At 70.9% G+C, this 55,251-nt stretch carries 53 protein-coding genes and 1 tRNA gene (2 of these 54 only partly in view); 20 read left to right on the plus strand and 34 right to left on the minus strand.

Features of this window, described 5'->3' with window-relative positions:
- The 5 genes from ACQEVJ_RS09355 to ACQEVJ_RS09375 all read right to left on the minus strand — a co-directional run.
- On the minus strand, positions 1–2,511 hold the 5' portion of the coding sequence (locus ACQEVJ_RS09355; protein ID WP_433099220.1) for an amino acid adenylation domain-containing protein. Its footprint begins 363 nt before the window's first position; only the first 2,511 of its 2,874 coding nucleotides appear in the window; the start codon lies at positions 2,509–2,511; its stop codon lies off the left edge, out of view.
- Positions 2,512–2,577: 66 nt separating this feature from the next.
- Positions 2,578–3,876, minus strand: coding sequence for an MFS transporter (locus ACQEVJ_RS09360; RefSeq protein WP_433099222.1), 1,299 nt, complete (start codon positions 3,874–3,876; stop codon positions 2,578–2,580).
- 1 nt (position 3,877) lies between these two features.
- A complete protein-coding gene (locus tag ACQEVJ_RS09365; protein WP_433099224.1) occupies positions 3,878–5,131 on the minus strand; it encodes an ATP-grasp domain-containing protein in 1,254 nt (417 codons plus the stop codon).
- A complete protein-coding gene (locus tag ACQEVJ_RS09370; RefSeq protein ID WP_433099226.1) occupies positions 5,128–5,595 on the minus strand; it encodes an HIT family protein in 468 nt (155 codons plus the stop codon). The genes ACQEVJ_RS09365 and ACQEVJ_RS09370 overlap by 4 nt, the downstream gene beginning before the upstream one ends.
- A gap of 9 nt (positions 5,596–5,604) precedes the next feature.
- Positions 5,605–6,642 (minus strand): hypothetical protein, encoded by a 1,038-nt coding sequence (locus ACQEVJ_RS09375; protein ID WP_433099228.1) that lies wholly within the window; start codon positions 6,640–6,642, stop codon positions 5,605–5,607.
- A gap of 190 nt (positions 6,643–6,832) precedes the next feature.
- Between ACQEVJ_RS09375 and ACQEVJ_RS09380 the strand changes: the two genes are divergently transcribed.
- A complete protein-coding gene (locus ACQEVJ_RS09380; protein WP_433099230.1) occupies positions 6,833–7,084 on the plus strand; it encodes an acyl carrier protein in 252 nt (83 codons plus the stop codon).
- Here the strand turns inward: ACQEVJ_RS09380 and ACQEVJ_RS09385 are convergent.
- The 3 genes from ACQEVJ_RS09385 to ACQEVJ_RS09395 all read right to left on the minus strand — a co-directional run bounded on the left by ACQEVJ_RS09385 (position 7,075) and on the right by ACQEVJ_RS09395 (position 11,329).
- Entirely contained in the window at positions 7,075–8,346 is a 1,272-nt protein-coding gene (locus tag ACQEVJ_RS09385; RefSeq protein ID WP_433099232.1) for an ATP-grasp domain-containing protein, read from the minus strand. The two genes, ACQEVJ_RS09380 and ACQEVJ_RS09385, sit on opposite strands and share 10 nt — an antisense overlap.
- A 59-nt stretch (positions 8,347–8,405) precedes the next feature.
- The gene (locus ACQEVJ_RS09390) at positions 8,406–9,449 is read right to left on the minus strand and encodes an aldo/keto reductase family protein (RefSeq protein WP_433099234.1); all 1,044 of its coding nucleotides are present in this window, start codon (positions 9,447–9,449) and stop codon (positions 8,406–8,408) included.
- Positions 9,450–9,520: 71 nt separating this feature from the next.
- Positions 9,521–11,329, minus strand: a complete 1,809-nt coding sequence (locus tag ACQEVJ_RS09395) for a 1-deoxy-D-xylulose-5-phosphate synthase (RefSeq protein ID WP_433099236.1) — start codon at positions 11,327–11,329, stop codon at positions 9,521–9,523.
- Between the two features lie 397 nt (positions 11,330–11,726).
- On the opposite strand from ACQEVJ_RS09395, the gene ACQEVJ_RS09400 reads away from it, so the two are divergent.
- Positions 11,727–12,359: an LmbU family transcriptional regulator gene (locus tag ACQEVJ_RS09400; RefSeq protein WP_433099238.1), complete on the plus strand. Its 633-nt coding sequence runs from the start codon at positions 11,727–11,729 to the stop codon at positions 12,357–12,359.
- Between the two features lie 8 nt (positions 12,360–12,367).
- Here ACQEVJ_RS09400 and ACQEVJ_RS09405 read toward each other — a convergent pair whose 3' ends face one another.
- The 7 genes from ACQEVJ_RS09405 to ACQEVJ_RS09435 are packed head-to-tail and all read right to left on the minus strand — an operon-like array spanning position 12,368 to position 20,353.
- Entirely contained in the window at positions 12,368–13,408 is a 1,041-nt protein-coding gene (locus ACQEVJ_RS09405; RefSeq protein ID WP_433099240.1) for a zinc-dependent dehydrogenase, read from the minus strand.
- An 11-nt stretch (positions 13,409–13,419) separates the two neighbouring features.
- Entirely contained in the window at positions 13,420–14,619 is a 1,200-nt protein-coding gene (locus ACQEVJ_RS09410; RefSeq protein WP_433099242.1) for a hypothetical protein, read from the minus strand.
- A gap of 9 nt (positions 14,620–14,628) precedes the next feature.
- Positions 14,629–15,351: an NTP transferase domain-containing protein gene (locus ACQEVJ_RS09415; RefSeq protein ID WP_433099244.1), complete on the minus strand. Its 723-nt coding sequence runs from the start codon at positions 15,349–15,351 to the stop codon at positions 14,629–14,631.
- Positions 15,339–15,950 carry a gamma-glutamyl-gamma-aminobutyrate hydrolase family protein gene (locus ACQEVJ_RS09420; protein ID WP_433099246.1) on the minus strand — a complete coding sequence of 204 codons (612 nt, stop codon included), beginning with the start codon at positions 15,948–15,950 and terminating at the stop codon, positions 15,339–15,341. The genes ACQEVJ_RS09415 and ACQEVJ_RS09420 overlap by 13 nt, the downstream gene beginning before the upstream one ends.
- Complete coding sequence (locus ACQEVJ_RS09425) at positions 15,947–18,358, minus strand: PEP/pyruvate-binding domain-containing protein (protein ID WP_433099248.1); 2,412 nt, start codon at positions 18,356–18,358, stop codon at positions 15,947–15,949. The genes ACQEVJ_RS09420 and ACQEVJ_RS09425 overlap by 4 nt, the downstream gene beginning before the upstream one ends.
- A 40-nt stretch (positions 18,359–18,398) precedes the next feature.
- Complete coding sequence (locus tag ACQEVJ_RS09430) at positions 18,399–19,388, minus strand: TauD/TfdA family dioxygenase (RefSeq protein ID WP_433099250.1); 990 nt, start codon at positions 19,386–19,388, stop codon at positions 18,399–18,401.
- Positions 19,389–19,408: 20 nt separating this feature from the next.
- On the minus strand, positions 19,409–20,353 hold the full coding sequence (locus tag ACQEVJ_RS09435) for a transaldolase family protein (RefSeq protein WP_433112622.1): 945 nt from the start codon (positions 20,351–20,353) through the stop codon (positions 19,409–19,411).
- Positions 20,354–20,721: 368 nt separating this feature from the next.
- Here ACQEVJ_RS09435 and ACQEVJ_RS09440 point away from each other — a divergent pair, with 368 nt between their 5' ends.
- From ACQEVJ_RS09440 to ACQEVJ_RS09450, 3 genes are all read left to right on the plus strand, one after another.
- On the plus strand, positions 20,722–21,801 hold the full coding sequence (locus ACQEVJ_RS09440) for an inositol-3-phosphate synthase (RefSeq protein ID WP_433099252.1): 1,080 nt from the start codon (positions 20,722–20,724) through the stop codon (positions 21,799–21,801).
- A gap of 44 nt (positions 21,802–21,845) precedes the next feature.
- On the plus strand, positions 21,846–22,955 hold the full coding sequence (gene tal, locus ACQEVJ_RS09445; RefSeq protein ID WP_433099254.1) for a transaldolase: 1,110 nt from the start codon (positions 21,846–21,848) through the stop codon (positions 22,953–22,955).
- A 591-nt stretch (positions 22,956–23,546) separates the two neighbouring features.
- Positions 23,547–24,149 (plus strand): LmbU family transcriptional regulator, encoded by a 603-nt coding sequence (locus tag ACQEVJ_RS09450; protein WP_433099256.1) that lies wholly within the window; start codon positions 23,547–23,549, stop codon positions 24,147–24,149.
- Positions 24,150–24,252: 103 nt separating this feature from the next.
- Here the strand turns inward: ACQEVJ_RS09450 and ACQEVJ_RS09455 are convergent, their stop codons facing one another.
- Positions 24,253–25,194 carry a hypothetical protein gene (locus tag ACQEVJ_RS09455; protein ID WP_433099258.1) on the minus strand — a complete coding sequence of 314 codons (942 nt, stop codon included), beginning with the start codon at positions 25,192–25,194 and terminating at the stop codon, positions 24,253–24,255.
- Between the two features lie 674 nt (positions 25,195–25,868).
- Between ACQEVJ_RS09455 and ACQEVJ_RS09460 the strand changes: the two genes are divergently transcribed.
- Positions 25,869–26,045 (plus strand): hypothetical protein, encoded by a 177-nt coding sequence (locus ACQEVJ_RS09460; protein WP_433099260.1) that lies wholly within the window; start codon positions 25,869–25,871, stop codon positions 26,043–26,045.
- A gap of 438 nt (positions 26,046–26,483) precedes the next feature.
- Here ACQEVJ_RS09460 and ACQEVJ_RS09465 read toward each other — a convergent pair whose 3' ends face one another.
- A complete protein-coding gene (locus tag ACQEVJ_RS09465; protein ID WP_433099262.1) occupies positions 26,484–27,074 on the minus strand; it encodes a TetR/AcrR family transcriptional regulator in 591 nt (196 codons plus the stop codon).
- A gap of 91 nt (positions 27,075–27,165) precedes the next feature.
- On the opposite strand from ACQEVJ_RS09465, the gene ACQEVJ_RS09470 reads away from it, so the two are divergent.
- The 5 genes from ACQEVJ_RS09470 to ACQEVJ_RS09490 all read left to right on the plus strand — a co-directional run bounded on the left by ACQEVJ_RS09470 (position 27,166) and on the right by ACQEVJ_RS09490 (position 32,543).
- On the plus strand, positions 27,166–28,395 hold the full coding sequence (locus ACQEVJ_RS09470; protein WP_433099264.1) for a glycosyltransferase: 1,230 nt from the start codon (positions 27,166–27,168) through the stop codon (positions 28,393–28,395).
- A gap of 809 nt (positions 28,396–29,204) precedes the next feature.
- Positions 29,205–29,366, plus strand: a complete 162-nt coding sequence (locus ACQEVJ_RS09475) for a hypothetical protein (protein ID WP_433099266.1) — start codon at positions 29,205–29,207, stop codon at positions 29,364–29,366.
- A gap of 38 nt (positions 29,367–29,404) precedes the next feature.
- The gene (locus ACQEVJ_RS09480) at positions 29,405–30,979 is read left to right on the plus strand and encodes a replication initiator (RefSeq protein WP_433112625.1); all 1,575 of its coding nucleotides are present in this window, start codon (positions 29,405–29,407) and stop codon (positions 30,977–30,979) included.
- Positions 30,976–31,164 carry a helix-turn-helix transcriptional regulator gene (locus ACQEVJ_RS09485; RefSeq protein ID WP_076435042.1) on the plus strand — a complete coding sequence of 63 codons (189 nt, stop codon included), beginning with the start codon at positions 30,976–30,978 and terminating at the stop codon, positions 31,162–31,164. Before ACQEVJ_RS09480 ends, ACQEVJ_RS09485 begins: the two co-directional genes overlap by 4 nt.
- Positions 31,161–32,543 (plus strand): tyrosine-type recombinase/integrase, encoded by a 1,383-nt coding sequence (locus ACQEVJ_RS09490; protein ID WP_433099268.1) that lies wholly within the window; start codon positions 31,161–31,163, stop codon positions 32,541–32,543. Before ACQEVJ_RS09485 ends, ACQEVJ_RS09490 begins: the two co-directional genes overlap by 4 nt.
- Positions 32,544–32,733: 190 nt before the next feature.
- On the opposite strand, the gene ACQEVJ_RS09495 is transcribed toward ACQEVJ_RS09490, so the two are convergent.
- Together ACQEVJ_RS09495 and ACQEVJ_RS09500 are read right to left on the minus strand one after the other, a co-directional pair.
- Positions 32,734–33,021: a hypothetical protein gene (locus tag ACQEVJ_RS09495; RefSeq protein WP_433099270.1), complete on the minus strand. Its 288-nt coding sequence runs from the start codon at positions 33,019–33,021 to the stop codon at positions 32,734–32,736.
- A gap of 615 nt (positions 33,022–33,636) precedes the next feature.
- Positions 33,637–33,710: transfer RNA gene (locus tag ACQEVJ_RS09500), tRNA-Arg, on the minus strand.
- A 308-nt stretch (positions 33,711–34,018) separates the two neighbouring features.
- Here ACQEVJ_RS09500 and ACQEVJ_RS09505 point away from each other — a divergent pair.
- From ACQEVJ_RS09505 to ACQEVJ_RS09535, 7 genes are all read left to right on the plus strand, one after another.
- On the plus strand, positions 34,019–34,837 hold the full coding sequence (locus ACQEVJ_RS09505; RefSeq protein WP_433099272.1) for a phosphotransferase: 819 nt from the start codon (positions 34,019–34,021) through the stop codon (positions 34,835–34,837).
- A 41-nt stretch (positions 34,838–34,878) separates the two neighbouring features.
- A complete protein-coding gene (locus tag ACQEVJ_RS09510; protein ID WP_433112628.1) occupies positions 34,879–35,835 on the plus strand; it encodes a cobalamin biosynthesis protein in 957 nt (318 codons plus the stop codon).
- A complete protein-coding gene (locus tag ACQEVJ_RS09515; RefSeq protein ID WP_433099274.1) occupies positions 35,832–35,978 on the plus strand; it encodes a hypothetical protein in 147 nt (48 codons plus the stop codon). Before ACQEVJ_RS09510 ends, ACQEVJ_RS09515 begins: the two co-directional genes overlap by 4 nt.
- A 10-nt stretch (positions 35,979–35,988) precedes the next feature.
- Positions 35,989–36,372: a thiol-disulfide oxidoreductase DCC family protein gene (locus ACQEVJ_RS09520; protein ID WP_433099276.1), complete on the plus strand. Its 384-nt coding sequence runs from the start codon at positions 35,989–35,991 to the stop codon at positions 36,370–36,372.
- A 92-nt stretch (positions 36,373–36,464) separates the two neighbouring features.
- On the plus strand, positions 36,465–37,373 hold the full coding sequence (locus ACQEVJ_RS09525; RefSeq protein WP_433099278.1) for an ATP-binding cassette domain-containing protein: 909 nt from the start codon (positions 36,465–36,467) through the stop codon (positions 37,371–37,373).
- The gene (locus tag ACQEVJ_RS09530) at positions 37,354–38,154 is read left to right on the plus strand and encodes an ABC transporter permease subunit (RefSeq protein WP_433099280.1); all 801 of its coding nucleotides are present in this window, start codon (positions 37,354–37,356) and stop codon (positions 38,152–38,154) included. Before ACQEVJ_RS09525 ends, ACQEVJ_RS09530 begins: the two co-directional genes overlap by 20 nt.
- 20 nt (positions 38,155–38,174) lie before the next feature.
- Positions 38,175–39,206 carry a PucR family transcriptional regulator gene (locus ACQEVJ_RS09535; RefSeq protein WP_433099282.1) on the plus strand — a complete coding sequence of 344 codons (1,032 nt, stop codon included), beginning with the start codon at positions 38,175–38,177 and terminating at the stop codon, positions 39,204–39,206.
- A 70-nt stretch (positions 39,207–39,276) separates the two neighbouring features.
- On the opposite strand, the gene ACQEVJ_RS09540 is transcribed toward ACQEVJ_RS09535, so the two are convergent.
- The 8 genes from ACQEVJ_RS09540 to ACQEVJ_RS09575 all read right to left on the minus strand — a co-directional run bounded on the left by ACQEVJ_RS09540 (position 39,277) and on the right by ACQEVJ_RS09575 (position 46,509).
- Positions 39,277–40,239, minus strand: a complete 963-nt coding sequence (locus tag ACQEVJ_RS09540) for a quinone oxidoreductase family protein (protein WP_433099284.1) — start codon at positions 40,237–40,239, stop codon at positions 39,277–39,279.
- A gap of 87 nt (positions 40,240–40,326) precedes the next feature.
- Positions 40,327–41,361, minus strand: a complete 1,035-nt coding sequence (locus tag ACQEVJ_RS09545) for a zinc-binding alcohol dehydrogenase family protein (RefSeq protein ID WP_433099286.1) — start codon at positions 41,359–41,361, stop codon at positions 40,327–40,329.
- A 132-nt stretch (positions 41,362–41,493) separates the two neighbouring features.
- Positions 41,494–41,847, minus strand: coding sequence for a winged helix-turn-helix transcriptional regulator (locus tag ACQEVJ_RS09550; protein ID WP_433099288.1), 354 nt, complete (start codon positions 41,845–41,847; stop codon positions 41,494–41,496).
- 33 nt (positions 41,848–41,880) lie between these two features.
- Positions 41,881–42,573 (minus strand): HAD family hydrolase, encoded by a 693-nt coding sequence (locus tag ACQEVJ_RS09555; protein ID WP_433099290.1) that lies wholly within the window; start codon positions 42,571–42,573, stop codon positions 41,881–41,883.
- Complete coding sequence (locus ACQEVJ_RS09560; protein WP_433099292.1) at positions 42,563–43,645, minus strand: ABC transporter ATP-binding protein; 1,083 nt, start codon at positions 43,643–43,645, stop codon at positions 42,563–42,565. The genes ACQEVJ_RS09555 and ACQEVJ_RS09560 overlap by 11 nt, the downstream gene beginning before the upstream one ends.
- Positions 43,642–44,529: an ABC transporter permease gene (locus tag ACQEVJ_RS09565; protein ID WP_433099294.1), complete on the minus strand. Its 888-nt coding sequence runs from the start codon at positions 44,527–44,529 to the stop codon at positions 43,642–43,644. Before ACQEVJ_RS09565 ends, ACQEVJ_RS09560 begins: the two co-directional genes overlap by 4 nt.
- Entirely contained in the window at positions 44,517–45,353 is an 837-nt protein-coding gene (locus tag ACQEVJ_RS09570) for an ABC transporter permease (protein WP_433099296.1), read from the minus strand. Before ACQEVJ_RS09570 ends, ACQEVJ_RS09565 begins: the two co-directional genes overlap by 13 nt.
- A 4-nt stretch (positions 45,354–45,357) precedes the next feature.
- Positions 45,358–46,509, minus strand: a complete 1,152-nt coding sequence (locus tag ACQEVJ_RS09575) for an ABC transporter substrate-binding protein (protein ID WP_433099298.1) — start codon at positions 46,507–46,509, stop codon at positions 45,358–45,360.
- A 112-nt stretch (positions 46,510–46,621) separates the two neighbouring features.
- Here ACQEVJ_RS09575 and ACQEVJ_RS09580 point away from each other — a divergent pair, with 112 nt between their 5' ends.
- Positions 46,622–47,359 carry a GntR family transcriptional regulator gene (locus tag ACQEVJ_RS09580; protein WP_433099300.1) on the plus strand — a complete coding sequence of 246 codons (738 nt, stop codon included), beginning with the start codon at positions 46,622–46,624 and terminating at the stop codon, positions 47,357–47,359.
- Between the two features lie 11 nt (positions 47,360–47,370).
- Here ACQEVJ_RS09580 and ACQEVJ_RS09585 read toward each other — a convergent pair whose 3' ends face one another.
- From ACQEVJ_RS09585 to ACQEVJ_RS09605, 5 genes are read right to left on the minus strand one after another with little or no spacing between them, the layout of a single operon-like run.
- Positions 47,371–48,156: a putative hydro-lyase gene (locus ACQEVJ_RS09585; RefSeq protein WP_433099302.1), complete on the minus strand. Its 786-nt coding sequence runs from the start codon at positions 48,154–48,156 to the stop codon at positions 47,371–47,373.
- On the minus strand, positions 48,156–49,073 hold the full coding sequence (locus ACQEVJ_RS09590) for a biotin-dependent carboxyltransferase family protein (protein ID WP_433099304.1): 918 nt from the start codon (positions 49,071–49,073) through the stop codon (positions 48,156–48,158). The genes ACQEVJ_RS09585 and ACQEVJ_RS09590 overlap by 1 nt, the downstream gene beginning before the upstream one ends.
- Before the next feature lie 38 nt (positions 49,074–49,111).
- Positions 49,112–49,726 (minus strand): 5-oxoprolinase subunit B family protein, encoded by a 615-nt coding sequence (locus tag ACQEVJ_RS09595; RefSeq protein ID WP_433099306.1) that lies wholly within the window; start codon positions 49,724–49,726, stop codon positions 49,112–49,114.
- Complete coding sequence (locus tag ACQEVJ_RS09600) at positions 49,723–50,490, minus strand: LamB/YcsF family protein (RefSeq protein ID WP_433112631.1); 768 nt, start codon at positions 50,488–50,490, stop codon at positions 49,723–49,725. Before ACQEVJ_RS09600 ends, ACQEVJ_RS09595 begins: the two co-directional genes overlap by 4 nt.
- Positions 50,491–50,506: 16 nt before the next feature.
- Positions 50,507–51,748, minus strand: coding sequence for an NRAMP family divalent metal transporter (locus tag ACQEVJ_RS09605; RefSeq protein WP_433099308.1), 1,242 nt, complete (start codon positions 51,746–51,748; stop codon positions 50,507–50,509).
- Between the two features lie 188 nt (positions 51,749–51,936).
- On the opposite strand from ACQEVJ_RS09605, the gene ACQEVJ_RS09610 reads away from it, so the two are divergent.
- Positions 51,937–52,635 (plus strand): GntR family transcriptional regulator, encoded by a 699-nt coding sequence (locus ACQEVJ_RS09610; RefSeq protein WP_433099310.1) that lies wholly within the window; start codon positions 51,937–51,939, stop codon positions 52,633–52,635.
- A gap of 82 nt (positions 52,636–52,717) precedes the next feature.
- On the opposite strand, the gene ACQEVJ_RS09615 is transcribed toward ACQEVJ_RS09610, so the two are convergent.
- The gene (locus ACQEVJ_RS09615; protein ID WP_433099312.1) at positions 52,718–54,496 is read right to left on the minus strand and encodes an ABC transporter ATP-binding protein; all 1,779 of its coding nucleotides are present in this window, start codon (positions 54,494–54,496) and stop codon (positions 52,718–52,720) included.
- Positions 54,493–55,251: the 3' portion of an ATP-grasp domain-containing protein gene (locus tag ACQEVJ_RS09620; protein WP_433099314.1), read on the minus strand. It continues 168 nt past the right edge of the window; the window shows 759 of its 927 coding nt (coding positions 169–927); its start codon lies off the right edge, out of view — the gene reads right to left on this strand; it ends in the stop codon at positions 54,493–54,495. Before ACQEVJ_RS09620 ends, ACQEVJ_RS09615 begins: the two co-directional genes overlap by 4 nt.

Genomic DNA, 55,251 nt, shown 5'->3' on the forward strand with positions numbered 1-55,251 from the left:
CCGCCCGCCGATCCTGACGAACGCGGCGCCGGTGGCCGCCTCGTCACCGAGGTAGTCCAGGGCTAGCCCCTGCCCGCCGATCCACAGCTCGCCGGTCGCTCCGGGGGGCAGGACGGTGCCGTCGCCATCGGCGACCAGCACCTCGGTGCCCTGGATGGGCCGCCCGATGGGCAGCGGCTCCGCGATGTCGGCGAGCGAGTCCACGTGGTGGACAGTGGTGAACGTCGTGCTCTCGGTAGGCCCGTACCCGTTGGTGACCCGCAGGCCCGGATGGTGCGCGACCAGGGCGCGGACCTGCTCGACGGGGACGACGTCACCTCCGGTCAGCACCTGGCGGACGCCGGCGAAGGCCGCAGGGTAGTGCTCGGCCACCAGCCGGAACAGTCCGGCCGTCAACCACAGAACGGTGATGTCCTGCCGGGCGACGAAGCGGGCCAGCGCACCGGGGATGACCGATTCGGGGGTGAACACGTGCAGGCAGGCGCCACTGGTGAGCGGCGCGAAGATCTCCAGGGTGGACGCGTCGAAGGCCAGCGGGCTCAGCCGCAGGAAGCGCTCGCCCGGTCCGCCGCGAACGTAATCGGTTTCCGCGACGAGCCGCACGATTCCGCGCTGTGGGACGCGGACGCCCTTGGGCCGGCCTGTCGATCCGGAGGTGAAGGAGACGTACACCGGGCTCTCCGGATCGCCGAGCGGCTCCGGCAGACGCACTCCGCCGCCCGGGACCGGCACGGTGGCGTCGACGACCGCGCACTCCGCGCCTACGTGCGGCCGCATGGCGGCGGGGTGCGTGCCGCTGACCAGCAGCGCGCGGGGGGCGAGCCGCCGCACGAGGTCGCGGCACTGCGCCGGAGGCGCGTGACGGTCGACGCCCACGTAGACCGCGCCCAGCCGTACGGTGGCCAGAACGCCGACGATCTCAGCCGTTCCGCGCGGCAGGTCGATCAGCACGTGATCGCCACGGCCGACCCCGGCCGCGTGCAGCCGCCCGGCGAGCCCTTCCGCGCGCTCGACCAGTTCCGCGTAGGTGAGTTCCTCCCCGTCCGTCCACACCGCCGGCTCGTGCCCGCCGAGCGCTGCCCGGCGGCTGATCAGGCCCCACAGAGTCGATTCCGCGCGTACGGCTGCGCCGCGCCCCCACGCGTCGAGCAGCCGCTTCTGGCCGGCCGAGACGGTGCTCACCTCGGCCAGGGGACGGTCGCGCCGCGCAGCCAGGTCGAGCAGCGCGGCCTCCACCCCTTCCGCCAGCCACGCCGCTTCCTCAGGCCCCAGAACGGCCGGCGAGTATTCCAGCACGACGCGGTTGTCCGGCCCCCATCGCCGCACCGACAGCTTGGCGTCCCACGGGCTGCCGCCGGACTCGCCCTCTACGATCTCGAAGGTCAGCCCGCCCGCCGACAACCGCTCGGGAACCAGCCCGTCGTGCGCCTCGAAGGCGAACGGCAGGCGCGGGCGGCTCCTGTCGCCGTCGGTCCGCGGCAGGCCGCCGAGCCTGGCCGAGGTCACGTCGGAGCAGCGCTCCGCCTCCGCCAGCAGGTCCGCCATGCGCCGCAGGTACTCCGCCGCGCCTGAGGCGCCGTCCGGGCGGCAGCGGACGGGGATCGTACCGCCGCACTGCCCGACGACCTGTGGATGCGGCGATCGCCCGGTGACCGCCACTTCGAGCAGCAGGTCGTCCGCACCGCATCGGCGGGCGAGCACCAGGGCCCACGCTCCGGCCAGGACGGCGTCCCTGGAGATGGCGAGGGCGTCCGACAGATCGCCGCAGGCGGCGACGGCGTCGGGTGACAGCCGGAAGGCCAGGCGGGCGGCGTTCAGGTCGTGCGCGGGCCGCCCGGCCTCCTCCACGGGCTCGCCCGGACGGAACTCGACGACGTCCGGTGCGCCCGCCAGTCGTCGCGCCTGCTCGTGGGCGAGTTCCTCGATCCGTCCCGCCTCCTCCAGCGCCACCCAACGCGCGACGACCGCATCCGGCCCGGCGTCCGGCGGGTAGTCGAGTACGGCTCCGCCGTATCGGCCGACGAGTTCGCGCCACAGCATCCCGACGCTCCAGACGTCTAGGAGCGCCGGGTGGGCCAGCAGGCTCAGCACGTGCGCCGACCCGGAAGGATCGGACATCAGGAAGAACCCGACGGGCCGCCCGCCGAGGCAGCGCGGGCCCGCCGCCGCCAGGACGGCCTGGGCCGCGGCGACCCGATCGGCCCCGGCCGCCGCCACGGTGCTCTCACGCAGCGGCGGCGTCCACCTCTCGCCCACCCGCCGCCGCCACCCGCCCCGCTCGTCCAGCTCGAACGAGGTGCGCAGCGCGGGATGCCGGGCCGCCAGCTCCCGCAGGACAGCCGCGAGCCTCGGCACCCGCAGCGGCCCGTCGATCAACGCGCTGAACAGCAGATACGGTACGGCGAAGTGGCCCTCGGCGCCCTGACCCAGCATCGCTGCCTGCTCGGGCGTCACCCCGCCGGGGCCCGCCTCCGCCTGATCCCGCTCACGCCGATCGTCGTCCGCGCCCATATGGTCGCTCCCTTCCTGGGATCCGGTTGCGCCGTGCCGCCCACGCGGCACGGCGGGGACGGCGGCTCACCGCACGTCCGCGACGGCCTCCTCTGCCCGGTCGCGCGCCCTGACCCCGGGGACGAACAGAACACAGACCGTGCAGGCCGCCAGCAGGCCGCCCACGATCATCGTCGAGCGCACGCCGATCGCGTCGATTGCCAGGCCGCCGACGATCACGCCCAGCGGGGTGAGGCCCATCGAGAGCGACCAGTCCACGGAGGCCACACGGCCCAGCAGTGCGGACGGCACTTCGCGCTGCATGAGCGAGTACCACAGGATGTTGCCGTAGCTCAGGCCGAACCAGGCCGCCGCCGTGAACAGGGCGGCCAGCCACAACCACGGCGACAGGGCCAGTCCGGCGGCGGCGGCGCCCACGCCCGCCCATGCGGTCCAGATCGCGGTCATCCGCCGGCGCGGCGGCCACCGTCCCGCCGCCCCCGAGGCCAGGGCGCCTCCGGCGCCGCTCGCGGCGAACAACACGCCGAGCGCGATCGCGCCTTGGCTCAGAACGTCCTGGGCGAACAGCGGGATCATGACGGGGAGCGAGGCGAAGCAGACGATGTTCGCCGGCCCCACGCAGACGATGCTCCACCACAGCCACGGCTCCGACCGGCAGTAGCGCAGCCCGTCCCGGATCTCGCCGAGCAGTGAGTTCGACGATGCGCTCGGACGGTCGGTGCGCCGGACGAAGGCCAGGCAGACCGCGCTCAGCGCGAAGCTGGCCGCGTTGAGCCCGAACGCCCAGGTGTTGCCGATGGCCGTGACGAGAACGCCTCCGGCCAGCGGCCCGACGAGGTACTTGGCGACGGACTGGCTGAGCGAGGCGAGCGCGCCCGCCGAGACCAGCAGGTGCGGCGGCAGCAGTTCGGCGACGATCGCCGAGGAGGCCGGTCTGAAAAAGGCGCTCGTCGTACCGAAGAAGGCCGACAGGACGACCAGCTCCCACAACCGCGCGCTGCCCAGCGCCATCAGCAGCGCGACCAGCCCGACCGCGACGGCGCAGCAGAGGTCGCTGGTCAGCATCACCGAACGACGGGACAGTCGGTCGACCAGCGCCCCGCCCACCAGCAGGAGCAGGACGGTCGGCAGGGTGCGGGCCGCGACCACGACGCTGAGCGCCAGCGGGCTGCCCGTCTGGTGCAGGACCTCCAGGGGGAGGGCGACGGTGAAGACGCCGTCGCCTACCAGGGAGATGAGCTGGCCGCTCCACAGCAGGGCGAAGTCGCGGTGGCGCAGCGCCGCCGTCATCCGCGGTCGGAGGGAAGGTGCCGTCGTCATCGTCCTGTCTCTCGGCCGCTGCGGGTCCGGATCCAGGTGGTCCATCTCAGAAGACCACCTCCACCAGGTCGTCGTAGGCTTTCAGCAGCGCCTCAAGGTCAGGGCTCCCCGGCTCGGCAGCGTGGCGGCCCATGACGGTGCAGAGGTAGAAGGCATTCAGGTCGTCGGGGTCCACGTAGTCGCCGGGGCCGCTGTAGCAGGTGGCGAGCAGCACCTCCGGGCGCGCCCGGAGCGCGTCGAGGCCGGTGAGGGAGGCGATGAGGCCGGACCCCTCGTACGGGAGGTTGTACCAGAAGTAGGTGACCCCCTCCTCGACCGGCTGCGGGGCCGGCCGCCCCCACCTGCGGTCGAACTCCGCGCCGCTCCCGCACACCAGACTGAGGTACACGGCCCGCAGCATGTCGGTGCCGTACGCCTGGCGCGCCAGCTCGTAGAAGGCCCCGCCGGCGCCCGGCCGGGCCGCGGCCTCCAGCACGTACGGTGTCCCGCCGTCGAACTTGACCTCCGTGTGCGTGGGCCCTCGAGAGATGCCCAGGGCTCTAATGGCACGGTGCGCCAGGTCGAGGACGGCCGCCCGGACCTCGCCCGGGACGGCGTCGCCGAGGGTGTAGACCCGGTCCGGGTAGTACGGGCCGGACGAATCGCGGTCGGCGGCGCGCGCGAGCACGCAGTCGAGGACGGGACGGCCGTCGACCCAGACGGTGTCCACGCAGTACTCAGGACCCGACAGGCACTGCTCCACCAGGAAGCCAGTGCTGCCGCTCCCGGCCAGGGTGGTGGCGTTGATGAGGGAGATCTTGCGCACCTGCTCGGCCAGCTCCCGCTCGTCACCGACGCGGCGCACGCCGCAACTGCCGAACCCTGCGACGGGCTTGACGACCACCGGATAGTCGAAGCGGGCATACGCCAGCTCCCGCTGGGAGCCGAATCTGCGTCCCGTCGGAGTGGCGACGCCGGCGGCCTGCCACAGCTCCTTCATGCGCGCCTTGTCGCGCGCCGCGTCCGCCGCCTCGCGCGGGTCGGCCGCCACGCCGAGCCCGGCGGCCAGGATCGCGGCCGGGACCACGAACAGCTCCTGGTCGGTGAGGACGGCCGACACCGGCCGCTCGCCGCAGCGGGCCAGGACGGCTGCGGCCGCCGCGTCGGGGTCGGGCTGCACGTCCAGGAGCAGCGAGTCGACGGCGTCCAGCGACCTGACGTGCGTGACGAGTAGCAGCCGGTCGCCCTCGCCCGCGGCCACCTCGGCCAGCCTGCGCGTGTAGTGCTCCGTCGTCCCCACACACACCAGCGTGCGGTTCATGCGCGTGCCTCCGTCTTCTCGGCGGGTCCGTCCGGGCGGGAGCTCAGCTTCAGCTGGACCGGTTCGTGCTGCGGGTCGCCCACGTCGCCGACGAGAACGTGGAGGTGCAGGTGCTCGATGGTGCCGCCGGTGTAGGCGCAGTTCCCCGAGCGCAGGCCCAGCCCGTAGAAGTCCAGCTCGTAGCTGTCGCGCACCCATTGCAGCACGGTCCACAGGTCGTCGCGGGCCGCTCCGGGAAGGTCCAGGAGCTCGGCCGCGTGCACGGTGGGGATCAGCAGGAAGTGCAGTCTCGCCCCCGTGTACGGGTAAGCGTTCTCCGTGACGCTCCACCACGCGGTACGCCACAGGACGCGTTCCGGGGGGAGGTGCTCCTGGCAGAACAGGCACACGCCGACGCGCTCCAGCCGGTCCATCTCCGCGCGCTGGCCGGCGTCCCTTGAGTTGGCGGGGCAGTAGAAGGCCATCGGCCGTGGTCAGCCCGCGATGGCGAGCTGGATGCCGAGAACCATCCGCTGGTAGTCGGCGACCACCTCGCGCAGCCGGCGCAGGTATTTCAGGTAGAGATCCATGTTGCTCCGGCTCGGCCGCTGCACGAACAGGCTGCTGTATTTCATGATGTCGGCCAGCGCGTCGTCCATACGCGCGTAATTCTCCTTGGCCTCCCTGTTGAGTTCCGGGCCGATCGCGGCGCGGATGTCCGGCGCTTCCGAGATGAAGCGCATGGCCTGCTGAGTGGGTTGGAACCTGTTCTGCAGATGTTTGTTGAGTCGTAGCTGGTCGAACATCTTCACCGTACCCGAAGCGACCAGTTCCTCAGTTCTCAGCTGCCATTGTTCGATGAGCTTGTCAATTGCCTCAGCACTCACCACCACAGGGGTGACGTACCGATGGAGCCGGTGGTCGTACCAACGGAGTCCGAATGCGTCGAATATCTGGCGGAAGGACTCCAGCGGGCTCGCGGCGAGAATGCGGTCCAGGGTCGGCGAAGGGCGCACCTCGGTGATGGAGGCGAACCCGTCGGCGTCGAGCGCGACCTTCGCGGCGATCTCCTCGTACGGTATCGGCCGGCGGAAGCTGTTGTGCTCGGAACCTGTTCTGGTGCAGTAGACCACGCCGTCGCCGACCGCCTCCACCAGCCACGGAGAGGTGTAGTGGGTACCGTCCTCGTGCACGTAGGCCATCAGCAGGGAGACGTGCCCGCCCGCGGCTGTGACCTGCCCGAGCTCGTCGGCGAGCCGGGCGGGATCGACGCTCCGCTCCACCATCGACTCGCGGCAGACGATCTCCATGAAGCCGTTGTAGCGGCTGATGATCGGCTGCTCCCCTGTGCTCTCGAACTGCCAGTCGTAGCAGCGATCCATGAAGAACAGCGGAAAAGCCGGGGATTCGCGCAGCACGCAGTATCTGTGGAAAATCTGGCGTTCGTTGCAGAGATACCACATCGCCCGAGCGAGCAGCTCGTCGGGCAGTTCGTAAGTCGCCGCAGCGGCCCGCAGTGCGTTTCCGCCCATCTTTCACCTCATGGATTCCGATGCACTTCGGCTGGACACTTCTCGCATCAAAGCGCGCGCCGAGCGCGTGAGGCAAGGATCACGACATCGTCCCGCCGGCGGGACAGCGTGGAAATATGCGTGACTTGCCGCTGAACGTGGGCACTGCTTATCGTTTCCGACTGTCGGCAGGACTACGAAGGGGAGCGAAATGGGGAATGAGTGGGTGGGCACGGCGCTCGGCGGCCTCCTTCCTGAAAAGGAGGTCCTGGCGATCATCGAGGACTACGAGGCGTGCAAGAACCGCCCGCTGCTCCACCTCGGGGTCGACTCGATGAAGACGATGGGACTCGTCATCAACATTGAGTCCGCCTACGGCATCGACATCGACTACGAGCGGTTCCACCTCGACGAGATCGCCACCCTGGAGCGGCTGAAGGGCTTCATCGAGCGTCACCGGTAGCCGACGTCGATCAGCCTGTCGTACGAGGCGACGAGCTCCTCCAGCGGCGGCCCGCCCTGAGCGGCCGTGTGGCGGCCGACGACGGTGCAGAAGTAGTCCGGGTTGAGATCGTTGTAGGCGTGCAGGTAGCCGCCCGGCCGCTTGTGCCACACGCAGAACAGCACGTCTTCGCGCCGTTCCAGCTCCTCGGCCCCGGCTATCTCCTCGATCAAGCCGGCGCCGCGGTAGGGCAGGTTGTACCAGAAGTAGCTGGCCCCTTCCGGCACCTGGCGCCACCGCACCAGCCCGAGCCGCGCGTCGAGCTCCGCCCGATCGCTGCAGACCAGGCTCAGGTACAGGGCGCGGGTGAAGTCCACTTCGTGCGCCCGCCGTACGAGCTCGTAGAAGACGCCGCCCGCGCCCGGCCGTGCCGAGGACTCCAGCACGTACGGGACCCCGCCGCGCAGCCGCACCTCCGTGTGGCTGGCTCCGGAGCGGATCCCGAGCGCGCGGACCGCGTCGCGCGCCAGCGCGCTGACCTCGCGGCGGCGCTCCTCGGGCAGCGACTGCTGCAGCAGGTAGAGGCGGTCGGGATAGTACGGCCCGGCCAGCAGCCCCGGGTGCCCCCGCGAGAGCAGGAACTCGCAGACCGGTTCGCCGTCGAACCAGACGGTGTCGACCGAGTACTCCTCGCCGTCCAGGCACTCCTCGACGAGGAGGCCGGCGTCCTGGTCGCTCTCCCGTGCGACCAGGGTCGCGTTGATCAAGGCGATCTTCTTCGTCTGCTCCAGCAGCTCGGCGGGAGAGTCCACCCGGCGCACCCCGCAGCTCGCGAAGCCGCGCGCGGGTTTGACGACCACCGGATAGGTGAGCGTCTCAGGGGCGAGCTCCGCGCGTGAGCGGAAAGAGCGGCCCGCCGGCGTCCGCACCCCGGCTGCGGACCAGATCTCCTTCATCCGGGCCTTGTCCCGCGCCGCGCGGACGACCTCCGGCGGATTGCCCGCCACTCCCAGCAGCTCGGTGAGCTCCGCGGCGGTCTCCAGGAACACTTCACGCTCGGTCAGCACCGCCGCGACCGGCGCCTCCGCGCACCGCGCGCGGATCGCGGCGGCCGTCCCGGCCGGGTCGGCGCGTGCGTCGGTCACCAGTGACGGGAATCCCTCCAGCGGCGGGGGCCCAGCGGTGACCAGCAACAGCTGATCCCTCTCCACCGCCGCCACCCTGGCCAGTTCCCGGGTGAAGAACTCGGTCGTCTCCAGGCAGACGAACGTGAGGCTCGCCATGTTCCCTCCTCTTCCCTCCTCGGTGCGCGCGGAAGTCTCGGCCCCTGGCGGGCGGTCCCTCAGCGGCCGGGCGCGGCGCGGTCGAGAACCGCCCGCGCGGCGACGGTGCTGTGTGTGCTGGAGGCCGGGGTGAAGGCGGGATCGAGCACGATCTGGTCGCCCAGGATCTCGTCGATCCGCGCGATCAGCGTCTCGTCCAGCCGGACGCCGGCCGCCCCCGCGTTCTCCTTGACCTGCTCGGGCCGGGACGCGCCGATGATCGCCGAGGAGACCGCCGGGTCTCGAAGCGTCCAGGCCAGCGCGAGCTGAGCCATCGTCAGGCCGGCCTCGGCCGCCAGCGGTTTCATCCGCTGGACCCTGGCGAGGATGTCGCTCTCCAGGAAGTTGGCGATGAAGCGAGCGCCGTACCGGTCGGTGGCGCGCGTCCCGGGGAGACGGTCAGCGCCGGGAAGGTACTTGCCGCTCAGCGCGCCCTGCGCGATCGGCGAGTAGACGATCTGCCCCAGGCCCTCGCGCCGGCAGAGGGGGATGACCTCCGTCTCGATCACCCGCCAGATCATGTTGTATTGCGGCTGGTTGGAGACGATGCGGTCGAGCCCCATGTCGTCGGCGATCCGCAGCGCGGCGGCGATCTGTTCGGCGCGCCACTCCGACACCCCGACGTACAGCACCTTCCCTTGCCTCACCAGGTCGTCGAAGGCGCGCAGTGTCTCCTCCAACGGGGTCGCGTGGTCGAAGCGGTGTGCCTGGTAGAGGTCGATGTAGTCGACGCCCAGTCGCCGCAGGGAGGCGTGCGCCGACTCCATGATGTGCTTGCGGGACAGGCCGCGGTCGTTCGGGCCCGGGCCGGTCGGCCAGAAGACCTTCGTGGAGATTTCCAGCGATTCGCGGCGGACGCCGCGCAGCGCCTTGCCGAGCAGGCGCTCGGCCAGGGTGTCGGCGTACATGTCGGCGGTGTCGAAGGTGGTGATGCCCGCCTCAAGCGCCGCCGCGACGCAGGACAGGGCGATGTCCTCCTCGATCTGGGAGGCGTGGGTGAGCCAGTTCCCATAGGCGATCTCGCTCACGTGCAGGCCGCTACGGCCGAGTCGGCGATATTCCATCGTTCAGCCCGGCGCTCTCGGTGTGGCGGGAGTCCGGATTCCCCTTTCCTGGTAGACGGTGCGCGTCGCGGTCATCGGCGGCGCGTGCCCAGTCCCAGCAGCCCCTCGGCCCGGCGCACTATCGCGCTCGTGCTCAGGCCGAACTCGGCCAGCAGGTCTTCGCGCACACCCCAGGGAAAGAAGTCGGGCGCGAGCGCCATCTGCGCGGTGGCCGGGCGTGGCCAGGCCGTGTCGGCCAGGTGGACCAGCAGGTCGGGGTAGAGGCCCGAGCCTTCGACGAGGTCCTCGACCGTCATGATCACCCGATGCCGTGCCGCGTCGGCCAGGACCTCTTCGACCGCCGGGCGCAGTCGTACGACCTCCCAGACGGTGCTGGAGACGTGGTGCCGTGCTTCCAGCGCCGCCGCCGCCGACATCGCCTCCTGGACCATCGCCCCGTGCGCGAGCAGGCACAGGTCGCCGCCTCTGCGCCGCAGCACCGCCGGGGCCCCGGTCTCCGTGACGGGGTCGGCGAGCGGCGGCCACTTGCCGTAGCGCACGGCCGTGGGGCCCGAGGCTCGGGCGACGGCACGCTGGAGCACCGACGCGAGCTGACCGGCGCCGGTCGGCGCGTGGATCTCCAGCCCGGGCACCATGCGCAGGAGGCCCACGTCGTAGATGCCGTGCGAGGAAGGGCCGTCGCCACCGGACACGCCGGCCCGGTCGAGCACGAACGTCACCGGCAGGTCGTGCAGGGCGACGTCGTTGATGACCTGGTCGAGGCCGCGGGTGAGGAAGGTGGCGAACACGGGAAAGATTGGCCGGCAGCCCTCGCCGGCCAGGCCGGCGGCCAGCCCAACGGCCAGCTGCTCGCTGATGCCGACGTCGTGGAAGCGGTCGGGGAAGCGGTGCTTGAACTCGAGCAGGCCCAACATGTCCGGCATGGCGGCGGTGATCAAGTGGACGCGCGGGTCGGCGGCGCCGAGGTCGCACACGGCGCGTCCCAGGGCGTCGCCCCAGCTCCCCTCACTGATCGAGAGCGGAAGCCCCCACTGCGGCCGCGCCGCCGCGGCGAAGGCGCCGCCGACCTGGTGTCGCCGCGCGATCTCGTCACGCTCCGCGTCGGCCCAGCCATACCCTTTCTGCGTGTTCGCGTGCACGACGACCGGCCCGGCGGCGGCGGCGGCCTTGGCGAAGGCATCGTCCAGCTCGTCCAGGTCGTGCCCGTCCACGGGCCCGATGTAGTCGTAGCCGAGCGAGGCGAAGAACTGCGCGGCGTGGTTGGCCGCGTACCGCTCGCCCCCACCGCGACTCCACGGCTCGCCGAGGGTCAGCCGGCTCATGGTCGGCGCGTAGGAGCGGCCGTTGTCGTTGTAGGCGATGACGATCGGGAGCTGCCGCATCCCGATGGCATTGAGCGCCTCGAAGGCCGCGCCTCCGGTCAGCGCGCCGTCGCCCAGGACGACGACGGTCCTGGTCCCGCGGATGAGCGCGATGCCGAGCGCCCAGGCGGGACCGGTCGAGGCGTGGCTGTTCTCAAGCACGTCGTGCGGCGACTCCGCGCGGGAGGGGAACCCCGACAGGCCGGCTCTCGTCCGTAGCCCGGGGAAGCCCCCGCCTCGGCCGGTGAGGATCTTGTGGGTGTACGCCTGGTGGCCAATGTCGAAGACGATGGCCTCCGTGGGCGAGTCGAAGGCCCGATGGATCGCCAGGGTCAGCTCCACCGTCCCGAGGTTGGCGCCCAGATGGCCGCCGGTCACCGAGACGTGTTCGATCAGGAATTCACGGATGTCTCCGGCGAGCCGCCTGCACGCCGCGCTATCCATACTCCGAATCAGTTCCGGACGCAGACAGGAAAGCTCGAATTTCAGTTCCCTGTCAATGCCGCCCTGCGAGGTCATGGTCCTTCTCCTCTGCGAGAAAGGATAATGCGGTCACTACATCACGGCTATTGGTCGGGTGGCAATCAATGGCGCGCCAGCCGGCATTATTGTCGCGCCACCGGTCGCACTCGGGCCTCGATTACTCCGGGCCTCGATTGCTCCGGGCCTCCTGGATAAGGCGTCTCCGAGCTGAACGAATCTTGATCGTCTGGCCAGCGCGACGGCACGGGCATTGCTGTTCATCGACACGTTAGTTAGTGTTCATCTAGCGTATGCCAAGTCCCCTTCAGGACCCATCTCACCGGGCGAGGCAGATATGTCAGCAGCCGGGTTCTCCAAGCCGGAAAGAACGGCGCCGCCTCAGCGGCGATCCGATATCCGGGCACGCTCCAAGAATAGTGAAGCGAACCTTTCCATGCCACGGTCCGGCCTCGAACTCCCGCGTTCCCTGCCGTTCGAAGAATGGGCCAGGATCGGGGCGCGGCTCGCCGATATGCACATGGCCTCCGCCTGGTGCCTGGGCGACTGGCTGGTGTACGGCGAAAGCGCCTACAGCGGCCGGTACCGCACCGCGCTCGACGAGATCGCGCTCGAATACCAGACGCTGCGCAACTACGCCTGGGTCGCCCGCCGTTTCCCGGTGTCCCGCCGGCGGGACACCCTCAGCTTCGGCCATCACGCGGAAGTGGCCGCGCTCGGCGAGGCCGAGCAGGACTTCTGGCTGCGCAAGGCCGAGGAGCTCGGCTGGTCCAGGAACCACCTGCGCAGCGAGGTGCGGTCGAGCCTGCGCGAGCGGGCGGCGGACGCCATGGCCGAGCAGCAGCCCGAAGCCGCGGACGCCCTGGGCGGGCAACCGCCCGAGTCCGTGGACCCCCCCGGCCCCGCAGACGAATCGGACACCGATCGCGAGCCCAGGCGCCTGGAGCTGGCGCCCACCTCGGAGCAACTGGAACAGTGGAACGCCGCCGCCAGAAGCGCGGGCCGGGAGTTCGAGGCCTGGGCGGTACGCAAGCTCCACGACATCGCCCTCAGGGACAACACCGGCTAGAGCGCCTCTCACGGCTCGAACGTCACCTTCACGCCGTCGCCGCGCTCGACGATGTCCAACGCGTCGAGGAAGCGCTCCAGCGGCAGCCGATGGCTGACCAGGTCGGCGACCGCGACCGCGCCCGAGGAGATCAGGTCGAGCGCCCGCGCGTTCTGACCCGGGTTCGAGGCGCTCGCGCCGACGATCGTGAGCTCGCGGTAGTGGACCGTGTTGGCGTCCAGCGTGACCAGGGGATCCCCCTTCGGCAGCCCGCCGAAGACGCTGATGCGTCCCCGTGGCGCGCAGTAGTGCACCGCCTGCTCCAGCGCCTCCCCCGCGGGTGTCGCCGTGATCACCACGTCGGCGCCCCGCCCCCCGGTCAAGCCGAGCACCTCCTCCGTCACGCGCCCGTCCGCCGCACAGATCGCCTCGTCCGGTCGGACCAGGGCGGCGGCGCGACCCAGCCGCTCCTTGTTCAGCTCGACGAGGAAGACCTCCGCGGCGTCGGACGCGCGCGCGAGCCGTACGTGCAGGCAGCCGATGGGGCCCGCGCCGACCACGACGACCCGGTCGCCGGGACCCACGCCGACCAGTTCCTGCCCGTTCATGACACAGGAGAGCGGCTCGGCGAACACCGCCTCGGTGAAGCCTGTCCCGGCCGGGATCCGGTTGAGGCCGTCCACCGCCAGCACCTTGGCGGGCACCACGCAGTACTCGGCGAAACCACCGTCGTAGTGGTGCCCCATCGCCTCCAGCACCGTGCAGACGTTCAGCCGCCCGGCGGCGCACTGCGCACACGCCCCGCACGGGATGGCCCCGATGACCTGCGCCCGGTCGCCCACGGACCAGCCCGTGACCCCCTCGCCGAGCGCGGCCACCTCACCGGCCATCTCGTGGCCCAGCACCCGGGGAGGCACGAGGCGGTGACTGCCGTGGCGGTGGATTCGCACGTCGGCGCCGCACAGGGCGCTGGCGCGGATGCGCAGCTTGACCTCGCCCGGCCCCGGCTCGGGCTCCGGCACATGCTCGACGCGGACCTGTCCGGGTGCGTAGTAGCGCACGGCTTTCATGAGGTTCCTTTCTAGATGGCGTGGAGGGCGGGGACGCGTGTCGCGAGCGTCATGGCGATGAGGTGGTTGCCGTAGGCACTCGGATGCGGGCCGAGCCTTCCGCCGACGTAGAGCGCCGCCGGGTCGGGCTCGGCGCGGAAGACCGGCGTCAGATCGACGACCGCCACCTTCACGGGCAGGGACGCGAAGAACGCCTCGTGAGCCGCGCTCTCGCCCGCCAGATCGGCCGGCTGGGGCAGGATCGCCAGCACGGGCGTCTTGCCCGCCGTACGACACGCCTCGGCGAAGCGTCCGACCAGCGCGGTCAGCAACGCGGTCGACGGCTCCTCGCGGTAAAGCCGCGCGGCCAGGCGGTGGTTCTCGGCGACCACGACGTCGAACGCGCGGCGGAAGCCGCCGTCGGGGGCCCGGCGCAGCCGCCCGGCCGTCAGGTGGAGCAGGATCGGCAGGTGGCGGCGCGCCCGGCGGATCAGGCGGGGCAGGTAAGGGAAGGCCAGCAAATCTGGCCGGAACTTGCGCCGGTAGAAGGGGTCGAGCGCGCGCAGCTCCGGCAGGAGGCGGTGGTAGTCGAGGTAGTCCTCCGGTCGGCGGATGACGCTGGGACGCAGGACCAGCCCGTCCGCCCCGAGGGTGAAGCGCGGCTTGAAGGCGAGGGTGTTGCCGTACTCGAAGTAGTGCTTCCACGCCGACTGCACGCGCGCGATCGTCTCCGGCACCACTCCCATGATCACCGTCTGCGCGTCGAGGCCGGGCAGCTCGCGCTCCAGCCGGAGCAGCGCCTGGTCCAGGCCATAGTTGCCGACGCCGTAGTTGGCGACGTTGACCCCTGTGAGCGTGGACAGGTGATGTGGCCAGGTGTCGCCGTCGCCGACGAGGCGGCAGAAGGTGAAGGAGTCGCCGAAGCAGGCGATAGGCGCGGACGCCTCGCCCGGATGTCCGGGTTCGGTGCGGCGTCCGAACGCGTCCACGGAGTAGGTCGTGACACCGAGCGACGTGCTCTCCGCCCCGTGCTCGCCCGGCCGCCTGCACCAGCCGAGATCGGCGTCGAAGGAACGGCCGGCGTGGGCCTCGGCGACCTCGGGGCTGATCGGCGGCGCCAGGTCGCGACGGGTGATCAGCCACGGAAAGGCCCGCCGGTGGCAGCGGACCGCGGCGAAGGCGGCGAACTCCCCCGCGACGAGCAGGACGAGGGCGAGGAGGAATGGGGACACCTGACGCCCTCACCCGGCCGAGGCGTCGTAGAGCGCCAGGTCGCCCGGCTGGTCGACCTCACCCCACGGACCGGTCCTGGGGACGGCGTGAACGGCCTCGCCCCGGCCGATCAGCGCGCGCAGCAGGGCGGTCAGGTCGAGGGCATCGCGCCGGCGCGGCGTCAGCCCGCCCAGGTACCGCTCGACCCGCAGCCACGCCGCGGGGGTGAAGCGCAGCAGGCCCATGTACTGGCCCTCGACCTCCTCCACGCGGGCGGCACGCCGTCCGATCTCCGCGACGGTGCCGTCGGCGCGCAACCGGAAGGTCTCGGCGTCGGCGAGCGGGTCGTCGAAGCGTCGTGCCCACAACTCGAGCCATTGGGGGTCGTAGGCGATCGCCAGCTCGCCCGGCGCAGCCGCGAGCGCCCTGACGGTGGCCGAGCTGTAGAAGATGTCGCCGTAGACGACGAGGCAGGGCGCGCTGCACAGCCAGGGGGCCGCCGCGGTCAGCGAAACCACCATGTTGCTCTCAGCCCAGCGCGGCGCGTGGAAGGTGAACGGCACGCGGGCGGCCAGGTCCGCGGCCCGGTAGCCGGTGACGACGGCCACCTCGCCCGCGCCCGCCTCGGCCAGCGTCGCCAGATGCCGGTCGAGCAGGCTGCGCCCGCCGACCTCGACCAGGCACTTGGGCCGCTCGTCGGTGTGCGGGCCGAGACGGCTGCCGCGCCCGGCGGCCAGGATCACCGCGCGCACTGCCCACCTGCGAACGTCTCGTGGAACAGGGCCGTGTCGCGGGCGTCCGCGACGGCTCTGCGCTCCGGATGCCACATGATGCCGGTCAGCCGCAGCTCAGGTGCCGCGACCGCCTCGATGACGCCGTCGGCGGCACGCGCCGTGACGCGCAGCGGCCCCGCACTCTCCCGCGCGGCCCATCGGTGGAAGCTGTTCACGATCCTCGGCCCCTCGTCGGTCTCGATGGTGTGCTCGGTGCTGACATGGCCGTCGACGGGTTCGAGGCCGGCGCCGAAGCGGTGAAGCAGGAGTTGCATGCCGCGGCAGACGCCGAGCACCGGCAGACGCCGCTCCAGCGCGGCCGCCACCAGCGCCTCCTCTGCCGCGTCGCGCTCCGGCGCCGTCCCGCCGTAGGCCGCCAGGTCGTTGCCGCCGGTCAGCAGTACCCCTCCGGCCCCCGCGAGCTCGATGAGCTCCACCGCGGCGGGGCGGTTGGGTACGGGGACGGGCAGAAGATCGCAGGCGGCCAGGAAGTCCGCCCACGCCTGGTCGAGGGTGTCGCGGCGCTCGTGGCGAGCGGCGTCGACCACCACGTTCATGGTGACCAGCACCGGTCTCATCGCACCACCTCGATCCGCCGGTTGGCGCAGTCCACGGCCACCAGGCTGGCCTCCGTCAGCCGCCGGTAGGCCTCCTCGCCGACGCCCAGCACGGCCGGGATACCGAACTGGTGGGCGCGGATGGCCATGTGCGAGTTGACGCCGCCGTAGGCCGTGATGAAGCCGAGGATGGGGTGGGAGAAGATCCAGTCGTAGCCGGGATCGCCGCTGAACAGCAGCAGGATCTTCCCGTCGAGTACCGAACCCGCCTCGGCCGGGGCGAGCGGGCCCACCACCGACTCGTGGGTGACGAAGCTGGGGTCGGACGTCGGCAGGTCGAAGGTGAACACGTCCTCGGGGCGCGAGATGAGCGGCGGCAGCACGATCTGCCGGGTGAGGGCGTGCGCCTCGCGCCCGTCCTCGACGACTCGCCGCACCCGCTCGGGCCGGACGCCCGCTCCCTGGTAGAGCTCCTCGATCGTCCGGACGCTCAGGAAGGAGCAGTCGTCTCGCGACAGTCCCAGCTCGGTGCCGAGGGCGGCGATGCTCGACAGGGCGTCGGACAGGTGCCGGGTGAAGACGAACTTCGAGTTCTCCCGCGCGGTGATGCCCTCGGCGATGAAGGCGAGCAGGCGTGGGCCGTCCGCGTCGAGGCCGGCTCGGGCGGCCAGCCGGTCCAGCGTCCGTACCTGCTCGGCGCTCGGCAGGAAGGGCTCGGCCGCCGGGGCGGCGGCCGGGTTCGGCCCGTCGGCGAAGTACAGGTGCGGCGCCTCGTCGTAGCGCGGCGAGGCGATGTCGTACGTGCCGGGGCGCAGGTGGCCGTAGGCCCGCAGGAACTCCCCGGGGGACAGCGCCTGGCGCTCGCGCGTCATGACGTGGGTGACGGTGTCCAGTCCCGCCATCAGCCGCTCGGCGTCCTGGCCGGTCAGGACCCCGGCGCGAACGATCGAGCGCAGCAGCTCGACCGCCACGAAACCCAGCCGGGCGTGTCCGGCGAAGGCCGGCGTGCCGTACCGTGCGCAGTCCTCCAGCAGCCAGCGGGCCTCGGCGACAGGTGGAAGCGCCAGCGCCTTGATGGTCTCCCAGCGCTGCTCCAGCGTGGCGAGTCCGGCGTCGTCCTGCATCCGGGCCGGGTGCGCCGGATCGAGGAGCCGGTTGGTCAGCGCGAGCAGGGCGTCACCCACCGCGTCGTGCTCGTCGCCGGTGAGCGCGTCGCCATAGCGGGCGCGGGTCTGGGTTCGGGTGTCGAAGGTGTAGCACGACTGGACGACCTCGAACTCCACCTTGTCCTGCAACGCCGGATCTGCCGTGAGGCGGTCGAGCTGCAGGTCGACCAGGCGCGCGGCCAGGCCGTCGTCGAGGTCGGCGGGGAGGAGCGAGTTGAAGCTGGCCCGTACGTCGATGTACGGCAGGCCGTGGAAGTCCACCATGAGCGGGCAGCCGCGTACGTCGCGGTAGCCGTACCGGTACCTCTGCTCGGCCCACACCCGGTCGGTCACCAGCCACCGGTACAGGCTCAACGCCAGGGGACGCGGCCGGACGCCGATGATCTCGGCCGGGTTCCAGTCGGGCATCACCCCGAACACGGTGCGCGTGCCCAGCAGGGTGGGGTGCGGGCCGCCCCTGCTGATGCGCGCGGCCGCGCTGCGCAGGAAACGCTCCTGGGCGCCGACCAGGGCCGGGTCCGCGCCGGCTGTCGGCAGCGGCCTTGCCTGCAGCAGGTAGAGCCGGTCGCGCGCGCCGAAGGCGAACTCGATATCGAGCCGCTCCTCGCCGGTCAGCGTCTCCAGCTCCTGGGCGAGGGCGAGGAGCCGCCGCGTCCGGTCGTCGGTGGGCGTGATCCCGGAGGGCTTCCAATGGATGCGGGTGTGCAGGCCCTCGCCACGCCCGCCGGTGACCGCGGCGGTGTCGTCGCCATCGTGGTAGTTGACGATGACGTACGGCGCGCCGGTGTTCGGGTCGCAGGTGAAGACCACGCCGCTGCGCGTCACCTCGCGCACCATTGGCTGGACCAGGACCTGGTCAGCCGGATCTGCCACGCGCCTGCCGCCCTCGGCGAAGGAGGCCACGACCTTGTCGATGGCCGGGCCCGCGGCGTCCCTGCCGAGGACGTCGGCCACCGAGCAGTAGCGGCCGGCCTGCTGTGTCTCGGCCGCGTCCTCGTGCAGGGTGCTGCTGCGGACGATGAGCGGGCCATTCGCCCACGGGTGGGCGAACAGCGCGTCGAGGACGGGCTCCCTGGCGCGGGACCACTCCTCGACGGTGAAGCTGGCGAGCGGCAAGACCTCGGCGTTCCGTAGGAGCGGCGCCAGGTTCCGCAGGGCCTGGGCCTTGCTGCCCAGCGGGACGAGGGCGCTGCGCACCTGGTCGTGCACGGCCGCGGCCGGGTCGAACGTGCCGCCTTTGGCACGCCTCGTCGCATCACGCACAACGACGCCTTCCTCGTGCTGGTCGTCCGGCCTCTGGCGGTCAGAGCCCGTCTGGCACCCGCAGCCAGGCGCGGACGAGGAGGCGGTGGCGTCCGGGCTCAGGGTGGTCGGTGAACTCGGTGCGGTTGTGCGCGACGACGGCGTTGTTGATGAAGATCGCCTCACCGGCCGCGAGGTCGAGCCCGAACACGTTCTCCTCGTCCTCCATGACGGCGTCGAGCCGGTCGAAGGCCGCGGCGTCCCGCGCGTCGACGCTCTCGCCGACCTTTGCGTAGGCGGTCTCGATCCAGTGCCGCAGGTAGCGCAGGGTGGGGCCGGCCGCGAAGACGTCCCAGGTGAAGATCGGATAGGCGTTGTCCCTGATGGGAGTCTCCTCGTCACCTGGGGTGACGGTGTTGCGGTAGTGGTCCTTGAAGAGCGACGGCAGGTGCTCGGGACTCTGTTCGGCGAGCTGCCGGTACACCTGACAGGCGCTGACCAGGAGGTTGCGTCCGCCCTCCTTCGCGGGCCTGACGCACAGCAGGCCGAAGACGTTGGGGAAGACCCGCTTGGAGGTGCTGTCGGTGTGGAAGGGCGCGCGGACGCGGGTCTTCGACACCGACACGTCGGAGGAGCGGTAGTCGTAGCCGCGGTCGTAGACGTCGTGCGTCCTGTTGTACGGCGTGAGCAGCTCGCCCAGGTGCAGGCTGGTCAGCACGTAGAACAGCCGCAGTTCCTGCTCGCTGAACCCGCGCTCGTCGAGCCCGGTCAGCAGGGCGAAGCCGAAGCGGCCGAACAGCTTCTCGCGCAGCCGCTCGGCGAGGTGGGCGAGGTGGGGCAGGTGCAGGTCGGCCCGCTCGGCGGTCTCGATGAGCGCGGCGGGGTCGCCGGCTCCGGCCAGGAAGGCCTGGTACTCGTCGAGCACCTCGGGGGTGATGGGGATCCGCCAGGATTCGTCGGCCTCGACGTCCGCCCGCCGCCAGGCCAGCTTCGCGAGCGTCGGCCCCTCGGCGGCGAACCGCTGTGCAGAACTGTTGATATTCATGGACATGTGACACTCCAAACGCGGGGTTAGACGGGCGATCCGACCGAGAGCGCGTCGAAGCCGGCGATCGCGCGAACCATCTCTTCGTGCGTGTGGACTAGGGGGGCGAGCCGGTCCGACTCGACCGGAGTGAAGCCGTCCTCGGCGGCGTACCGCCGGACGTCGGGGTCGCGGAGCGCCTGCTCGTACAGGCGGTCGTCGACACGCCCGTAATCCCGGCCGGGTCGCGGCAAGCCTACTTTATCCAGAAAGTTCGGAGGAAGCGTGACAATAACGTCTTTACCGATTTTGTCGGCGTAATTCCAGCATTCCTGATCGGGCCCTGACCGTAATGATCCCAGCAAAAGGGTGACGGTCTCACGGTAGGGCCGGAGCGCCTCGTACGCGGCGTGGAAGACGACCGATTCTGCGGCGCGCACCCGCCTGGGTTCGGGGCCGACGAAGGCGCTGAGCCCGAAGTCGCCGAGACGGCCCTGCATGAGCGTCAGGACGTGCCGCCTCGGCGGTCCCTGCGCCGCCGCGATGGCACGGGCGGCCGCCACGAGCTGGGCGACGCAGAAGCCTAGCGTGGCGTTGATGGGCACACCCGAGGCCGCCAGCGGCCCCATCGCGGCTATCCCCGCGCTGGTCAGCGGCACTTTGAGGGTGGCCTGCGGGATCCGGCTCACGATCTGCGCCGCCTGGTCCAACATGGCCCCGGTGTCGGAGGCCAGCCGCGGATCGAGCTGCACGCAGAAGGGGAGGGACAGGCCGAGGTCCGCCAGATGCCGCGCGGAGCGTTCCGCGCAGGCCAGGTACAACTCCCAACCGGACTCCGCGGGCGCCGCCAGGGGCAGCAGCCTGGCCGCCTCCAGCATGAGCATCGGATTCGTGGTGATGCCGCTGAACGGTCCGAATACCGAGGTGCGCTCCGCGCGCCATCGCGGCTCCATCAATTCCGGGACGGAATCCCACCAGCATTCGAATAACACGGGCAATGAGTCCGCCCCCTTTTGTTGCTTCCGACCGGCGGTCTCAGTGAACCAGCGGCTCCCGCATTTCGCCAAGCGTCGGCAGCCTCGCGCATTTCCATCGCGAATTCCCCGAACATGGCGGGACGTGGAGTCGACGCCCGCGTCGTGGCCGGACGTTCCTCTGCCCGCCTCTCGGGTATGTCCCGCCAGCGGGACAGGGCGGGAGCCCGCGCCCGCACCGTGCATACGGCGGCCCGATCGGCAAGGGACCGGCGGGCCGCATTCGTTTCCTTGCCTTCGCCGGACGGCGCTTCCTATCGTGACCATGCATCGCGCCGATATATCGGGCGGCGTTCTTTGTCGTGCGAACTGAGGAGTGGATCCTGATGGGTTCGGTACGAGTCGCCATCGCGGGCGTTGGGAACTGTGCGTGCTCTCTCGTCCAGGGAGTCGAGTACTACAGGGACGCCGACCCGGCCACGCCGGTGCCCGGCCTCATGCATGTCCGGTTCGGTCCCTACCACGTGGGTGACATTGAGTTCGTGGCCGCCTTCGACGTGGACGCCAAGAAGGTCGGCCGCGACCTGTCCGAGGCGATCGTCAGCGGGGAGAACAACACCATCAAGATCACGGACGTGCCGCCGACCGGCGTGACCGTGCGGCGGGGGCCGACTCTGGACGGGCTGGGCGAGTACTACCGGCGTACGATCACCGAGTCCGACGCCGAGGCGGCCGACGTGGCGCGGACGCTCAAGGAGGCCCGTGCCGACGTCCTGGTGTCCTATCTGCCGGTGGGGTCGGAGGAGGCCGGCCGCTTCTACGCGCAGTGCGCCATCGACGCCGGCGTGGCCTTCGTCAACGCGCCGCCCGTCTTCATCGCCTCCGACCCCGAGTGGGCCGAGAAGTTCACCGAGGCCGGCGTGCCGGTCATCGGTGACGACATCAAGTCGCAGGTCGGCGCCACGATCACGCACCGGGTGATGGCCAAGCTGTTCGAGGACCGCGGGGTCGAGCTGCTGCGCACGTACCAGCTCAACTTCGGCGGCAACATGGACTTCATGAACATGCTGGAGCGCACCCGGCTCCAGTCCAAGAAGATCTCTAAGACGCGGTCGGTAACCTCCCAGGTCCCCCACGAGATGGACCGGTCGGCGGTCCACATCAGCCCGTCGGACCATGTGCCGTGGCTCGACGACCGCAAGTGGGCCTACGTGCGGCTGGAGGGCCGCTCGTTCGGCGACACGCCGCTGAACCTGGAGTACAAGCTGGAGGTGTGGGACTCCCCGAACTCGGCCGGGGTCATCATCGACGCGGTGCGCGCGGCGAAGATCGCCAAGGACCGGGGGCTTGCCGGGCCGGTGCTGTCGGCCGCCTCCTACTTGATGAAGTCGCCGCCCGAACAGTGCAGCGACGACGAGGCGCGCGAGGCCGTGGAGCGCTTCATCCGCGGCGACGCCGAACGCTGAAGCACCCAGCGGCCCGAGAACGCGACGAGAGGAGCACGAGCGCCATGAAGGCATCGCCCGACCGCCTGGCCCAGCTCACCGAGATAGGGGTGTCCGTCTGGCTCGACGACATCGGCAGGTCGAGGCTGGCGGGTGGCGGACTCGCCGCGCTGGTCCGCGACTTTCACGTCAGCGGCGTCACCTCGAACCCGCCCATCTTCGCCAAGGCGCTGTCCGACGTACCGGCCTACGCCGCCGACCTCGACGACCTCGCCGCCCGCGGAGTCACCGCAGAGGAGGCCGTCCGCGCGCTGACCACCTACGACGTCCGGTGGGCCTGCGACATCCTGCGCCCTGTCCACGAGGCGAGCGACGGCGTGGACGGCCGCGTATGCATCGAGGTCGACCCCCGCTTCGCCCGCGACACGCGGGCCACCGTCGCCGAGGCCAGAGCCCTCTGGTGGGCGGTGGACCGGCCCAACCTCTTCATCAAGATCCCGGCCACGGCCGAGGGGCTTCCGGCCATCACGCAGTGCCTGTCCGAGGGCATCAGCGTCACCGTCACGCTCATCTTCTCGCTGCGGCGCTACGGCGAGGTCATCGACGCGTTCATGACCGGACTCGAACGGTCCGCCGGGCCGGAGCGGGCGGGCGCGTCCACGGCCGCCTTCTTCGTCAGCCGGCTCGACGGCGAGGTCGACGCACGCCTGGACAAGCTCGGCACGCCCGAGGCCGCGGCCCTGCGCGGCCAGGCGGGGATCGCCAACGCGCGCCTGGCTTACGAGCTGCTCCAGCAGCGGACGGCGACACGGAGATGGGCGGCACTGGAAGCGCGCGGTTTCCGGCCGCAGCGGCTGCTGTGGGCGTCGACCAGCGCCAAGGACCCGGCGATGGCCGACACCGCCTACGTGACCGAGCTGGCCGCGCCGGGCACCGTCAACACCCTGGCCGAGTCGACGCTGCTCGCGGTCGCCGACCACGGCGAGTTCCACGGCGACGCGATCAGCGGCGGCTACGCCGAGGCGCGGCAGGTCTTCGAGCGGCTCGCGGCGCTCGGCGTGCCGTACGACGAGGTGACCGAGGCGCTCGAAGAGCAGAACGTGCGGCGCTTCACGGTCGCCTGGGCGGACCTTCTGGAGCGGATCGGCGGCGAGCTGACCGCGCGGCGGACCTGAGCGTCCGATTCACGAAAGAGGCACAGAAAGTGAATACCGCTCGACGGATGGTGAGAATGGAGTCGTCGTTCCAGGCCTCAGTGGATGGTTTGACCCCGGCAGCGATGCCGACAATCACGCGGCATCAGTAAGATCTTTCAGGTGACACATTCGCGTGTGCCGAGAAAGGGGTGCTCGCCACACGAGTATGTATTCGATAATGTTTATACGGCTCGACGCCCATCGCGGCGCGCTGGTGGGGGAGCACCATAGCGCGCCAGCGCAGGCCACGAGCCGTAGGCCGGGTGGCGGCGCCGTACGGCCCGCCCGATCGTGGGGACGGCAGCCCGGCCGCAGGCAAGGCAACCTCTCCTTGAGGTCAGGAATTCGGCCGCGCCTTTCGCAATCGCAACGAAATAGTGGTACCCGGGCGCGGTGAACTTCGCACTGACGCCGGTCGACGGCAAGGACCTGCCCGCCGACCGGCGCGTACAGTCACGGGGGTGATGAGGGTTGAGTGGTCCCGCCATGTCAGCTGCCGCTGTAGCCACGATTCCTGTTGGCCAGGTACTCGCCGAGGAAACGCCTGACACGCTTCATCCGAATATCGCGTTGATACAGAGGACCGGCATAAAGTTCCCCCGCAGGCTGCCGTTCGACAGATGGCTGCACGTCGGGCGGGTGCTGTCCGCGGTGCACTCTTCGACGACATGGTGTCTCGGGGACTGGCTGGCCTTCGGCGAGGACAGGTACGTCGGCCGCTACCGCGACGCCGTCGAACTCTGCTCGCTGCGGTACCAGACCCTGCGCAACTACGCCTGGGTGTCGCGCCGTTTCCCCTTGTCCCGCCGACGGGACAAGCTCAGTTTCGGCCACCACGCCGAGGTCGCCGCCCTGCCGGAACCGGAACAGGACTACTGGCTGCGCATGGCCGAGAAGCTCGGCTGGTCACGTAATCAGTTGCGCAAGGAGGTGCGGGCCAGCCTCACCGAACGCGGCGAGCCCAGGAGCGTCGCGCGCGGCCAGACGGAACCCGCCGAGGACCTCGGCCCTCTCGCCGCGGAGACGAGCGTGCAGCTGAACGTCGCCGCCGAGGAGTTCGAACTCTGGAGCGCCGCCGCCGCTCGGGCCAATCTCACCGTCACCGCTTGGGCGGTCAGCGCCCTCGACGAGGCCGCGGAGAGAAAGTCCGCCCACAGCGCCCGGCTACCCTAGGGCATGCGCGCCGGGTGCTGGGCACTCACCGCGGCGACGGTCGTGGTCGGCCGACGTCCGGAGGCGCTGGCCAGGGGGGCGGGACACTCGGCGTGGCGGTGGCCTAGCGGGGCGGCGGGGATTTCAGCAGCGCTTCCGCCTCAGTGACGTGTCCGCCGCGTCCCTCTCGCAGCGCGTGCGCCGCCAGGCGGATCAGGTCGACGGTCACCCCGGCTCCCCCGCTGGGATCGTGGACCTTGAGCTTCAGGTCGAGACTGACCGAGGTCCCGCCCCACCCCTGCGCCTCGATGTTGATGTGCGCCACCTTGTGCGACCCCAGGTGCGGCAGGTACCCGAGCGGCGCGATGGCCACCTGATCGGCGGCGCCGTCCAGGGCGTTGCGCTTGGAGCGCATCTTGCTCTCGCCGTGCTCGACGAGGTTGCGGAAGTCCTCGGTGCCGCCCAGATTGACCTGGTACGAGTCGGTCAGGGTCAGACCGCGTTCTTCCAGGAGGCGCAGCAGGGAGTGGTGGACGACCGAGGTGCCGAACTGGCTGGCCAGGTCGTCGCCGATCAGAGGCACCCCGGCTTCGGCGAAGCGCGCCATGATCCCGGGCTCGCGGGCCACCGCGTCGGCGGTGATGTTGACGAAGGCCGCCCCCGCGCGCAGCGCCGCCTCGGCGTAGGCCCGCGCCGTGGCCTCCCGTCCGCTGGGCGCAGCGTACAGGACGACCTCGGCGCCGCAGAACTCCTCGGTGACCCGCTCCATCTCGTCAGGGCCGGTGAGACCGCGTCGTACGGTGACCCCTGACGGAGGAAGTTTCTCGACGAGGCGGGGGAAGTTGTTGGGCGCGGCGAAGACGGCCTCGTGCAGGTCCTTGCCGACCTTCTCTGCGGACATGGCGAAGGCCGCCACGATATCGAGGTCGGCCACGCCCAGCCCGCCCAGGACCGGCCGGCGGACGCCCACCAGACTCCCCGTCGCCCGGTGGACGGCCATGCCCTGCACCAGCGCGGAGATGTTGTTGCCGACCCCGACGACCGCGACCCTCGCTCGTTCGATCATGGCCCTAGCGTACGGCGTGGCCCTGGCGTTCCAGCGACGACCGAGGAAGCGCCCCTCTCCCACTCGCCCTACGTCCCGACGGGCCGCGCCGTACGTCACCGTCCCGACAGCGGGCGTTGTCGCACGGATGGGTGCAACCCGCCGCTGCGGGGACGCCCTTCACCTGTCACGGTGCGGCGAAGTGAAGGCTTGCCGGGAAAGCTTCGAACGCCTCACTCAGGCGTTGGATGCGGGCCTGCCGTCCGCCCCGCCCGTCCTCGCGAACCCAGTCGCGTCCCGAGACGCTCCAGGCAGTGACGGCGAGTTCGGCCAGGACATGCAGCGCTCAGGTCGTCGGTGTCCAGGCCGAGCTCCTCCGCCAGGCAGGCGATCACATCCTTCTTGATGCCGGAGCGGTGGTGCTCTACGTAGGCGAGCAGGGGGGTGTTCCACCGCAGAAGCAGGTGCGGGGCTTGGTGGATGGCCGCTATCGCGGCGGAGAGGTCGATGCCGCACCACAGGCGTTGCCCAGAAGGTGTCTTTGATCCCCGTTGTGATCGTTATAAGAACACAAAAGACCTTATTTGTCAGGGATTGTCACTATACGTGATCAACGGGATGCTTGGTGTTGGTGGTCCCCATCTCACCGTTATCCCTTAACGTCGCGTCCGAGGGGAGAACGGACCATGCCGACCATGAGCGGTCACGTCGGCCAGGAGTGGTACGAACAGATCGTCACTCGGGGCCGGGAACTGGTTGAACTCCAGACCCGTTACCAGTTCGAACTCGTCGACCTGGCGCTGGAAATTGAGCCGATGCAGCCGCACGGCGGCGCGCACCTGGACCGGGGCGAGGCGCTGTTCGGCGTCTGACACGAGCACGCGTCGCCGAAGGGTCTCGGTCCACGCCGAGGCCCTTCGGCGTGTTCTGGGAGGCTCGGAATCGTTCCGGAAGCCGGCGGAATCCGCCTGGCGACCTGCGGAAACGTGGCCAAGATCTTCCCGGTATGTTCCGGGAGTGGCCGCCGGTGGCTGCATCTGGTGGCGTCCGGCTGCATCCTCGGCAAGAGCCTGATCATGGGAAGGCCCAGCTCAGAGGGCATCTGGGCTGGATGGGGGAGCGCGCCCTGAGGGATTCGAACCCCCGACCGTCGGATTAGAAGTGGACTAGCCTTCCGTGGCTCCACATGGCCTCTGACCTGCCGAATGGGGCGTTGGGGAACGGCCGAAGGCATAGATCATCCCGGGTATATCCCGCACGCCTATTGGTCGGCTACGGCTTGGACCGGCCGGATATTCCCGCTAGGACCATCACCCCGAGCGGAGCCGCGCCAAGTGGTAGTCGAGCAACGCCGCGACCTCCTCGGGCGTGTAGTGCCCGACCAGAGTGGCGTTCACGGTGCCCTGTGCGAAGGCGTACAGGATGCTCGCCTCCTTGTCGGCATCCAGTTGGGCGGCAAGCTGCTTGGCGGCCTGAGCGGCCCTGATCTGCTCGGCGAGGAGCGACAGCAGGAGCGGCAGCCCGAGCCGCATCGCGGCCGCCTGGTCGTCGTCCACCACCGAGCTCGCCTGGAACGCCAGCCCGATGCGGTTCAGGTAGCTGCGCTCGTCATCCAGCGGCAACAGCTCCAGCACGGTCTCCCGCAGCAGGTCGAGTGGCGTGGACTGACGCGCGGCCACGGCTGCCACCCGGGTCCCGATCCAGACCGCGATGTGCTCCAGCGCCAGCAGCAGCATCTGGTCCTTCGTCGTGACGTAGTACTGGACCGCCCCCATGGACATTCCGGCCTCGGCGGCGACCTCCCTCAGGCTGACGTTCTCCATGCCCTTGTCGTGGATGATGCGGTGCACGGCCTCGGCGATGTGCCGGCGCCGGTCGTCATGGTCGACGATCTTCGGCATGCCCCACCTTTCTCATGCGAGTGCATGGTAAAAGCTTACCGCCCCGTTTATCATGCGACTGCATGACAAAACGAGACGAGGGGTGATGCGGATGCGCGTTCTGATCATCGGGGTCGGCACACGGGGGGACGTGGCGCCGTACACAGGACTGGGAATGCGCTTACGCGAGGCCGGGCACGAGGTGGCCATCGCCGCGCACGAGCCGTACGCGGAGCTGGTGACAGATGCGGGCCTGGATTATTTACCACTTCCCGGAGACCCGCTCCCCGCACTGACCGGCCGCTTCTCCATCAGCGCGTTCAAGGAATACAGCGAGCAGCTCATGGAGGGCCTGACCGCGATCGCCGAGCAGGAGGCCGACCTGCTCCTGCTCGGCATGGCGGGCGCGCTGGGCTGTCATGTCGCCGAGGCGATGGGCGTGCCGAGCATGGGGGTGCACCTGCAGCCGATAGACCCCACGGGGGACTTTCCGCCGGTCCTGAGCCTTTTCCGCCGATCGCTCGGACGATGGGGAAACCGCAGGGCGGCCCGACTCGCGTTCGAGTTGCCCGCCGCCGGCCCGATGCTCGCCGGAATGAGCACAAAGATGCGGACCCGGCTCGGGCTGCCCCCGATGACTCCCCGCGCCCTCTACCGGCGCCGGGAGAGCACGCGCTGGCCAGTCTTCCACGGGGTCAGCCCGCTGGTACTGCCGCGCCCCGCCGACTGGCGGCCGGGGCTGGAGATCACAGGTTACTGGTGGCCGCTCCGGCCGCGAGGCTGGCAGCCGGATCCGGTGCTGCTCGACTTCCTGACATCGGGGCCCACACCGGTCTTCGTCGGCTTCGGGAGCCTGGCGGGCACGCGGGCCGAGCAATACACGGAGCTGGCCGTGCACGCGCTGCGGCGGGCCGGGTTGCGCGGCGTGTTGCAGACAGGACTGCGGGGACGCATCTCGGACGACGTGCTGGCGGTCGGCGACATACCGCACGACTGGCTGTTCCCCCGCATGGCCGCCATCGCCCACCACTGCGGCAGCGGCACTACCGGGGCCGGGGTGCGGGCGGGGGTGCCCGCCGTGGCCGTGCCGGTCATGAACGACCAGCCGTTCTGGGCGTCCAGGCTGACGGCACTCGGCGTGGCCCCGGCCGCGATCCCGTTCCGCCGCCTGACGCGCGCACGGCTGGCCGCCGCGCTCACCACCACGGTGACCGACCCGGCCTATCGGCAGCGGGCCCAAGCCCTGTCGGTCCGGGTCTCGGCAGAGGACGGCGCGGCGCCCGTCGTCGAGGCGGTGAACGAGCTCCAGGTCACCCGCAGGCCCGGCCGCCGAACAGGGTGACAGCCGCCGAACATCCAACAAATTCGGCTAACCAGCAGAAACGGCGCTACGGATCGGTATCACCGTAGGTACGGCAGCTCGCTCAACCTGTGGAGCTGACTGGTCAACCCGTGGCAGCGATCGGCGCCGCCGTAGCGGGCGAAAGATCCTCGGCGACCCGCTCTGCGCGCGCCCGGCCGGGCTGTGGGGCTACGTCGACCACCGCGGCGATCCACGCGCTCTGCGTGTGCGCCCACTCCAGGCCGGCAGGCTGTGGCGTGAGGACGATGAGGGGGACGGCATGGCCGGCGGGCTGGTTCCGGCGGACTGATCAAGCGCTAATGGCCCGCTAATAGCCCGTGAAGATCAATCACCCCAGACAACAATCAAGGCCCGGGTTGGAAATCATCCCCTGACCTGGGCCTTTTTATGTGGAGCGGGTGACGGGAATCGAACCCGCGCTGTCAGCTTGGGAAGTGTATGGATCACGCCTCGTAGCGCCGCTGAGCTGGGCTTCAGGCCGGTCGTGAGTGACCGTGGTTGCCCCCTCGTTACCCTGGCTGATGGCCCGGCGATCTCCTCCGCTATACCGCGCTGACCTCTTCCTTATAAGGACCACCCGGCACGTGATCAGAGGCTCGTGTCCTGCTCTGGGATGGTGCTCGGCGGTTGTGATCGTGAGCGGTTGTGTCGGGTTGTTGCAGTACGCGTTGCAGTAGTCCACCCGTCGCCTGGTTCTCCCCCGTCCATCCGCGTGCGCGCGGCCTACGTCTCCGATGAGGACATCCGCGCCATGGTCGCCACCTTCTCGACCGGCAGGGCGGGGGCGCATGCCCGTGGTTGAGATCTCTCATCTTCTGGACGAGCTCACCTGTGCGGCCTGCAGCACCCGCAACGCGCTGTGGCTCTACCCGGTCCGGGGCGTCATCGAGTGCCGAGAGTGCGGCGAGAAGGCAATCATGATCGTCGAGCCCTCCGGCGGTGACCAGTGACAGTTGCCAATGACAGGGCCACCCCTCGCGCCGTCCGCATGGCGATGCCGCTGGCTCGGGGCGTCGTCGAGGAGATCGCCAAGCAGTACGGGGTGTGCATCCGCCCGGTTCCGCTTCGGCGGCAGGACATCCTCACCGGTCAGGTTGAGGTGATCGACGTGCCGTGCGGGGCGACGCTGGAGAGCAAATGCCCGCCGTGCGCCAAGCGGAATCGCCAGTTGCGGCGGGCGCAGTGCCGGGAGGGCTGGCACCTGGAAGCCGAGCCGGTGAACCTCCCGGACAATGCCGACGACTATCAGCGCCATCTCGTGGAGTTGCGGGCCGACGCTCAGACATGGCGGGATGAGGTCGAAAAGGCCGGCGGCGACACCACCGACCTGGACGCCGCCATCGTGGAACTGGACGAGGAGATCAACAGGGCGGGGATGCGCGGCAACGTCCTCGGCCGCACCTCCGGCAAGCGCTCGCGCTCGACCAAGCGGCGGCAGGACGCCCCGGATCTGCCCACGCGGCAGATGACCAAGACCACGCTCGGGCGGACCTTCACCGGCTTGGACGGTAAGACCTACCGGCCCTCGATGTTCGTCACGCTCACCCTGCCCTCCTATGGGCGGGTGCTGGAGGGTGCGCCCGTCGACCCGGACCGGTACGACTACGCGCGGGCGGCCCGGGACGCGCTGCACTTCTCCAAGCTCGTGGACCGGTTCGTGCAGAACCTCCGCCGCGTCGCGGGCTATGACGTGCAGTACTTCGCCACCGTCGAACCACAAAGGCGGCTCGCACCCCATCTGCACATGGCGATCCGCGGCACCTTGCCCCGTGCGGAGCTTCGGCAGATCATCGCTGCCACGTATCACCAGGTGTGGTGGCCGTCCACTGATGAGGTGCGGTTCGAGGGTGACCGCCTGCCGGTGTGGGAGGACGGGGCCAGCTACCTCGATCCCGACACCGGGGAACTGCTGCCGACCTGGGAACAGGCCCTCGACCGGCTCGACCAGGACGACGAGGCCGAACCCCTGCACGTGCTCCGCTTCGGCGACCAGCTCGACATACAGAGCGTGCTCGCCGGAACCCCGGACGCCGACCAGCTCATTCAGTACCTGTCCAAGTACCTGACCAAGTCCCTCGGCGACGCGCTCGGCACCGACGACCCACGCCGCAAGGCCCACGCCGAACGGCTCCTCGACGCCCTGAGATTCGAGCCCTGCTCACCGACCTGCCCGAACTGGCTGCGCTACGGGGTGCAGCCCAAGGGCGCCAAGCCGGGGATGGCTCCGGGCCGGTGCAAGGGCAAGGCCCACAAGCCCGATCACCTTGGCTACGCGGGCCGCCGCGTCCTGGTCTCGCGGAAGTGGTCCAACAAGACCCTGACCGAGCACAAGCAGGACCGCCGCACGTGGGTCCTGGAAGCCCTCGGCGTCGAAGACGAGCCGGTCGACCCCCACCGCTACATCTGGCGACCGGTCAAGCCCGGTGATCCCGACCTGGCCCCGATCGGCGTCCGGCTCCTGCGGTCGGTTCATGAACGCCAGCGCTGGCGCAACCACCTCGACCGGCTCCAGGCCGAGGCAGACGGACAAGTTCTTTCGGCAACTGAGGGGAGGGCGGCATGAGAAAGGACGACAAGCTGATGACGGTTCCCGAGATCCTCGACGAACTCGGCGTGTCCGTCCGCACCTTCTATCGGTGGCGCGAGATCGGCAAGGCACCCCAGGGCTTCAAGCTCCCTAACGGCGAGATCCGCATCTACCGCAGCGAGTTCGCCGCCTGGTTGGAAAGCCTCCGGGAGGCGGCGTGAACCCGACCTACAACGTGAAGTTCTGGGAGATCCGCGCGAACAAGACTTCTCAGGGGCCGGGGAAGCCGAAGCGGGTCGTCTCGCATACCGTGCGGTGGACGGTGGACACCCGCGAGAAGTCTTCGACGTTCCGCACGAAGGGCCTGGCCGAGAGCTATCTGTCGGACCTGCGGCAGGCCGCGAAGCGCGGGGAAGCTTTCGACCTTGAGACCGGGCTCCCTGAGTCCATGGTCAAGGCGAAGAACGCTCGCACGTGGTTCGCGTTCGCCGTCGCCTACGTCGAGACCCGCTGGCCTCACGCAGCGGCCAAGAGCCGGGAGGGCATGACGGACGCGCTGTCCAACGTCACGCCCGTGCTCACCAGCGACCGGCCGGGCCGCCCCGATGACGAGACTCTGCGGCGCGCTCTCCGAGAGTTCGCGTTCGTGCCGGCCGGCCGTCGTCCGGCTCCTACGCCTGAGATCGCGGGCGCGCTGCGCTGGCTGGAAGCGGCTTCGTTGCCTCTCACTGCCTTGGAGGACGCCAAGCATGCACGGGCGGCCCTGGAGGCGCTCGCGCTCCTCCTCGACGGTTCTGCGGCGGCGGCCTCGACCTACCGGCGTAAGCGGGCCGTGTTCCATCACGCCCTGGACTACGCCGTAGAGCTGGAAGAGCTTTCGGCAAATCCGCTCGACCGGGTGAAGCTGCGCCGTCCCAAGTCGACGGATGAGATCGATCGGCGCGCGGTGGTGAATCCCGCCCAGGCGCGCGAGCTGCTGACGGCCGTGACCTACTGCGGCCGGACGCGGGGGCCGATGCTGGCCGCGATGTTCGCCTGCATGTACTTCGGCGGCCTACGACCGGCTGAGGCGGCTGGGCTGCGTGAGAAGGACTGTCGCCTTCCCGAATCCGGCTGGGGCCTGCTCACCCTGGAAAAGACCAAGCCGCAGAGCAACAAGCGCTTCACCGACTCGGGCAAGACCCACGACGATCGCGGGCTCAAGCACCGCAGCGAGAAGGACACGCGGCAGGTACCGATCCCGCCCGAACTGGTCGCCATCCTTCGCGAGCACATCGAGCGGCACGGCGTCGGTGACGACGGACGGCTCTTCCGTACCAGGACGGGCGGTCTGATCTCCGGCTCGGCCTACTCAAAGGTCTGGAAAGAGGCGCGGAGCTACGCCTTCACGCCCGAGCAGGTCGCGTCACCCCTCGCGGCTCGGCCGTACGACCTGCGCCACGCGGCCGTTTCCCTGTGGCTCAATGCCGGTGTCCACGCGCCGGAAGCCGCCGAGCGGGCTGGCCACGGCATAGACATCATGCTCAGGGTCTACGCCAAGTGCATCGACGGGCAACGCGATGTCGCCAACCAACGGATCACGAATGCCCTGGCCGTATGACACGACGTGCTCGGAGCGCTGGGCGGTCTACGCGGCCCCCGGCGCTCTCCGCCTTCCTGGTGCCGTGCCTGGTCGCCTATCGCCTCAGCGAGACGACTACCACAAGCGGGAAGGGAAGTGCAGATTCCGGGTGCCGCTGGAGTCCACGCCCGTCTCCTGATGCCCTCCCTCCGCCGCCGCACGGCGGTAGTCAGGTGAACCTGAGTGTCATGGCATCGGTGTGCCCGGACCAGCTCAACGTCAGGTGCCAGCATCCCGCCTTGGGCAGGTTGACGGACGAGGGCCCGGGGCCGCCGGCGATCTCGCGGACCACCGACGTAGTCGTCCCGTCCAGCACGGCTTCGATCGTCAACGGCCGCATCGGCTGCTGCGGCAGCCGCGAGACCCAGAGAATCTTGTTCGAGACGTCAGGCTCGGGGGAGGCCACCGGCGGATAGTTGAACAGCACAGCGATGATGTCGCCGTGCTCGCTGAACACGTGGGGGGCGCCCGATCCGTCATCGCTGAACCCCGCCCTCGCCCAGGTGGGCAGCGCGTCCCGGGTGACGGTGGAAACGCATGCGCCGGACGACCGCCCGGTGCCTTGCGCCCCTGGCGTCGGTCCACCCGCCGAGCACCCGGCGGCCAGCATGATGAGTACGCCTAAGGTCGAGACGCCACGTCTACTCGTGATCACACTCGACCCCCACAATGCAGAAGGAATCCTCTCGCAAGGATTGTCCGCCGTGGCCCGTAAGAAGGCCAGCGGCAGTGGGGGGAGGCCTGGCAGACGGAGCGCACGTCTTTGCCCGCCGAGCGATGCCGCGTCAGCGCGTAGCCGGTAAGGCGACCTGCTGACGGGTGGGGCCGTGAGGCGTTTCTTCGCGCCTCGGTTCACGCCGGGGGCCCTTCGGCATACCCGGGGAAGCTCGGAATCATTCCGGACGCGTGCGGAATCTCTGCGCCGACCTGGGAAAACGTGGCCAAGATCATTCCGGATATGTTCCGGGACTGGCCGCTAGGGGCTGCATCTGGTGGCGTCCGGCTGCATCCTCGGCGACAGCCCGATCATGTGAAGGGCCAGCTCAGAGGGCATCCGGGCTGGATGGGGGAGCGCGCCCTGAGGGATTCGAACCCCCGACCGTCGGATTAGAAGTCCGATGCTCTATCCAGCTGAGCTAAGGGCGCTCGTGCCTAATTCTGCATGATCCGGGGACCGGGTACACACCCGGTTTCCCGGACATCGGCCGAACCACGTCTCGCGCGGGCCCGCGAGTGCTCGTCAGGGAGGGCCGGTCGGCCTGCGCCGACGCTGCTCAGGCCCTCGTCAGGGCCTCTGCGCGTCTGGTGTCGCCGACCGGGTGGAGGACTCTCACACCGCCCCGCAGGCGCTCGCCGTGCTCTCGCGGAGGAAGACCAGGATGGTTCTGACCGGAACGATAGGGAACATCGCGCCCGACTGCGGCCGAGTGATCTCACGGCTACACTCCATCGCCATGTCCGTACGCGAGATCCCGCTCATCGGAGACGTCTCCGAGGGGGTCGTGCGGGTGGGCGCGACCGTACGGCGGCCGATGCGTGCCACGTCGCCGTCGGTCCACGCGCTGCTGCGGCACCTGGAGGCCGCCGGGTTCGACCGGGCGCCGCGGGTTCTCGGGATCGACGAGCGGGGCCGGGCGATCCTCACGTACGTCGAGGGTGTGGTGCCCGCGCATCCCCTGCCGGCGTACGCGGTGAGCGACGAGGCGCTGACCACTTTGGCCCGGCTGCTGCGGAGCTTCCACGACGCGGCGGCCTCGTTCGGTCCGCCTCCCGGCGCCGTCTGGGAGGACGGCTCGGCGCCGGAGGGTCCCGCCGAGCTCGTGGGCCACTGCGACGTCACCCCGGCCAACGTCGTCTTCCGTGAGCGGCCCGGCGCGGGACTTCTGCCGTACGCGCTGATCGACTTCGACCTGGCCAGGCCGACGACGCGGCTGTTCGACGTGGTCACCACGTTGCGGCACTGGGCCCCGCTCGCCGATCCGCTGGACCGCGACCCGCTGCAGCGGTCCCTGGACGCGGCGGCCCGCGTGCGGGCGTTCTGCGACGCGTACGGCCTCCCCTTGCGGGACCGGCTCATGCTGGTGGAGACGGCCAGGATGCGGTTCGGCCGCTCCTACGCGCTCATGCGGGACCGGGCCAGGACACTCGGCGGCGGCTGGGCGCGTATGTGGGCCGGCGGCGCGGGCGGGCGGATCAGGCGCGCCGCCGCCTGGCTCGACGCCAACGAGGACGCGATCCAGCGCCGCCTCCTCGGCGACGAGCCCATCTCGTGACAGATGGGCACGTACGGCAGAATGCGTGCGTGACCCGGATCATGGACGGTGCCACGGCGGCGGGGCTGCTCGCCGGGGCCGCGATCGACGCCGCGGTGGGGGATCCCCGGCGGGGTCATCCCGTCGCGGTGTTCGGCAGCCGCGCCGCCGCCCTCGAAAAGCGCATATATCGTGATTCGCGGTTAGCGGGCCTGGCCTACACCACCCTCTGCGTCGGCGCGGCGACGGCCGCGGGGCTGCTCGCCGAGCGGATGACCCGATCGAGCCCGGTCGCGCGGGCCGCGGTCACCGCCGCCGCCACCTGGGCGGTGCTCGGCGGCACGACGCTGGGCAGGGAGGGCACGCTGATGGCCCACTCATTAGAGGAGGGCGACCTGGCCGCCGCCCGCGCCCGCCTTCCGCACCTGTGCGGGCGCGACCCGTCCGGGCTGGACGCGGCGGAGCTCGCACGGGGCACGGTCGAGTCCATCGCGGAGAACACCTCGGACGCCGTCGTCGCCCCGCTCGTGTGGGGCGCCCTCTTCGGCGTGCCCGGCCTGCTCGGCTACCGCGCGGTGAACACGCTCGACGCGATGGTGGGCCACCGGTCGCCGCGCTATGCGAGGTTCGGCTGGGCCTCGGCCCGGCTGGACGACGTGGCCAACTACGTGCCGGCCCGGCTGACGGCCCTGCTCACGGCGGGCCTCGCCGGCCTGGTGGGCGGTTCCCCGCGCCGCGCGGCGGCCGTCCTCGCGCGGGACGGGCACCGCCACCCCAGCCCCAACTCCGGACGCTGCGAGGCGGCCTTCGCCGGCGCCCTCGGCGTACGTCTCGGCGGGGCCAACGACTACGGCGGCCGGGTGGAGCACCGCCCGGAGCTGGGCGACGGTCCCCGCCCGACCCCCTCCGACATCCCCAGGTCCGTACTGCTGGCGCGCGCGGTGTCGTACGCGTCGGTGGGCCTGGCCGTCGCCGCACGCCTGATCCGCGCACAGGCCCACCGAAGGGATCGACGATGAGCGTGCTCGTCCTGCTGCTGGTCTTCGCGGTCGTCTTCAGTCTCGCGGTCGCGGTGATCCTGATCGTCGTGCTGGCGGTGCGCGCGTCACGGCGGCCCGCGCCACCACCACGCGACCGGAATGATTCGTCCCAGGATTGGTAGGTTCGACGGCATGGGCGGAGAAAGCGAAGAGAACCGGGTCCTGCTGGTCTTCGACGGCGACTGCGCGTTCTGCCAAACGTGCGTGAACACCGGGCACCGGTTCCTGCCGTACATGCCCGTCGTGCGGGCGTGGCAGGGCCTCGACCTCGACGCGGTGGGCCTGACGCGCGACGAGGTCGCGACGTCCGTGCAGCTCCTGGGCCCGGACGGGCTGCGTGCCCACGGCGCGCGCGCCGTCGCGCTGATGCTCGTCCTGCAGCCGAGCGCCGCCTGGCGCGCGGCCGGCCGGATCATGCTGACCCCGCCGGTGAGCTGGCTCGCCGAGGCGGGCTACCGGCTGGTCTCCCGCTACCGCCACCTCCTGCCCGGCTCCACCGTCTGCGGCACGTCTTGACCTCCGCTTTGCCGAAGGTGCGAACGGAGAAGACCGGCAAGTGTCCGGAAGCGGGCATACCCCGCGCCTGACGGGAGCGCCACCATTGCGGCATGACAGCAGTGGTGGAGACCGAAGGACTGACGAAGTTCTACGGTACGAGACGGGGCCTCGAGGACCTCACCCTCGAAATCCGGCCGGGCGAGGTCTTCGGCTATCTGGGCCCCAACGGCGCCGGCAAGACGACGACGATCCGGCTTCTCCTGGACGTGATCCGGCCGACCTCCGGCCGGGCGACCGTCCTCGGCGCCGACACGCGTGATCCGCGCGTACGCGCCCGGATCGGTTACCTCCCGGGCGAGCTGGCCCTGGAGGGCAGGGAGCGGGCCCGTGACTACGTCCAGTTCCTCGCCGACGTACGCGGCGGGGTGAGCCGCGGCAGGATCGACGAACTCGCCGAGCGGCTGGACGCGGACCTGTCGATCAGGATGGGCGAGCTGTCGAAGGGCAACAAGCAGAAGGTCGGGCTCATCCAGGCGTTCATGCACGAGCCCGAGCTGCTCATCCTGGACGAGCCGACGAGCGGGCTCGACCCGCTGGTGCAGCAGGAGTTCCTGGCCATGGTCCGGGAGGCGCGCACGGCCGGCCACACGGTCCTGATGTCGTCGCACGTGCTCGCCGAGGTGGAGCACGTGGCCGATCGGGTGGGCATCGTGCGCGCGGGCCGTCTCGTCGCGGTCGAGGACGTCGCCGCGCTTCGCGAGCGGGCCGTACGGCACGTGGAGCTCCACTTCGACGCGCCGGTCCCCAAGGAGTCGTTCGAGGGGCTTCCGGGCGTACGCGACGTGGTCGTCCAGGGGGCGAGCCTGCGCTGCACGATCGACGGCAGGCCCGACGCGCTGATCAAGGCGGCGGCCCGTTACACGGTGGTCCACATGGTCAGCGCGGAGCCCGACCTCGAGGAGATCTTCCTGACCTACTACAGCGAGGAGGAGGGCCGTCATGCCCACGCTGGTGCGTAAGAGCCTCAGGGAGTACCGCCGCGCCCTCGTCGGGTGGACGGTCGGGCTGTGCGCGTTCCTCGGGATGTACATCTCGATCTACGCGAGCATGATGAACGACCCCGAGACGTTCAGCAAGCAGGCCATCGCCAAGTATCCCGGCGCGTTCAGGGACCTGATGGGCGGCATGGCCGACATCGCGACCGGGCGCGGCTACCTGCAGGCGGTCGCCTACCAGCTCCTCGGCCCGCTGCTGTTCACCATGTGCGCCGCGATCCTCGGCAACCGGGCCATCGCCGGCCCGGAGGAAGCCAAGACGCTGGAGCTCACGCTGACGCTGCCGATCGACCGCAGGCGGCTGCTCCTGGAGCGCTGGGCCGCGCTGGCGCTCGGCCTGCTCGCGGTGGCGCTGGTGACGCTGGCCGTCGCCACCGGGGCCTCGTCCGCGGCCCACATGGACGTGCCGTTCGGCAGCATCCTCGCCGCGCACACCGGCCTGTTCCTGCTCGTGCTGTTCTTCGGGACGCTGACACTGTGCGTGGGCGCGGCCTTCGGGCGCAAGCAGGTCGCGCTCGCCGTGGTCGGCGTCTGGGGCGTCGCCGGGTACATCGTGGAGACCATGGGCAGGAGCATCGACGCCATCTCCTGGCTGCGCTGGCTCTCGCCCGTCCACTACTACCTCGACGGCAGGCCGCTCTACCAGGGCTGGCCGTACGGTGACTACCTTGTGCTGCTGGGTGCGACGGCCGTCCTCCTCATGACGGCGCTGCTCGCCTTCGAACGGCGTGACGTAGGGGTCTGATGGATACCGTTCTCGCTCGCGTGAGCGAGGCGACCGGGGTGCCCGCCGACTTACTCGGCGGGTTCCTGTCGGTTCTGGCCGCGTCGGCCGCCACCGGCAGGTTGCCCGGCCGCGCCGACATGGACGGCCTGCGCGAGTGCGGCGCCCTCGCCGCCGAGCGCGGCATCCCGCTGCGGGTGCTCGCCGACGCCTGCCTGCACGCCGCCGAGATCACCGCCGGTGGGGCCTTCGGCGCCGTACGCCGCGGCATGGCCGCCTACATCGAGGGATACGAGGAGGCCCAGCGCACTGCCCTCCGGCAGGAGGAGGAGGCCCGCCGCCTGTTCGTCGACGACCTGCTGCAGGGCAGGGCGGATGCCGAGCGGGCCGAGCACTTCGGCCTGCGGCTCGCCGGGGCGTACGTCGTGACCGTGGCCAGGCCGGACACCCCGGTGGCGGCGGGCGACCCGCTGGCCGGGAGGATCGAGCAGGCGCTGGTGGCGAGGTTCGGCTCGCACAACATCCTGGTCGCCGTCCGCGACGGCCTGCTGGTGTGCGTGGCCCCGGGCGCGCTGACCGCCGCGAGCGGCGAGTTCACCCACCACGTACGCTCCGCGCTCACGGCCTGGCGGGCGGGGGTGGGCCGCCCCCACCAGGGCCCCGGCGGCATCGTCACCTCCTACCGGGAAGCGGTCAACGCGATCGACCTCGGCGAGCGGCTCGGCCTGCGGGCCCAGGTGCTGAAAGCGGCCGACCTGCTGGTCTTCCCGGTGCTGCTGCGGGACAGGGAGGCGATCGTGGACCTCGTCTCCACCGTGCTCGGGCCGCTGACCTCCGCCCGGGGCGGCCCCGAGCCGCTGCTGGAGACGCTGGAGGCGATCTTCGCCTCCCAGGGCAACCACACGGCGGCGGCGCGCAGGCTCGGCGTCAGCACCCGGGCGATCACCTACCGGCTGGAGCGGATCCGGAGGCTGACCGGCTTCTCGCCGAGCGACCCCACACAGCGGTTCACGCTGGAGACGGCCGTGCTCGGGGCCCGGCTCCTGGAGTGGCCGGCCCACCCGCTGGCCTGATCGAATCCGGTGGCGGCCCGCGCCCCGCGACGGGCGCGGGCCGGGTTGCGGCACCGCGGCGGGCGGAGGTTCAGGGGATCAGCAGCAGCTTGCCGGTCGTCCGCCTGCCTTCCAGGTCGTCGTGGGCGCGCCGGGCCTCGGCGAGCGGGTAGCGCTGGGAGACGTGCACCTTCACCGCGCCGGAGGCGACCCAGCCGAGCAGGTCGTCCGCCCGCGACAGCAGCTCCTCACGGGTGGCCGTGTAGTGCGCGAGCGTGGGCCGGGTCAGGAACAGCGAGCCGCCCGCGTTGAGCCGCTGCGGGTCGAACGGCGGGACCGGGCCGCTGGCCGCGCCGTACAGCGCCATCATGCCGCGCGGCCGCAGCGACGCGAGCGACCCGTCGAACGTGGCGGCGCCGACCCCGTCGTAGACGACGTGCACCCCGGCGCCGTCGGTGATCTCCTTGACGGCCTCGGGGAAGCCTTCGTAGCCGACGACCTCGTCGGCGCCCGCCTGCCGGGCGAGCTTCTCCTTCTCGGCGCTGGAGACCGTGCCGATCACGCGGGCGCCGCGGAGCTTGGCCATCTGGACGAGCAGCAGGCCCATGCCGCCGGCCGCCGCGTGCACGAGCACGTCGTCGCCCGACCGGATCGCGTACGTGGAGTGGGTCAGGTAGTGCGCGGTCAGCCCCTGGAGCAGCACCGCCGCCGCCAGATCCGGGGACAGCCCGTCGGGCAGCCGGACCGCCTTCTCCGCCGGGACGACGACCTTGGTCGCGTACGAGCCCATGACGCTGGCCCAGGCGACCCGGTCGCCGGGCACGACGTCGGTCACGCCGGGCCCGACCGCCGTGACCGTGCCTGCGCCCTCGTTGCCGGGCACCAGCGGGAGCGGCATCGGGTAGCGGCCCTCGCGATGGTAGACGTCGATGAAGTTGACGCCGGTCGCCGCCACCTCGACCAGCACCTCACCGGGGCCGGGCTCGGGGTCGGGCCGCTCGGCGTACTCCAGCACCGAGGAATCACCGTAAGCGGGGACGACGATGGCATGCATGCGCAACTCCTGTCTTCGGGCTCGGTTCCTGTGCTCCCCAACCTGCCGGGCCGTATCCGTTGTTCCCCGGCCCCGGTACGGCGGACCTCAGAAGCCCGTAAGAGTGATCTTGCCGATCGCGGTGCCCGACTCGAGGATCCGGTGAGCCTCGCGAAGGTTGGCGGCGTTGACCGGGCCGAGGTCGCGGTTGGCGGTGGTGGTGACGACCCCCGCGTCCACGAGCCGCGCGACCCGGTCGAGGATGCGGTGCTGGTTCACCTGGTGCGGGGTCCGGAACAGCGAGTGGGTGAACATGAGCTCCCAGTGGAACGAGATGCTCTTCGACTTGAGCACGCCGATGTCGAGGGAGTCGTGGTCGTCGATGGCGACGATTCGGCCGAAGGGGGTGAGCGCCTCGGCGTAGGCCGCGAGGTTGCGGTCGGTGCCGGCCGTGCTGAAGACGTAGTCGACGCCGTCGGGCGCGACCTCGGCCAGTTGCTTCGCCAGCGGGCCGCGGTGGTCCACGACGTGGTGGGCGCCCATCCGGCGGGCGAACTCCACCGTCTCGGGCCGGGAGGCCGTGCCGATCACGGTCAGCCCGGTCAGGGCGCGGGCGAACTGGACGACGATGGAACCGACGCCGCCCGCGGCCGCGGTCACCAGCAGCGTTCCGGTCTGATCAAGCGCGTCGCCGCGCAGGCCGAGCCGCTCGAACAGGCCCTCCCAGGCCGTGAGGACGGTCAGCGGCAGCGCGGCGGCCTCGGTGAAGGACAGCGTGGCGGGCTTGTGGCCGACGATGCGCTCGTCCACGACGTGGAACCGGGAGTTCGCACCGGGCCGGTCGATCGCGCCGGCGTAGTAGACCTCGTCGCCGACCTCGAACAGCTCCACCTCGTCGCCCACGGCGACCACAGTGCCGGCGGCGTCCCAGCCGAGCACCTTGGGCTCGCCGCCCGGATCGCTGCTCTGCCGCACCTTGTAGTCCACCGGGTTCACGGCGACGGCCTCCACCCGGACCAGCAGATCGTGCGGGCCGGGTCGCGGCACCGGCAGCTCCACGTCCAGGAGGCTTTCCGGGTCGTCGACGGGAAGGCTGCGCCGGAAGGCGACGGCGGGCATGGTCCCGTTCTGGTTCTCGGTCATGTCTGTCCCTTGCGCTTCATGGATTCCGTGCCGAGTCGTACGGCTCTGCGGCATGACCCGCACGGTATCCATCGACGCCTGGTTACCCGCAAGGGACACGAGTACCCATCGGGAACCATCGAGGTGAGGGGGCTAGTCCGAGCCGGGGAAGCGGTCGATGTTCCGCTCCACCCACGTCCGCAGGTGGGCGAGCGGGACGTTGGCGTCCCGGCCGAGCGGGGTGAGGCTGTATTCCACGCGCAGCGGAACCTCGGGATACACGTCGCGGTGGACGAGGCCGTGGTCCTCCAGGCGGCGCAGGGTCTGGGTGAGCACCTTGGGGCTGACGCCCTGGAGGCGGGTGCGCAGCGCGCCGAAACGCTGCGGCCCGTCCTCCAGGGCGCCCAGAGCCAGCGCGCTCCACTTGTTGGCCAGCAGGTCGAGCATGTTGCGGCACGGGCACGCGGCGGCGTAGACGTCCTTGGGATCCTCGCAAACGGTGTTCATGTTGTTCACGGTGCGACGATACCCAGAAGGAACTTAGGTCCGTGGAGTTACCGCCCCCGGAGGGGAGACGATCCGGCGCAGCAGCGGCAGGTCGACACTCTCCAGCGTCGGCACGGCCGTCACCCCGCTCACTTCGCTCATTCCGCCGAAGGGGCCGACCACGATGACGGCGCACCCAGCGGACCGGGCCGAGGCGACGCCGGTCGGGCTGTCCTCGATCGCCACGCACGCGGCCGGGTCGACGCCGAGCCGCGCGGCGGCGGCCAGGTACGGATCGGGCGCCGGCTTGTTCCTGGCGCTGTCACCGGCGGCCACCGACAGCCGGAAGCGGTGCCCGCCGACGGTTTCGAGCACCAGGTCCACGACCGGCCGGGGGGACGCGCTGACCAGCCCGGCCGGGATTCCGGCCGCGCGCAGGGCCTCCAGCAGCGCGACCGCGCCGGGGAGCGTGGTCACCCCGCTTTCGATCCTGCTGGTGAACGCGTCCGTCAGCATGGCCTCGACGGCCCGCGCTCCAGGACCCCCGGTGGTGTCCAGGGCAGCTGTGATGTGCAGGGCGGCGTCCTCCACCGCCAGGCCGAACAGCGCCTCCCGGTCGGCCTCGCCGACAGGAGTGCCCAGGCCGGCCGCGACCTCCACGCAGGCGTCCCACCACAGGTCCTCGGTGTCCACCAGCGTGCCGTCCATGTCGAACAGGACCGCCGCCGGGCACTCCCTAGACGACATCGGGCTCGGGGACCGCCGCCGCGGCTCCGGTCTCAGAACGGGCCGACACCAGCACGGGCCGCTCGACCAGCCCGACCCGTACGGCGGTGCCGGGCGCGAAGCGCGCCGAGTCGTGGCCGGGGACGTCGGCCAGCACCTCGGTGCCGTCGCCCAGGCGGACCCGCAGGCGGGCGGTGGAGCCGCGGAACGACGACACCATGACGATCCCGCCGCCCTCGGAGTCGGGCGTGACCAGCACGGCCTCGGGCCGCACCAGCACGTCCGCCTGCGCGGTGTCCGGCGCCTGGCCCTCCACGGGCAGCGTCTGCCCGAGCACCGTGACCCGGTCGCCCGACAGCAGGCCGGGCAGGTGGTTCATCGCCCCGACGAACTCGGCCACGAACGGGGTCGCCGGCCGGTCGTACAGCGTGGCGGGGTCGGCGACCTGCTCCAGGCGGCCGTCGCGTAGCACGGCGACCCGGTCGGCCATCGACAGCGCCTCCTCCTGGTCGTGCGTCACGAAGATCGTCGTGATGCCGAGGGAGAGCTGCAGGCGGCGGATCTCCTCGCGCAGCGTGACCCGCACCTTGGCGTCGAGCGCCGACAGCGGCTCGTCCAGCAGCAGCACCCTGGGCTCCAGGGCGAGCGCGCGGGCCAGCGCCACGCGCTGCTGCTGGCCTCCGGACAACTGGTGGGGGTAGCGGTCACCGACCGAGGGCAGGCCGACCAGCTCAAGCAGCTCCTGCGCGCGGGCGTGCCGCTTGGCGGCGGGCACCTTGCGCACCCGCATGCCGAAGCTCACGTTGTCCCTCGCGTTGAGGTTGGGGAAGAGGCTGTAGGACTGGAAGACCATGCCGGCGTCGCGCCGGTTGGCCGGCACGCGCGTGATGTCGGTGCCGTCCACCAGCACCTCGCCCTCGTCGGGGTGCTCGAAGCCGGCCAGGCAGCGCAGCGCGGTGGTCTTGCCGCACCCCGACGGGCCGAGCAGCGCGATCAGCTCGCCGGGCTCCACCGTGAGGTCGAGCCCGTCCAGCGCGACCGTGCTGCCGAACCGCCGCCGCAGGCCGCGGAACTCGACCCGGGCCCCGTTCATGATCCACTCCTTTGCCTCGCGCCGGCGGATGACAGGGCGAGCAGCAGCAGCCAGGTGATCAGCAGGCTGAACACCGAGACGGCCACCGACACCTGCGCCTGTGAGCCGGAGATCCGGTAGATCCAGTTGGGGAAGGTCTCGAAGCTGAGCAGCCGGGCGATCGTGAACTCCCCGAGCACCAGCGCCAGCGTGAGGAACGACGCGCTGGCCATCGCCGACCGCATGTTGGGGATGATCACCCGCAGCAGCACGTGCGGCCACGACGCCCCGAGATTCCTGGCCGCCTCCGACAGCGTGCGCACGTCGATCGCGCCCAGGCCCGCGTCGAGCGAGCGGTAGGCGAACGGCAGCGCCAGCACGACGTAGGCGAGCACGAGCACCACCGGGAAGTCCGGGTTCTGCACCGCGATGATCGTCTGGTAGAAGGGCGTGCTCGCCAGGTAGTCGGGCCCCCACCGCAGCACCGTGCTGATCCCGGCCACGAACGTGATCGGGGGCACGACCAGCGGCAGCGTGCAGACCACCTCAAGCACCGGCCGCAGCCCCGGCGCGCCGAGCCGCACGGCCACCGCGGCGGGCAGCGTCAGCAGCAGGACCAGCACGATCGTGGCGACCCCGAGCCCGAGCGACAGCAGGAGGCTGCCGCCGAAGCCCTCGGCCGAGAAGATCTGGCCGTACGCGTCGAGCGAGAAGCCCTGGTTGGGCACCTTCACGGTGAAGACGAACGACGCGATCAGCGGGACGAGGAAGTAGACGGCGGCGAGCACGAGGACCACGCCGCGCCACACCCGCGGACGGCGCGGCCGGCCGCCGCGCGCGGGCGCCGTCCCAGGACTGACCGGTGTGGTGAGCTGTGTGGAAACCTGTGGGGTCAGCGAAGCCATCGGGCGCTCCTTCGCTGCAGCGGGAGGTAGACGGCCATGACCAGGCCCGCGACCACGATCATGTCGAGGCTGAGGGCCAGCGCGACGTTCTCGTGGCCGATCAGGACGTTGCCGGTGAGCGCGTCGGCGATCTTCAGCGTGACCAGCGGGACGGTGGACCCGACCATGGCCTGCGCCGTGGCGTAGGCCGAGAACGCGCCGCCGAACAGCAGCACGACCCCGCCGAGCAGCGCCGGGGTCAGCACCGGAATCCCGACGTACCGCCAGAACTGCCAGGCGCTCGCGCCGTTGTTCTGCGCGGCCTCACGCCACTGCGGGCGCAGCCCGTCCAGCGCGGGCACGACCGTGAGCACTTGAAGGGGGATGGAGAAGTACAGGTAGACCAGGGTGAGACCCCAGAAGTTGTACAGGCTCCACCCGTGGCCGCCGAGGCCGAGCGTGGTGGTGACGACGCCCGAGTTGCCGAGCGTGGCGATCCAGGCGAAGGCCAGCGGCACGCCGCCGAAGTTGGCCAGCACGCCGGAGGCGGTCAGCACCGCCTCGCGCAGCGCCGGGAACCTGGAGGTCACCACGGCCTGGGCGAGGAAGGTGCCGAGCACCCCGCCCAGCACCGCCACGAGCGCCGAGATCTTGACGCTCCCGATCAGGGCGGTCAGGTACGCGCCCTGGAGCGACTCGGTGAGGTTGGCGGTGCTGAGCGTGCCCTCCTTGGTGAACGTGCCACCGAGGAGGACCAGCATCGGCACGCCGAAGACGATGACGACGAAGACCAGCAGCGGCGCGGCCGCCCACCGGCTCTTCGATGTCGTACGGCTGTCGCGCACGATCTCAGCCCGATACCGCCGCGCCCCACCCGCTCGCCAGGACCTCCTTGGCCTTGTTGACCTGGTCGGGAGTGGGGAAGGAGGGGGTGCCCTCGACCTTGGGGAGCTGGTCGACCATGGCGGCGTCCGCGCTGCCGTCCTGCTGCATGGAGGGCAGCAGCACCGGGCGGGCGTAGCCCTTCAGCCACAGGTTCTGGCCCTCGTTGCTGTAGAGGAACTCCTGCCACAGGCGGGCGGCGGCGGGGTGCGGCGCCCACTTGTTGATCGCCTGGGCGTAGAAGTTGGCGTACTGGCCGTCGCCGGGGATCGCGATCTTCCAGTCCACGCCCTTGGACGAGAACTCCTGGGCGTAGCTGGCCTGCAGGTAGTCCCAGTCGAGGGTGATCGGGGTCTCGCCCTTCTCGACCGTGGCGGGGGTGGCCTCGACCGGGTTGAAGTTGCCCTTCTCCTTGAGCTTCTTGAAGAAGTCGATGCCGGGCTGGATGTCGTCGAACGAGCCCTGGTTGGCGAGCGATGCGGCGTACACGCCGGCGAAGGCGGCGCCGGCCTTGGTCGGGTCGCCGTTCAGCGCGACCATGCCCTTGTATTCGGGCTTGAGCAGGTCGGCGAACGTCTGCGGGCAGGTCTTGACCCGCTTGGCGTCGCAGCCGATGGAGATGTAGCCGCCGTAGTCGTAGTACCAGGCGCCGCTCGCCTCCTTCTGGCCGTCGGGGATCTTGTCCCAGCTCTGCACCTTGTAGGGCGCGAACAGGCCCTCCTGGGCGCCGCTGAGCGCGAAGGCGCTGCCGAGGTCGAGCACGTCGGGGGCGCGGCCCTGGCCCTTCAGGGTCTTGACCGCGTTGATCTCGTCCTGGCTGGACCCGTCCGGGTTGTCATTGGTGATCTTGATGCCGTACTTGGCCTCGAACGCCTTGATGACCTCGCCGTAGTTGGCCCAGTCCGGCGGCAGCGCGATGGTGTTGAGCTGGCCCTCCTTCTTGGCGGCCTCCACCAGCTTGTCCAGCCCGCCGAGGTCCTGGGCCGAGGTCGCGGTGGCGGCCTTGGAGTCACCGGATCCCGAGCCGTCGCCGGCGGTCGTGGGGGCGGCGCCGCACGCCGCGATCACTGAGGTGGTTATCGTGAGCGCGGCCACGAGGCCGGCGGTACGTGTGGACAAGGGTCCCTCCCACTGTGGTGCGTGGATCGAACTTAGGCGAACTTGTACAAACAAGCCAGAGCTAGTAAGTCGCATATCGATGTCAGTCACGTGAACGGAAGGGCTCACTACGATGGCGCGCTACGAACAGATCGCGAGTGATTTGCGGGACGCCATCGTCAGGGGGGACTATCCGATAGGCGCTCAGCTCCCCTCCGAGGCTGAGCTGGCCTTACGCTACTCGGCGGCGCGCGGGACCGTGCGCCAGGCCGTCGCCCTGCTCGCCGCCGAGGGATTGGTCGGGTCCCGGCAGGGCGCGCGGCGCATCGTGCTCGGCAGCGAGCGCAGCCAGAGCTTCGCCGAGTTGCACAGCTTCGCCCAGTGGGCCCGGTCGATGGGCTACCGCGCCAGCGGCACCGTGCTGTCCTCCCTGCGCCGCCCGTGCTCGCCCTCCGAGGCCGTACGGCTGTCGCTGGAGCCGGGGGAGGAGGTGCTCGACGTGCTGCGGCTGCGGCGGCTCGACGGCGAGCCGGTGCTGGTCGAGCGCACGGTCTACGCCGGCTGGATCGCCTCCGCCGTCGAGCGGCTCGACCCCGAGTGCGAGTCGGTGACCCAGGAGCTCTACGAGTCGGTCGGCCTGGTCTTCGCGTACGGCGAGCACCTGATCGACGCGGTGGCGGCCGGCAGCGAGGACGCCCGGCTGCTCGGCGTGCGGCGGGGCAGCCCCCTGCTGCGTCAGCGCCGCGTCACCACCACCCAGGAGGGCCGGCCCGTCGAGTGCTCCGACGACCGCTACCGCGCCGGCAGCGTGACCTTCAGCATCCGCAACTCCACCTCCGTCAACCCCCTCGTCCGCCGCGCCGGCGACTGATCCGGACGGCCTCAGGGCACCAGGTAGGCGCTGTCGCGGGCGTCGGTGATCGCCATGTGGCCGGGCGCGTGGCCGATGGCGAACGGCGGCCGCGACCGCATCACCGCGGCCTGCGGCGTCACCCCGCAGGCCCAGAAGACCGGCAGCTCGCCGTCGCGCACCTCGACCGGGTCGCCGAAGTCCGGCTTGCCCAGGTCGGTGATGCCGAGTGCGGCGGGGTCGCCGACGTGCACCGGCGCGCCGTGCACGGCCGGATAGCGCGAGGTGACCCGTACGGCGGTCGGCACCAGCTCGGCGGGGATCGGGCGCATCGACACCACGAGGGGCCCGGAAAGCTCGCCCGCAGGGACGCACGGCCGGTCGGTGAGGTACATCGGCACATTCGTGCCCGCCTCGATGTGGCGTATCGGGACGCCGGCCTCCAGCAACGCGGCCTCGAACGTGAAACTGCAGCCGATGAGGAAGCCCACCAGGTCGTCGCGCCAGTAGGACGTCACATCGGTGACCTCGGCGACCGGCTCGCCGTCCCGGTAGACCCGATAGGCGGGCAGATCGGTGCGCAGGTCGCCGTCGAAGATCGACGCGAACGTCTCGCCCGGTTCGGTGACGGCCAGCACCGGGCAGGGGCGCGGGTTGCGCTGCGCGAACACCAGGAAGTCGTACGCCCTGTCCCTCGGCAGCGCGATCAGGTTGGCCTGCGCCCATCCCGCCGCCCAGCCGGACGTGGGCGTGACCAGCCCTCCCCGGAACAGCTCCCGCGCCTCGCGCGGGGTCAGACGTGCGGGGTCGAATTCCATCAGAGCCTCCTTCGGTCAACGGATCGACGGTCGCCGGCCACCCGGAAGCGGATGCGCTGCCCGGGGCGGGCCTGCGCCGCGCGGTCGACGTGGTGATCGCGCAGCACCGCGATGACGGGATATCCGCCGGTCACGGGGTGATCCGCGAGGAAGAGCGTCGGCTGTCCTGACGGCGGCACCTGCAGCGCGCCGGGGACCATGCCCTCGCTCGGCAGCTCTCCGTCGCGCGCGCGTTCGAGGCGCGGCCCGCGCAGCCGCATGCCGACCCGGTCGCTGTGCGAGGTGACCTCGTACGGCTCGGCGCACAGGGCAGCCAGCGCCCCGGGCGTGAACCAGTCGTGGCGCGGTCCCGGTATCACGTCCAGCATGAGGACGCCGGACGCCGGCTCGGGCACCGGGGCGAGATCGGCCACGGGAAACTCCGCCGGCGCCGGCCCGACCGGCAGCACAGATCCGGGCGCCGGACGTTCCGGGCCGAGCCCCGAGAGCAGGTCGGTGGCCCGTGACCCCAGCACCTCGGGGACGTCGATCCCGCCGCGAACCGCCAGATAGGTCCGCAGCCCGCGGGACGGCACGCCGAGCCGCAGCGTGGCCCCGTCGGGCAGGCGCTCGACCGACGCGTGCCCGATGCCGCGCGTACGCCCGGCGGAGTCGGTGACGGTGGCAGGACACGGCGCGCCGGTGAGCGTCACGAGCAGGTCGCCGGTGGCGCGCACCTTCAGCCCGCCCAGTGTGACCTCCAGGCAGGCGGCGTCCTCGGTATTGGCCAGCAGGCGGTTGGCCAGCCGCAGCGCGCCCCGGTCCGCGGCGCCGGAGCGCCCGACGCCGAGATGGCTGTGCCGGCGCCGACCGAGGTCCTGCACCGTGGTGAGGGGACCGGGGGCCAGCACCACCAGCGCCCGCAGAAGTTCGCTCACAGTGCCTCGCTCACAGTGCCTCGCTCACAGTGCCTCGCTCACAATGCCTCCGCGAACCGCACCCGGACCCCTGGGCGCAGCAGGGCGGGCGGGTCGGCCGCGATGTCCCACACCACGGTCTCGGTGCGTCCGATCAGCTGCCAGCCGCCCGGCGACTCGCGCGGATAGACCCCGCTGAAGTCCCCGGCGAGCCCCACGGCGCCGGTGGGCACGCGCACGCGCGCCTCCGGTCGCCGGGGCACGGCCAGCCGGGGGTCGCCGCTGACCAGATATCCGAAGCCGGGGGCGAACCCGCAGAAGGCGACCGTCCAGGGTGTCCCGGTGTGCGCCGCCACGACCTCGCGTTCGGCGAGCCCGGTCAGCCGGGCCACGTCGGTGAGGTCGTCGCCGTCGTACATCACCGGGATCACCACCTCCTCGGTCGTCGCGCGGCGGCCTCCGGCCGGCCGTACGGCCAGGACGGCGGACTCCACCTCGGCGTGGCGCGCCGGCGGCTCGAACCGGACGAGCAGCGTCCGCGCCGCGGGGACGATGTCGACGATTCCCCGCGGGGGGTCGGCCGCGAGAGCGTCGTAGAGGGCGACCACCTCCTCAAGACGGTCGAGCTCGACCAGGACCGCGTGCTCGCCACAGCGGTGCAGCCGTGCGTTCACGCTTTCTCCTCGACGAACGGCGCCAGGCCGATGCCGTTCGCCTTGAGCGCGTCACGGACCTCGAGCGCCATGGCGACGGCGCCGGGGCTGTCGCCGTGCACGCAGATCGAGTCCGCCGTGATGGCGAGCGGTGTCCCGTCGACGGCCTCGACCGGCTCGCCCCTGGCCATGCGCACGCTGCGCTCGGCGACCCGGGCGGGGTCGTGCAGGACGGCCCCGGGGACGCCGCGCGGCACCAGCCTGCCCTCGCGGGTGTAGGCGCGGTCGGCGAAGCATTCCGCGACCGTGGTGAGGCCGGCCCGGCAGGCCTGGCGCAGCCACGCCGAGCCGGGGAGGCCGAGCACGGGCAGGCCGGGGTCGTAGGCCCGCACGGCCGCGACCACCGCGGCGGCCTGCGCCTCGTGGTGCACGATCGCGTTGTAGAGCGCGCCGTGCGGCTTGACGTATCCGACCCTGGTGCCCGCCACCCGCGCGAAGGCGTCCAGAGCGCCGATCTGATAGATGACGTCGTCGGCGAGTTCGACGGGCGGCACGTCGACGAAGCGCCGCCCGAAGCCCGCCAGGTCGCGGTAGCCGACCTGGGCGCCGATCACCACGCCACGCGCGGCCGCGGTCTCGCAGGTGCGCCGCATGATCACCGGATCTCCCGCGTGGAATCCGCAGGCGACGTTGGCGCTCGTCACGATCGACAGCATCGCCTCGTCGTCGCCGAGCCTCCACTGGCCGAAGCCCTCGCCCAGGTCGGAGTTGAGGTCGATGCACATGGTCTGGTAGGGCACGTCAGCTCCAGAGCGCGCTGATCCCGCTGAGGGAGTTCCAGCCGAGGTAGATGGTCAGCGCCCAGGCGAGCACGCCGGCGCCGAGGAGCCAGAGAGGGTAGCGGTATCCGCCCATGAGATCACGACGGCGTGCGGCGACCCAGAGGATCACCGCCAGACCCACGGGCAGGATGAGGCCGTTGAGCGCTCCGGCGAGGATCAGGAGGTTGGCCGGAGCCTTGCCGAGGAGGAGGAAGACCGCGGTCGAGACCACGATGAAGGCCACCGTGATCCAGGAGCGGTAGCGGTCCGTCCGGGGCGAGAAGCTGGCGAGGAACGACACCGACGTGTACGAGGCGCCGATGACCGAGGTGATGGCCGCGGCCCACAGGACGACTCCGAACAGCCGCAGGCCCAGCTCGCCCGCCGCGCTCTGGAAGATGTCGGCGGCCGGGTTCGCCGAGTCGGCGGCGAGCCGGAAACCTCCCGCCACCACGCCGAGCGAGGCGAGGAAGAGGACCACCCGCATGACTCCGGTGACGAGGATGCCGGTGACCGAACTCCGGGAGATCTGCCCGGCGTTCCGCGGCCCGGTCACGCCCGCGTCGATGAGCCGGTGCGCCCCCGCGTACGTGATGTAACCCCCGACCGTGCCGCCGATCAGCGTCGTGACGGCGAGGAAGTCGACCGTGTCCGGCAGGACCGCCTGCCGCAGGGCCTCGCCGACCGGCGGGCGGGAGACGACCGCCACGTACAGCGTCAGCGCCACCATCACGACGCCGAGGACGACGACGATCCGGTCGACGGCCACCCCGGCCCGCCTGCTGAGGAATATGGCCACGGCGATCAGGGCGGACACCGTGCCGCCGATCTTGACGTCGATCCCCGCGAGGGCGTTCAGGCCGAGCGCGGCGCCGCCGACGTTGCCGATGTTGAACACCAGGCCGCCGAAGGCCACGAGGGCGGCCAGGAGATATCCCGAACCGGGCAGCACCCGGTTGCCCAGCGTCTGGGCGCGCATCCCGGAGACGCCGATCACCCGCCAGGCGTTCAGCTGGACGGCGATGTCGACGAGGATCGAAGCGACGATCACGAACGCGAACGCCGCCCCGAGCCGCGCCGTGAACGTCGTCGTCTGAGTGATGAAGCCGGGGCCGATGGCGCTCGTGGCCATGAGGAACATCGCGCCGAGCAGCGCCGAGCGCCGCCCTCCGCTCCCGGTGCTCGCCGGTGAAACCGCCTGGATCTCGGGGGGTGGGTTCATGGGAGTCTCCTTTGCTCACCTCCTCGCGAAGTTAGAGGATTGTTCAACGATTCATCAAGACTCTTGTAGGTTACTTCCGCGCCACAGCTGAGTGTGACCGCGCGAAGTCCGATGGTGAGCGCAGGATCCGGGCGACGTGTCGCGGCCTAAGCTGGGAGTGATCTGGCGGCCGAGAAGGGGTTAGGGCGATGACGGCTATGGCGGACTGGGCGGCACGGTTGAGCGCGGCTCGGCCGGTGCTCGATCGGGCCAGCGCCGCGGAACTGGTCGCCGACGTCCTGCGGGAGAACGTCATCGACGGCTCCCTGCCCCCGGGCACCCGCCTGTCGGAGGAGACGATCGGCAACCTGCTCGGCGTCTCCCGCAACACGCTCCGAGAGGCGTTCAGGCTGCTGTCGCACGAGAACCTGCTGGTGCACGAGCTGCACCGCGGCGTCTTCGTCCGCAAGCTCGCCGCGGCCGACGTGGCGGACATCTACGCGATGCGGCGAATCCTGGAGACGGCGGGCGTGCGGGCCGCCGTCACGGCCACGCCCGAGGCCGTGGGGGAGGTGCGGCGCCACGTCGAGGAGGGCCAGGCGGCGGCGGAGAGCGGCGACTGGGCGGCCGTCGGCACCGCCAACATGCGGTTCCACCGCGCGATCGCCGCGCTGCTCGCCAGTCCCCGCGTGGACGAGACCATGGCGCGCCTGCTCGCCGAGCTGCGGCTGGCCTTCCATGTGATGGGCGAGCTCAGGACCTTCCACGAGCCCTACCTGGAAGACAACGCGCGCATCGCCACGCTGCTGATCGACGGCGACCACGAGCGGGCTGAGCGGGAGCTGCTCGCCTATTTCGACACCGCGGAGGCCCAGCTGCTGGCCGCGTACGCGGACCGCGGGATCTGAGCCCGCCGCTCAGGCCGCGGCGCCGGTGCCTCAGTACTCCGGGCGCCTCAGTACTCCGGGCGCCTCAGAACTCCAGGGTGCCTCAATACTCCAGGGTGCCGAGCGTCGGCACCGGTCCGTCTTGTCTCGCCGTTCCAGCGGCGGAAGCCGATCGGCGGAAGAGCTCCGCGTAGCGGCCGCCCCGGGCGAGCAGCTCGGTGTGACGGCCCTGTTCGACCAGCCGCCCCTCGTGGAGCACGAAGATGACGTCGGCCGAGCGGACGGTGTTCAGGCGGTGGGTGACGGCGATCGTCGTACGGCCGGCCAGGAGCGGCGTCAGCGCCACCTGAACCTGGCGCTCGCTTTCGCTGTCGAGCGCCGAGGTGGCCTCGTCGAGGATGAGCACGCGCGGGTCGCTCAGGATCGCGCGGGCGATGGCGAGCCGCTGCCTCTCGCCGCCGGACAGGCGGGAGCCGCGCTCGCCGACGACGGAGTCGTATCCGTCCGGCAGCCGCATGATCCGCTCGTGGATGTGCGCCGCCCGGCAGGCCGCCTCCAGCTCGGCGGTGGTGGCCGAGGGCCTGGCGTAGCGGAGGTTGTCGGCGACCGTCGTGTGGAACAGCACCGGATCCTGGGTCACGACGCCGAACAGCGCGGCCAGCGAGTCGCGGGTGAGACGGCGGACGTCGGTCCCGTCGATCGCCACCACGCCCTGGTCGGGATCGTGCAGACGCATGACGAGATGCGCCAGCGTGGTCTTGCCCGATCCGCTCTCCCCGACGATCGCGGCGAACTGGCCGGGCCGGATCGTCAGCGTCACATCCTGCAGCGCGACGTGCTCGCCGTGCCGGAAGGTGACGCCGGTCAGCGCGATCTCACCCCGCACCGAGGCCGCGCGCACCGCGACCGCGCCAGGCCGGTCGACGATCACCGGCGGCCGGTCGAGATACTCGAAGATCCGCTCGAAGACCGCCGTGGCGGCGCGGAACTGCACCGAGACCTGCATGAGCTGGCCCGTCGGAAGGAACAGCCGGGCCTGGAGCGAGGTGAAGGCCAGCAGGGTCCCGGGCGTGTACGTGTCGGCGAACCCGGCCGCGAAGTAGACCACGGCGGGCATCACCAGGAAGAGCGCCTGGAGCGCCGCGCCGAGCGCCTGCGCTCCGACGGCCGCGCGCAGTTGCAGCCCGGCCAGGCGGCGGCTCTCGTCGCCGAACCGCCGCACGCCGTGGTCCTGCCGACCGAAGACCCGGGCGAGCAGGATCCCCGAGACCGACAGCGTCTCCTCGGCGATGACGTTCATCTCGGCGCGGGAGCGCTGGACGGCGGCCGCGACCCGGCGCTGGTGCACGGCCACGCGGGCCGTCAGCCAGGCCGCGACCGGCAGCAGGAGGATCGACACCAGCGCGAGCCGCCAGGACAGGGCGACCATGCACGCCGTCGTGACGAGGCAGGTCACGAGGTTGGCGAGCATCATGGGCACGGTGGCGCCTACCGTGCTCTGCACCTCGGCCACGTCGCCGATCACGCGGGACTGGATCTCCCCGGTCCGGGTGCCGGTGAAGAAGGTCAGCGGCAGTCGCTGCAGATGGGCGTACAGGTCCGTGCGCAGCCGCGCCAGCACGTCCTGGCCCATCCGGCTCGACAGGTAGGACTGCAGCACGCCGAGCGTGCTGCTCAGCCCCACGACTCCGATCATCGCGCCGAGCAGGCCGGCGAGCAGCCCCGGCCGCGGCCCGCCGGGCGCGAACAGGCCCTCGTCGACCATCTCCCTGGTCAGGAACGGGAGCACGGTGCCGAGCCCGGCCGACAGCCCGATCAGGGTGGTGATCAGGAGCACCCGCCGCGCGTACGGCTGGAAGAGCGACAACACCCGGCGGTTCATCCGGCGGCGCACCCATAGAGGAAGCCGGCGAACGCCTCGATCAGCGGCAGTCCCGTCATGCCCTCGACGAACAGCCACTGGCCCTGCGGGTTGAGCTCCAGCCAGACGTACTCGCCCTCGTCGGTGAGCTTGAGGTCGAAGATCCCCATGGTCAGGTTCAGGCGGCGCAGGATCGCCCGGAGGGACTCCTCGACGGCCGCCGGAAGCCGGTGTTCACCGGCGGGGATGTTGAGGTTCGGCCGCCAGTCGAGGTCGTCGGACTCCAGCAGCGCGGCCAGCACGCGGTCGCCGAAGACCTGCGCGCGAACGTGCCGCCGCCCCGGCACGAACTCCTGGTAGATGGCCGGGCACAGGCGGATGGCCGCGTCGTCGGCGAGTAGTTCCGCGCTGACCGTCGTGGTCTTCACCGGGGCGCGCATCACCCCGTGGACGGCCTTCACGACGGCCCCCGGATGGGCGGCGCAGAACTCGCGCACCCGCTCGGGCGACTGGCTGACCAGCGTCTCCGGGATCCGTACGCCGAGGTCGCGGGCCGCGCGGAGCTGGACGACCTTGTTCTGCGCGTCCCAGAACGCCGACGGGTGGTCGACCCAGCGCCCCCGGAACTCGGTCAGCAGCATGCCGAGGGCGGCCGTGACGGTGTCGACCCCGATCAGCTCGCGGTGGACCGGATCCGTCACCTCGGGATTGGCGGAGGTGCGGGGGTTGCCGAGCCGCCGGAACCAGACGGCGTCGAGCGTCCGCAGGTCGACGGC

Origin of the sequence: Microbispora sp. CA-102843 (genome assembly GCF_050936215.1) — a bacterium.
GTDB lineage: Bacteria > Actinomycetota > Actinomycetes > Streptosporangiales > Streptosporangiaceae > Microbispora.

Excerpts from the sequence above, each read along its gene's own strand:
- ACQEVJ_RS09360 (WP_433099222.1), bottom strand. The coding sequence starts at position 3,876 with ATGGACCACCTGGATCCGGACCCGCAGCGGCCGAGAGACAGGACGATG.
- ACQEVJ_RS09365 (WP_433099224.1), bottom strand. The coding sequence starts at position 5,131 with ATGAACCGCACGCTGGTGTGTGTGGGGACGACGGAGCACTACACGCGC.
- ACQEVJ_RS09370 (WP_433099226.1), bottom strand. The coding sequence starts at position 5,595 with ATGGCCTTCTACTGCCCCGCCAACTCAAGGGACGCCGGCCAGCGCGCG.
- ACQEVJ_RS09375 (WP_433099228.1), bottom strand. The coding sequence starts at position 6,642 with ATGGGCGGAAACGCACTGCGGGCCGCTGCGGCGACTTACGAACTGCCC.
- ACQEVJ_RS09380 (WP_433099230.1), top strand. The coding sequence starts at position 6,833 with ATGGGGAATGAGTGGGTGGGCACGGCGCTCGGCGGCCTCCTTCCTGAA.
- ACQEVJ_RS09385 (WP_433099232.1), bottom strand. The coding sequence starts at position 8,346 with ATGGCGAGCCTCACGTTCGTCTGCCTGGAGACGACCGAGTTCTTCACC.
- ACQEVJ_RS09390 (WP_433099234.1), bottom strand. The coding sequence starts at position 9,449 with ATGGAATATCGCCGACTCGGCCGTAGCGGCCTGCACGTGAGCGAGATC.
- ACQEVJ_RS09395 (WP_433099236.1), bottom strand. The coding sequence starts at position 11,329 with ATGACCTCGCAGGGCGGCATTGACAGGGAACTGAAATTCGAGCTTTCC.
- ACQEVJ_RS09400 (WP_433099238.1), top strand. The coding sequence starts at position 11,727 with ATGCCACGGTCCGGCCTCGAACTCCCGCGTTCCCTGCCGTTCGAAGAA.
- ACQEVJ_RS09405 (WP_433099240.1), bottom strand. The coding sequence starts at position 13,408 with ATGAAAGCCGTGCGCTACTACGCACCCGGACAGGTCCGCGTCGAGCAT.
- ACQEVJ_RS09420 (WP_433099246.1), bottom strand. The coding sequence starts at position 15,950 with ATGAGACCGGTGCTGGTCACCATGAACGTGGTGGTCGACGCCGCTCGC.
- ACQEVJ_RS09430 (WP_433099250.1), bottom strand. The coding sequence starts at position 19,388 with ATGTCCATGAATATCAACAGTTCTGCACAGCGGTTCGCCGCCGAGGGG.
- ACQEVJ_RS09440 (WP_433099252.1), top strand. The coding sequence starts at position 20,722 with ATGGGTTCGGTACGAGTCGCCATCGCGGGCGTTGGGAACTGTGCGTGC.
- tal (WP_433099254.1), top strand. The coding sequence starts at position 21,846 with ATGAAGGCATCGCCCGACCGCCTGGCCCAGCTCACCGAGATAGGGGTG.
- ACQEVJ_RS09455 (WP_433099258.1), bottom strand. The coding sequence starts at position 25,194 with ATGATCGAACGAGCGAGGGTCGCGGTCGTCGGGGTCGGCAACAACATC.
- ACQEVJ_RS09460 (WP_433099260.1), top strand. The coding sequence starts at position 25,869 with ATGAGCGGTCACGTCGGCCAGGAGTGGTACGAACAGATCGTCACTCGG.
- ACQEVJ_RS09465 (WP_433099262.1), bottom strand. The coding sequence starts at position 27,074 with ATGCCGAAGATCGTCGACCATGACGACCGGCGCCGGCACATCGCCGAG.
- ACQEVJ_RS09470 (WP_433099264.1), top strand. The coding sequence starts at position 27,166 with ATGCGCGTTCTGATCATCGGGGTCGGCACACGGGGGGACGTGGCGCCG.
- ACQEVJ_RS09475 (WP_433099266.1), top strand. The coding sequence starts at position 29,205 with ATGCCCGTGGTTGAGATCTCTCATCTTCTGGACGAGCTCACCTGTGCG.
- ACQEVJ_RS09480 (WP_433112625.1), top strand. The coding sequence starts at position 29,405 with ATGGCGATGCCGCTGGCTCGGGGCGTCGTCGAGGAGATCGCCAAGCAG.
- ACQEVJ_RS09485 (WP_076435042.1), top strand. The coding sequence starts at position 30,976 with ATGAGAAAGGACGACAAGCTGATGACGGTTCCCGAGATCCTCGACGAA.
- ACQEVJ_RS09505 (WP_433099272.1), top strand. The coding sequence starts at position 34,019 with ATGTCCGTACGCGAGATCCCGCTCATCGGAGACGTCTCCGAGGGGGTC.
- ACQEVJ_RS09510 (WP_433112628.1), top strand. The coding sequence starts at position 34,879 with ATGGACGGTGCCACGGCGGCGGGGCTGCTCGCCGGGGCCGCGATCGAC.
- ACQEVJ_RS09515 (WP_433099274.1), top strand. The coding sequence starts at position 35,832 with ATGAGCGTGCTCGTCCTGCTGCTGGTCTTCGCGGTCGTCTTCAGTCTC.
- ACQEVJ_RS09520 (WP_433099276.1), top strand. The coding sequence starts at position 35,989 with ATGGGCGGAGAAAGCGAAGAGAACCGGGTCCTGCTGGTCTTCGACGGC.
- ACQEVJ_RS09525 (WP_433099278.1), top strand. The coding sequence starts at position 36,465 with ATGACAGCAGTGGTGGAGACCGAAGGACTGACGAAGTTCTACGGTACG.
- ACQEVJ_RS09530 (WP_433099280.1), top strand. The coding sequence starts at position 37,354 with ATGCCCACGCTGGTGCGTAAGAGCCTCAGGGAGTACCGCCGCGCCCTC.
- ACQEVJ_RS09540 (WP_433099284.1), bottom strand. The coding sequence starts at position 40,239 with ATGCATGCCATCGTCGTCCCCGCTTACGGTGATTCCTCGGTGCTGGAG.
- ACQEVJ_RS09545 (WP_433099286.1), bottom strand. The coding sequence starts at position 41,361 with ATGACCGAGAACCAGAACGGGACCATGCCCGCCGTCGCCTTCCGGCGC.
- ACQEVJ_RS09550 (WP_433099288.1), bottom strand. The coding sequence starts at position 41,847 with ATGAACACCGTTTGCGAGGATCCCAAGGACGTCTACGCCGCCGCGTGC.
- ACQEVJ_RS09555 (WP_433099290.1), bottom strand. The coding sequence starts at position 42,573 with ATGTCGTCTAGGGAGTGCCCGGCGGCGGTCCTGTTCGACATGGACGGC.
- ACQEVJ_RS09560 (WP_433099292.1), bottom strand. The coding sequence starts at position 43,645 with ATGAACGGGGCCCGGGTCGAGTTCCGCGGCCTGCGGCGGCGGTTCGGC.
- ACQEVJ_RS09565 (WP_433099294.1), bottom strand. The coding sequence starts at position 44,529 with ATGGCTTCGCTGACCCCACAGGTTTCCACACAGCTCACCACACCGGTC.
- ACQEVJ_RS09580 (WP_433099300.1), top strand. The coding sequence starts at position 46,622 with ATGGCGCGCTACGAACAGATCGCGAGTGATTTGCGGGACGCCATCGTC.
- ACQEVJ_RS09585 (WP_433099302.1), bottom strand. The coding sequence starts at position 48,156 with ATGGAATTCGACCCCGCACGTCTGACCCCGCGCGAGGCGCGGGAGCTG.
- ACQEVJ_RS09600 (WP_433112631.1), bottom strand. The coding sequence starts at position 50,490 with ATGTGCATCGACCTCAACTCCGACCTGGGCGAGGGCTTCGGCCAGTGG.
- ACQEVJ_RS09605 (WP_433099308.1), bottom strand. The coding sequence starts at position 51,748 with ATGAACCCACCCCCCGAGATCCAGGCGGTTTCACCGGCGAGCACCGGG.
- ACQEVJ_RS09610 (WP_433099310.1), top strand. The coding sequence starts at position 51,937 with ATGACGGCTATGGCGGACTGGGCGGCACGGTTGAGCGCGGCTCGGCCG.
- ACQEVJ_RS09615 (WP_433099312.1), bottom strand. The coding sequence starts at position 54,496 with ATGAACCGCCGGGTGTTGTCGCTCTTCCAGCCGTACGCGCGGCGGGTG.